The organism is Streptomyces sp. NPDC005775 (assembly GCF_042871565.1).
Lineage (GTDB): Bacteria > Actinomycetota > Actinomycetes > Streptomycetales > Streptomycetaceae > Streptomyces.
In genome coordinates, this window is the sequence record NZ_JBIAIU010000012.1 from 224,815 (window position 1) to 280,362 (window position 55,548).

The window sequence follows — 55,548 nt, forward strand, 5'->3', positions numbered from 1 at the left end:
CTCTACAGCATCGCCCCGGCCATGGCCGACGAGGGCGACTGGAACATGGAGCGCTACATCGCCCCCCGTGACGCGCGGTGGTTCGCGTACCTCAGCGACGCCGAGGACTTCTACGAGAAGGGCCCCGGCTTCGACGACAGCGACATCACGTACAGGATGGCGAACGTCCTGCTCGACGACTTCTTCACGAAGATCGACGCCAAGCGGGCCGGTACGAGCAACGCGGGCGCCGAGCTGCGCTTCACGCACGCGGAGGAGATCATCCCGCTCGCCGCGCTCATGGGCCTGCCCGGCAGCACGGAGGCCGCGTCACCGCAGGAGCCGTACACGTACGCCAACAACGCCTGGCGCGGCGCCTCCGTGGCGTCCATGGCCACGAACATCCAGTGGGACCTGTTCCGGAAGGGAAACAAGTACCTGGTGCGGATGCTCTACAACGAGAAGCAGACCGCGTTCAAGAAGGGCTGCGAGCCGGTGGCGAAGGGAAGCTACTTCTATGAGGTCGACGAACTGAAGCGGTGCCTGGGCCGCACCGTGTCCTGACCGCTCCCCCCGCACACCGGCGAGGGCGGGCAGGGAGCTCACAACGCTCCCACGCCAGCCCTCGCTCGCGTCCGGCCCGGCGGGACTACTTCTCGCTCTGCTTGCGCCAGCGGATGCCGGCCTCGATGAAGCCGTCGATCTCACCGTTGAAGACCGCTTCGGGGTTGCCCATCTCGAACTCCGTACGCAGGTCCTTGACCATCTGGTACGGGTGCAGGACGTACGAACGCATCTGGTTGCCCCAGGAATTGCCGCCGTCACCCTTGAGCGCGTTCATCCTCGCCTGCTCCTCCTGGCGGCGGCGCTCGAGGAGCTTCGCCTGGAGGACGTTCATCGCGGACGCCTTGTTCTGGATCTGCGAGCGCTCGTTCTGGCAGGAGACGACGATGCCGGTCGCCAGGTGGGTCAGGCGCACCGCGGAGTCCGTGGTGTTGACGCCCTGGCCGCCGGGGCCCGAGGAGCGGTACACGTCGACGCGGAGCTCGGACTCGTCGATCTCGATGTGGTCGGTCTGCTCGACCACGGGCAGCACCTCGACGCCCGCGAAGGACGTCTGGCGGCGGCCCTGGTTGTCGAACGGGGAGATCCGGACGAGCCGGTGGGTGCCCTGCTCGACGGAGAGCGTGCCGTAGGCGTACGGCACCTCGACGGTGAAGGTGGTCGACTTGATGCCGGCCTCTTCCGCGTACGCCGTCTCGTAGACCTCGGTCTTGTAGTTGTGCCGCTCGGCCCAGCGGAGGTACATGCGCTGGAGCTTCTCGGCGAAGTCCGCGGCGTCGACGCCACCGGCCTCGGCGCGGATGGTGACGAGGGCCTCGCGCGCGTCGTACTCACCGGAGAGGAGCGTGCGGACCTCCATCTCGTCCAGTGCCTTACGGACGGACTCCAGCTCGGACTCGGCCTCGGCGAGCGCGTCCGCGTCGCCCTCGTCCTCGGCGAGCTCGAAGAGGACTTCGAGGTCGTCGATCCTGCCGCGCAGGGTCTCGGTCTTGCGGACCTCGGCCTGGAGGTGCGAAAGCTTGCTGGTGATCTTCTGCGCCGCGTCCGGGTCGTCCCAGAGGGAAGGCGCCGCCGCCTGCTCCTCGAGCACGGCGATGTCACCCCTCAGCGCATCCAGGTCCAGGACGGCCTCGATCGACCCCATGGTCGAGGAGAGGGACTTCAGCTCTTCGGAAATATCGACGACTGCCACGGGTCCAGCGTAACGGCTGTCGCGGCGGGCGTTCCTCGGACCGGTTGATCGCGGCTCCGCCGCCCCTGCCCGGGGTGCCGGGTCAGGGGGCGGCGGGTGCCGAATTCCTCGTGTCCTGCGGTGTCGATCCCGCGTCGTCGCCGCTCAGGGCCAGCCAGCCGCCGACCCCGACCGCCGCGACCAGCACGAGGGCCGCGGCGCCCAGGGTGAGGCGCCGCTTGCGGATGGCCGCCGACTTGTTGCGCGCCGAGCCCGGCCGGGGCTTGCCCGGGGCGCGGGGGGCGCGGGCGGTGCCCCGGGGCCCGCCGGACAGCTCGTCGGGGGCCGGCACGCGCATGCTCGTGTGGGTGTCCCGGTTGGAGTCGGGGGACGAGCCGGGGACCAGGGGTACGGCGCCGCGGCGGCGCGGCTCCTCGGCCGCCGGGGTGTACTGCTGCTCGTCGTAGGTCCGGCCGTGCGGCTCGGACTCGGACTCCTCGTCCGGCTCGTCCACGTCCAGCGGCGGTATGCCGGCCAGGTGCGGGAGCTGCTCGCGCAGCCGCGCCGCCAGCTCGGAGGCGCGCAGCCGGGAGGCCGGGGCCTTGGCCAGGCACTGGACCAGCAGCTGCCAGAGCTCCTCGGGGATGCCGGGCAGCGGGACGACGGTCTCGGTGACGTGGCGGCGCAGGACGGCGCCGGGGTGGCCGCCGCCGAAGGGTGTGAAGCCCGCGAGGAGCTCGTACAGCACGGTCGCGAGGGCGTAGATGTCGACGGCTGCGCGCGGCGGGAGGCCCTCCACGATCTCGGGGGCCAGATAGTCCGGCGTACCGATGATCTTGGTGGCCTTGGTGCGGCGCGGGGTGTCGATCAGCTTGGCCACCCCGAAGTCGGTGAGCAGCGCGGGGTGCGAGTTGCCGGGGCCCAGCGGCCCCTCCATGTCGAGCAGGATGTTCTCCGGCTTGACGTCGCGGTGGACCACTCCGGCCGCGTGCGCGGCGGCGAGGCCGTCGGCGACGTCGGCGACTATCGCGACGGCCGCCTCGGGGGCCAGCCGGCGCTCGCGGTCGAGCCGGGTGCGCAGATCCGTACCGCGGACCAGGTTCATCACGAGGGCCAGGTCGTTGCCGTCCACCACGAGGTCGCGGACGGCGACGACATGCGGATGGTCGAGCCCGAGCAGGGCGGTGCGCTCCTGGACGAAGCGGCCCACGAGTTCCTGGTCGGACGCGAGGTCCTCGCGGAGCAGCTTGATGGCGACGGGCCCCTCGGGGCCGTCGCCGAGCCACACCGTGCCGGCGCTGCCGCGCCCCAGAATCTGGTGGGCGGTGTACCGGCTGCCGATATTCCGTGCCAAGACTGCTCCCTCAGCGGCTGGCGATGGACCGTCGCTCAACAACCCCCGGTCGACAAAGCTACGCGGCGAACGGGGGGTCGCGTGCCCCGGATGGCGCCAACCTTCGCTTCTGCGGGCGAATTGCCGCGGAATTGGTCCGCAGAAGTCGATATAGCTACAGAGTCCGGTCGATGTCCGGGGGCCCGGGGGCCGGTGGTCCGTGTGTCCGGTGCCCGGTGAGCGATCAGCTGTCCGGTCGGGTTCCGCCGTCAGGTGCCGCCGTCCCCGCCGATCTTCGAGATCCAGCCGGTGACGGTGTCGTAGGCGTCGGTGATCGCGTCCCAGTAGCCCTGCCCCTGGCCGATCCAGTCCTTCAGCGGGGTGAGCTCCCAGATCAGCCAGCTAGCGACGAAGAGCAGCACCAGCGTGAACAGGCAGCCCTTCAGGCAGCCGAGGCCGGGGATCTTCATCGGGTTGGCGCCGCGCTGCCTCGGCTCGCGGGGCGGGCGCTGCGCCGGCTGCTGGGGTTGCTGCGGCTGCTGAGGCTGCTGCGGCGCGTACTGCTGGCGCTGCTGCTGCGGCTGGTACTGCTGCTGGGGCTGGTACTGCTGCTGCTGCTGCTGCTGACGGTACTGCGGCTGCTGCTGCTGTTGCTGCTGGCGGTGCGGTGGCTGCTGCTGTTGCTGCGGCTGCTGGCGCTGGGGGCGGCGGCGCAGCGGGTCCTGGCTCGGGTCGAGGTACTGGACCTGCGTCTGCTCGTTGCGGTCGCGGGCGGCCTGGAGCTGGGACTGCCACGGGTGCGGCCCGTCGGGCTGCGGTGTCCCCTCGGGGCGCGGCAGGACGGGCGGCATGACCGCGGTCGGGTCGGCGTGGGGGCCGCCCGGCCCCGCGTTCTGCTGCATGACGCTGGTGGCCGCGTTGGGGTCGTAGCCGTTCGGGTCGTACGAGCCGGCGTTGCTGGGCAGCACCTGGGTGGGGTCGGCCGCTCCCGGCGTCTCCGGTACTGCGGTGGGGGCCGGGTCGGGCGCGAGCAGGGCGCCCACCCCGTCGGCGGCCGCGATCTGCGCGGAGTTCGCGTGCACGCCGATGCCGGCGGCGACGGTACGCAGCCCGCGGGCGAGGTTCTCGGCGCTGGGCCGGCGGTCCGGGTCCTTGCTCAGGCAGCGCTCTATCACCGTCCACAGCGGGGCGGGGACGGTGCTGGGGCGGCGGGGCTCCTCGCTGAGGTGCCGGTGCAGGACTTCGAGCGCGGTGCCGCCGGCGAACGGCGGACGGCCGGTGAGTAGCTCGTACAGCAGGATTCCGGCGCCGTAGATGTCGACGGCGGAGGTCTGCGGGCGCCCCTCGGCCGACTCGGGCGCCACATAGGCCGGCGTCCCGACGAACTCGTGGGTCCGGGTCAGGCCCGGGGAGTCGGCGAGACGGGCGATGCCGAAGTCGGTGAGCATCGGATGCATCCGGCCGTCGCGCTCGTCGAGCAGCACGTTGGCCGGCTTCAGGTCGCGGTGGACGACGCCGTCGGCATGGCTGGCGGCCAGCGCGTCCGCGATCTGCGCGGTGAGCAGCGAAGCGGCGACCGGGGTGAGCGGGCCGTTGTCGCGCAGGTAGTGATGCAGGTCGGGGCCGTCGATCAGGTCCATGACGAGGGCGAGGAGATCGCCCTCCACGACCAGGTCGCGGGTGCGCACGATGTTGTCGTGCCGCAGCCGCAACAGGACGGAGCGCTCGCGCAGGAACCGCATCACGACGTCCGCGTCGTTGGCGAGCTCCTCCTTGAGGACCTTGATCGCCACGGTCTCGCCGGGCTGACCGGCGACGGCCGCCTCGGCGCCCGCGGTCTCACGCTGGCGGGCGCGCCAGACGGTGCCCGTGGCGCCGCGTCCCAGCGGCTCCTCGAGCAGGTACTTGCTGCCTACCGGCCGCACGTCATGCGCTCCCTGCTGATCGTGGTGCTTGCGGTCCCCCCGGATCCGTCCGGAGTTTCCGGCCCACTCTAGTGGGAGGGCCGGAGTGAACGGCCGGGTCGGGACGACTGCGGAGAAAGACGCCCGTGCGGTGCGGATGGTTGCTGCCGCACGGCCGGACGGAACGCTTCCGGACCCCGGTCCGGAACACGCCGAGCACGCTCCCGACCCGTCGGGGACGCCCCGGAGAACCGGCCAAGCAGGCAGTTTTGGGCGCACAGCCGACGTTTCAAGATCACTTAACGGTCACCCCCGGGCGTGTTGTCAGTGGCAGGTGCGAGGATGCCCCCAGCACAGAACTGTGGGGTCGGGAGCCCTGCGGTACGTGACGAACCTGTACCGGACGACGCGTCCGTGCCGGGTGGGGGGAATCACAGGGCATCCCTCCTGCCGGACACCGCGCGCAGAAGGGACCGCTGACGCGATGCAGATCCGGCTGACCGTCCTCGCGCCGCGCAGCGGCCAGACCCCGGCACGCGCCTGCGACGTGCTGGTGACCGCCCCTGCGGGGACGGCCCTGGCCACCGTGGCGTCCCACCTGGCCGCCTCCGTCTCCGGGCCCGACGGCTCCCTCGGCAGCGGTGCGGTGGTGCTGTTCGCCGGGCGCGAGCGGCTCGACGCCCACCGGTGCGCGCTCGGTGAGCCGCCGCTGGTCGACGGGGCGGTGCTCTCGCTCCAGGTACCGGGCGAGGACGAGACGCCGGACGAGACCGTCCCGGCCCAGTTGCACGTGATCGCGGGACCGGACGCGGGCGGGGTCCACCTGCTGCACGGCGGGCAGATCCGGATCGGCCGCTCGGCGGACGCGGACGTCCCGCTCGACGACCCCGATGTGTCCCGGCTGCACTGCGCGGTGACGGTCTCCGCGGAGGGCCGGGTCTCCGTCGCCGACCTCGGCTCCACCAACGGCACCTCGCTGGACGGCGCGGACGTCCGCGACCGTCCGGTCCGGCTGAATCCCGGCGCGCTGCTCCGGCTCGGGGAGTCGACGCTACGGCTCACCTCCGGCGCGCGGCCGCCGACGCTGGGGACGGCCCCGGACGGCGAGGGCCATCTGCGGGTGGCCAGGGCCCCGGCCGCTTCCCCGACGGCCCCGGACCACGGCTACGGGCCCGCGTACACCGGACCGGAGGAGGACGACGGGCCGGACGCGGCCGCCCATGAGCACACGCGCTACCCGGGCCCCGAGGAGCCGCCCACGCCACGGCCGCAGCACTCCGGTTCCGGACGTACCGGCCGGCTGCCGGACGACGGGGCGCCCCGCCGCGGCATAGGCAAGTGGGCCCGCCGGCTCGCGGGCGGCAAGGGCGATCCGGTGCACGAGGGCGTGCCCGACGAGGCCGGTCCCCCGACTCCCACCGAGACGTTCACCGCGCTGCCCACCGCCCCCGAGGGCACCTGGCCGGATCCGGCCTCCGTCCTGCTGACCGCGCTCGGCCCGGGGCCCCGGCTGTGGGAGCGCGACACCGCGCACCCGGAGGCGCTGGTGGTCCGGCTGGGCACGACCGAGCGGGCCGACCTGCCCGCCGTGCCGGTGACGGTGGGGCTGCGGGAGGCCGGTTCCCTCGGGCTCGCCGGGCCGCGGGAACGGCTCGCCGGGCTCGCCCGCTCCGCCGTGGCGCAGCTGGCCGCGCTGCACTCCCCCACCGATCTGGAGATCGTGCTGATCAGCACGGACCGGGGGCGCGGCACGGACGAGCGGCGGCGCGAGTGGGCCTGGCTCGGCTGGCTGCCGCATCTGCGTCCGATGCACGGCCAGGACTGCCGGCTGCTGCTGGCGTACGACCGTGAGCAGGCGGTCGCCCGGACGACGGAGCTGGTGCGCCGGCTGGACGAGGGCCCGCTCGGCCCCGGCTGGGCGAGCCTCGACGCCGGTACGGTCGCCGAGGCCGCCCGTCACTACGAGGGCCCGTTCACCGTGGTGATCGTCGACGGCGACCCCGGTTCGGCGGTGCTCCGCGAGAACACCGCACGGCTGGCGGCGGCAGGCGCGGCGGCGGGCATCCATCTGATCTGTCTGGCGGAGACCCCGGCCGCCACGCCCACGTCACCGGTCGCCGCGACGTACGAGGCGGCCTGCCATGCCTCGATCGCCTTCAGGGAGTGCGGGGCCGTGGCCATGCTCAGCGGTGATGTGGCGACGGCCCTGCGGCTGCTGCGCACCGCGGGCGGGCGGGCTGCCGGCCACGGCACGGTGGCCGCCGTCGACGCGGTGTCGGCGCACTGGGCGGAGAGGTTCGCGCGGGCGCTCGCCCCGTTGCGCGCCGAGGGTTCGACCGCGCTGCCGGGCCACCGCGCGGCTGTGGCGCTCCCGCCGTCGGCCCGCCTCCTGGACGAGCTGGGCCTGGCCCGCGCCACCCCGGCCTCGCTGATGGCCCGCTGGGCCTCGGCCGCGGACGAACAGCCCGGGGCCACGGTCCGCGGCGCCGGCAGCTGGACGGGCGGCGGTACGGAAGCCGAGGCCGACGACTCCCGCGGCTCGGCCCGCACCCCTCACCCGGGCGGCCCGGACCCTCGTGTGGGCGCCCAGCGCACCGCCGCCGCCGCCCCGCACACCGGCACCCCACCGGGCACGGACGACGAAGGCCGCACCCGGGACTCCGGCCGCACGCCGTACCCGGAACCCACCGGCTCGGGCCGCACGCCCTACCCCCGCACAACCGAAGACCGCGGCTCGGGCCGCACGCCCTACCCGCGCGCATCCGACGACCGCGGCTCGGGCCGCACGCCCTACCCCGACAGCGCCGGCTCCGGCCGCACGCCCCACCCCCGCTCCGGGGCGCGGCGTTACGACGAGGGCCCCGGGGACACACGCAGTTCCCGCACCCTGCCGGGTTCCGACACCCGCTCCTGGGGCGGGGCCGGAGACGTCCAGGGCGCCGACAGCCTGCGTACCGCCGGGTCGGGGCGCTCCTCGAACCGGGTCAGCGGGCCCCGTCAGGGCGACGCGCCCCAGGTCGCCGCGCGCGGTGCCGAGTCCGGGCGGGCCCCCGTGCCCGCTCCCCGGCCCGCATCCTCCGGCGCCCCCGCCGGGACGGCTGCCGGGCGGCCCGTCGTGGTGCTCGGGGCCGGGCCCCGCGGTCCGGTGCGTGTGGATCTCGCCGACGAGGGGCCGCACCTGCTCATAGAGGGGCCCGGCGGCAGTGGGCGTACGGAACTGCTGAGGGCGGTCGCCGCATCGCTGGCCGCCGCCGACCGGCCCGACCGGCTCGGCATCCTGCTGGTCGACGGGGCGGGCGGCGAGCGGGGCGAGAGCCTGCGCCCCTGCACCGAGCTCCCGCACGCGTTCACGCACCTGGTGGCCTCCGATCCGGTCCGGATGCGGGAGTTCGCCCAGGCGCTGGGCGGTGAGGTGAAGCGGCGGGCCGAGCTCCTCGGCGGCCTCGACTTCGCCGACTGGCACAGCCGGCACGAGGTGGCGCAGCGGATGGCCGGACAGCGGCCCTCAGGCCCGTCCGAGCAGCGCGGTGACGTCGAGTCCGCGATGAGCGGCACCCTGCGGCTGCGGCCCGCCTCGGCGCGGGCGGCGGATCCGGGGCCCTCGCCGCTGCCCAGGCTCGTCGTGCTCGTGGACGACTTCGACGCGCTGATCGCCCCGGCGCTGGGCAGCCCGGGCCGTCCGGCGGCGGGTTCGGTCGTCCGGGCGCTGGAGGCCGTGGCCAGGGACGGGGGCCGGCTCGGGATCCATCTGGTCGCGACGTCCGCCCGCCCGGACCGCACCGAGGACACCGAACTGGCCCGCGGGGCGCGGCTGCGCGTCGTGCTGGACCCGCCCGTCGTGCCGCCGTCACCGGACGAACCGGCGCCGGGCCGCGGGCGGCTGGGCCATCCCGACGGGCGGGTGACACCGTTCCAGGGGGGCCGGGTGACCGGCCGCATCCCGCGTACGGCGACCCTGCGGCCGACGGTCGTACCGCTGGAGTGGGAGCGGATGGGCGATCCGCCCACCCGTCGCCCGCTGCGCGAGCTGGGCAACGGGCCCACCGACCTGGCGCTGCTGGCCAGCGCCCTGGAGCGGGCGGCCCGTTCGGTGAACGCCGAGCCGCTGCCACCCCTGCTCCCCACGCACACCTGAGCGACGGGGGCCACCCCGGTGGGCCCCCTCTCCTCCCCATCGCCCCGCACTCCCCCTGACCTGACGTCACGAGCCCATCACGATCTTCGAGTTGGGCCCGCTGGCGGTATTGCGGCACCCGGACACCCAGCGTAGGACTGTGCGCACAGGACGACGTGATGGATGAGCGGCACCGTCGGAAGTCCGGCCGGTGCCGTTCCGTGCAGGCGCACAGGAGAGACGGGGCAGGGATGCGCACAACGCTTCGGATTCGCAGGGCCGCCTTGGTGTTCACCGCCATCGGCGCACTGGCCCTCACCGGCTGCGGAAGCGACGGTGACAGCGGCGGAAAGGACTCGAACGACGGGGACGCCCCGTCCAAGGGAGCGGAAACCACGCCGAGCGTCGTATTGCCGAAACTGGACGGCGAGAAGATCTCGGTCGCCGCGGTCTGGACCGGGCCCGAGCAGGCCAACTTCGTGAAGGTCCTCAAGGAGTTCGAGAAGCGCACCAGCGCGACGGTGACGTTCGTCCCGGCGCAGGACCCGATCGTGAACTTCCTCGGTACGAAGATCGCGGGCGGTCAGCCGCCGGACGTCGCGATGATCCCGCAGGTCGGCGCCATCAAGCAGGCCGTCGAGAAGAAGTGGGCGAAGCCGCTCGGCAACGAGGCGAAGGCCCAGCTCGGCCAGAACTACTCCGACGTCTGGCAGAACCTCGGCGCGGTCGACGGCACCCAGTACGGCGTGTACTTCAAGGCCGCCAACAAGTCCCTGATCTGGTACAACGCCAAGGCGTTCGAGAACGCGGGCGCTAGTGAGCCGAAGACCTGGAAGGACTTCCTGGCGACGGCGGAGACGGTGTCCGCTTCGGGCGTCACACCGGTCTCGGTCGGCGGCGCGGACGGCTGGACACTCACCGACTGGTTCGAGAACATCTATCTCTCCCAGGCGGGCCCGGAGAAGTACGACCAGCTGGCCCAGCACAAGATCAAGTGGACGGATCCGTCCGTCAAGGACGCCCTGACCACGCTGGCGCAGCTGTTCGGCAAGCCCTCCCTGATCGCGGGCGGCGCCGACGGCGCGCTCCAGACGGAGTTCCCGGCCTCCGTCACGCAGACCTTCACCGGCGGTGACCAGCCCAAGGGCGCCATGGTCTTCGAGGGCGACTTCGTCGGCGTCAACATCGCGCAGACGAAGGCCAAGATCGGTACGGACGCGAAGGTCTTCCCGTTCCCCGCGGTCGGCGCCGAGTCGCCCGTGGTGACCGGGGGCGACGCGGCGGTGGCGCTGAAGGACAGCAAGGGCGCACAGGCCCTGCTGACCTGGCTGGCCTCCACCGACGCCGCGAAGATCTGGGCCGAACAGGGCGGGTTCATCTCACCGAACAAGGAACTGGACCCGGCCGCGTACCCCAACGAGGTGCAGCGCACGATGGCGAAGGCGCTGATCGCGGCCGGTGACGCCGTCCGGTTCGACATGTCCGACCAGGCCCCGCAGTCGTTCGGCGGGACGCCCGGGAAGGGCGAGTGGAAGACCCTCCAGGACTTCCTCAAGAACCCGAAGGACATCGCGGGGACCCAGGCCAAGCTGGAGTCCGACGCGGCCAAGGCGTACAAGAGCTGACGGGATGACGACAGCCGCAGCGGGGGGCGCCGACGAGGCGCTCCCCGCCCACAAGCAACCGCCCGAGCAACCGCCCGGCGGGGCCTCGGTCCCCGCCCCCAGGAAGCCCGTGCCCGGGGAGCCGCCCCTGCGCGAAGGGCCCAGCCACAGGAGCGTGACCGGCACCCGCAGGGCCGTCGCGGCACTCTTCCTGCTGCCCGCGCTGGTCCTGCTCGGCGCGCTCGTGGTGTATCCGATCGTGTACTCCGTCTACCGGTCGTTCTTCGACCAGGCGGGCACCGGGTTCGCCGGTCTCGACAACTACAAGGCGCTGTTCACGGACGACACGATCCGTACGGCGATCAAGAACAACGCGATCTGGGTGGTCTTCGCCCCGACCGTCTCCACCGCACTCGGACTGATCTTCGCGGTGCTGACGGAACGCATCCGCTGGGGCACGGCGTTCAAGCTGATCGTCTTCATGCCGATGGCGATCTCGATGCTCGCCGCGGGCATCATCTTCCGGCTGGTGTACGACGCGGCCCCGGAGCGCGGGGTCGCCAACGCCGTATGGGTGGGCGTGCACGACACGTTCGCCGAGTCGGCGGGCTTCCCCAAGGCGCATCCGCTGCCCGTCCACCCGCTGAAGGCGGCGGGCGGCGGCTCCTTCGTGACGAAGGTGCCGGTACGGGCCGGGGAGCCGGTCCGGCTGCCCCTGGTCGGGGTGCTGCCGGCGAAGATGCCCACCGACGCGAAGCCCGCCCGCGCCCCGGAGGCGGGCGGCGACGGGGGGATCACCGGCACCGCGTGGCTGGACTTCACCAAGGGCGGTGGGGGAAAGCCCAACGTCATCGACGCCAAGGAGCTGGGGCTCAAGGGCATCAAGGTGGAGGCCGTCAAGGACGGCGAGGTGGTCGCGTCCGCCACGGCGGGCGCCGACGGGGTGTTCACCCTGCCCGCCTCCGCGGACGGGGCCGAACTCCGCCTTCCCGCCTCGAACTTCAAGGAGCCGTACAACGGGGTGGACTGGCTCGGTCCGTCGTTCGTGACGCCCGCCATCATCGGGAGTTACGTCTGGATGTGGGCGGGCTTCGCCATGGTCCTGATCGCGGCCGGCCTGGCGGGCCTGCCGCGTGAACTCCTGGAAGCGGCCCGGGTGGACGGGGCCAACGAGTGGCAGGTGTTCCGCCGGATCACCGTGCCGCTGCTCGCCCCGGTCCTCGCGGTGGTGCTGGTGACGCTGATGATCAACGTGCTGAAGGTCTTCGACCTGGTCTTCATCATCGCGCCGGGCTCCTCGCTGGACGACGCGAACGTGCTGGCACTCCAGCTCTACCGCTCCTCGTTCGGCACCTCCGCGGATCTGGGGATCGGCAGCGCCATCGCCGTGCTCCTGCTGCTGCTGGTGGTCCCGGTGATGCTCTTCAACATCAGGCGGATACGGAAGGAGGGGCGCCGATGACGACACCCTCGGCCACGGCCGCCCCCGCCGGACCGGGCGACGCCCCGGGCACCGGCGCGGTGAAGCCCCGGCGTTCGCTCGGTGCACGGATCGCGGCCCGGGCCGGCGGCGGCGTCATGCGGGTCTTCCTCGTCCTGGTGGCCCTGTTCTGGCTGATGCCGACCATCGGGCTGATGCTGTCCTCGCTGCGCGGGGCGGACCGGATCTCGGCCACCGGCTGGTGGAAGATCTTCACCGTCCCCTCCGAGCTGACCTTCGACAACTACGCACGACTGCTCGACAACTCGACGATCACCGACTCGCTCTTCAGCACGGTCATGATCACCGTCCCCTCGACGGTCCTGGTCGTGGTGATCGGCTCGCTCGCCGGATACGCCTTCGCCTGGATGGAGTTCCCGGGCCGTGACTGGTGGTTCCTGCTGGTCGTGGGGCTGCTGGTGGTCCCGGTGCAGGTCGCCCTGATCCCGGTGTCGAAGCTCTTCGGCGCGGTCGGGATCTTCGAGACGACCTTCGGTGTGGTCATCTTCCACACGGCCTTCGGTCTGCCCTTCGCGATCTTCCTCCTGCGCAACTTCTTCGCGGAGATCCCGCGGGAACTGCTGGAGGCGGCGCGCCTGGACGGGGCGGGCGAGATCCGGCTCTTCACCCGGGTCGTGATGCCGCTCGGTGGGCCGGCGATCGCCTCGCTCGGGATCTTCCAGTTCCTCTGGGTGTGGAACGACATGCTGGTCGCGCTGATCTTCGCGGACTCCGGTTCGCCGCCGATCACCGTGGCGCTCCAGCAGCAGGTACGGCAGTTCGGCAACAACATCGACGTACTGGCGCCCGGCGCCTTCGTGTCGATGGTGATTCCGCTCGCGGTGTTCTTCGCCTTCCAGCGCCAGTTCGTCTCCGGCGTGATGGCGGGCGCCGTCAAGTGACGACCTGATCCACTCTCTGCCGCGCATCAGGTCCGTCACCGCGCCACTCGGGCCGGCCGGCACGTGGGGGCATCCCTGACCGTTTCACCGGGGGTGTCCCCACCGGCGTTTCGCGGGAGTGGCGGTATCCGGCGTAACCCCGTCACTCCATCGGGCGTTTACGGAGTACCCGCCCCCACCGTCGGCGCGCGCGCCTCGGCGCGCCGCGCCCCTGTTCTGCCGCTCCGCACGCCGGTGTCGGAGAAAGAGTCCGTATGCCCCGCCTGAGTGTCATCATCCCCGTCCGCCGCGCCCGGGGCAGTCTGCGCGCGTGCCTGGAGTCGGTGCTCTCCCAGTCGTTCACGGACATCGAGGTGATCGGTGCCGACGACGGGGCGCCCGACGGTTCGGGGCTGCTGCTCGACGAGTTCGCCGCCCGCGACGAGCGGGTGCAGGTCATCCACCTCCCGGACGGCGCGGGGCCGGAGGGCTGCCGCAACGCGGGGGCCGAGCGCGCCCTCGGGGACTATCTGCTGTTCCTGGAGGCCAACTTCGTGCTCCTGCCGGGCGCGCTGGAGGCGGTCGCCGACCGGCTCGCGGCGGCGGGCGAGCCCGATCTGCTGCTGTTCGGCCATCACAAGCGGCCGTTTCGCGGGCGAGCCCGTCCCAGCAGGTCGCTGGAGCGGCTGGGTGAACTCTCCGACGGGCCGCTGGCCGCGAAGGGACAGGCCGCGCTCCTCGACATCGCCCCGGTGTCCTGGAACCGGGCCGTGCGCCGCACCCTGCACGAGGGCGAGAAGCTGGCCTTCGGGCCCGGTAAGCACGGGGAGCGGATCTACGCCCTCCAGACCGTCGCCGCCGCCGAGTCCGTGGCCGTCCTGCCCACCGCGTGCGTCGAACACCGCCAGCAGCGCTACCTGCCGGGCCTCGACGACGAGGCGCCGGGGCCCGCACCGGCCGAGCTCGTCGAGGCGTACGCCGGGCTGATGGAGTTCCTCCGCGAGCGCCCCCGGCTCCTCGCCGTGCAGCCGCTGCTCTTCGAGCGGGCCGTCCAGGAGCTGCTGTCCGGCTATCCGGACGTGACGCGCCGGCGCAGGCGCTACGTACGCTCCGTGGCAGCCTTCCACCGCACGTACCGGCCCGCCGGGTACCGCTTCCCCGGCGGCGCGCGCGGGCTGCGGCCCCGGCTGTTCGGCGGCGGCCGTCACGCCGCGCTCGGCGCCCTCGACATGGCATTGGCCCTGCGCCGCGGGCTGCGGGCGGCGCCGGACGCGGTGCGGGACCGGACCAGGCGCGGCCTGAGCAGGCGCTACTACTGGTGGCAGCGCAAGCTCCCGCTGGACCGCGGGCTCGCCGTCTACGCCGCGTACTGGAACCGCGGGGTCAGCTGCAATCCGGAGGCCGTCTACCGCAAGGCGCGGGAGCTGGCGCCGGGGGTGCGCGGGGTGTGGGTGGTCTCGAAGAACCAGGTGGACTCGGTGCCGGAGGGCATCGACCACGTGGTGCCCGGCACCCGCCGCTACTGGGCGACGATGGCCCGCGCCACGTACTTCTTCAACAACGTCAACTTTCCCGACCACGTGGTCAAGCGCCCCGGCCAGGTCCATGTCATGACGCACCACGGCACCCCGCTGAAGATCATGGGCTTGGACCAGCAGGACTACCCGGCGGCCGCCCAGGGGCTGAACTTCGACCGGCTGCTCAAGCGGATCGACCGCTGGGACTGGAGCGTCTCCGCCAATCCGCACTCCACCGAGGTCTGGGCCCGCGCCTACCCGGGCGCCGCGCGGAGCCTGGAGTCGGGGTACCCGCGCAACGACGTCCTCGCGTCGGCGACCGCCGAACAGGTCCGGGCGGTGCGGGAGGGCCTCGGCATCCGGCCCGGGCAGCGCGCCCTGCTGTACGCCCCCACCCACCGCGACTACGAGGCCGCCTTCACCAGCCGCCTGGACCTGGAACGGTTCTGCGCGGCGGTGGGCCCGGACACCGTCGTCCTGGTGCGCGCCCACTACTTCTACGGCGGCGCGGGGCTGCCCGCGAGCCCGTCGGTCATCGACGTCAGCGACCACCCCCGGATCGAGGACCTCTGTCTGGCTGCAGACGCGCTGATCACGGACTACTCGTCGGTGATGTTCGACTACGCGCACCTGAACCGCCCGATCGTGGTGCACGCCCCGGACTGGGAGACGTACCGCACGGTCCGCGGCGTCGTGTTCGACCTGCTCTCCGGCAGGCCCGGCGAGACCCCGGGGGCCGTGGCGACGACCACGGACGAGCTGGCGCGGATCTTCAACGACGGCAGCTGGAACAGCCCGGCGAGCCGAGAGCTCCTGACGTCCTTCCGGGACCGCTTCTGCCCGTACGACGACGGCCGTGCCGCCGAGCGCGTGGTGCGCCGGGTGCTGCTGAACGAGGAGCCCTCGCCCGTCTGACCCGCGTACGCGAAGGGCCCGCCACCCGGTGGCGGGCCCTTCGGCATGTGCGCGGGTCCGGGCTCAGCGTTGCTGGCCCGCCATGACCGTGGCGAGGCCGATCACCACGAGCAGCGATCCGCCCCAGGTCCACATCGAGGTCCGCTCGTGCAGCACCGTCGCCCCCGCGCCCACGATCAGCAGGTAGCCGAGGGCGTTGAACGGGTAGGCGATGGACAGCGGCACCTTGGCCAGGGTCGACATCCAGGCGAGGGCGGACACCGCGAAGACGACCAGCCCGAGTACGACCCACGGGCTGGTGGCAGCGCGCAGCGCGACCGAGCCGCCGTCCCGCCCGGCGGTGGCGACGGCGCCCTTCATCCCGTGTTTGAGCATGATCTGACCGCCCGCCGACGAGAACACGGCGAACAGCAGCAGGATCAGACTGGGGAGGGACAAGGCCTTGCTCCTGACGGCGGCGGCCCGGGACTCGGTTGCCGGGGCCTGGGTGGGTTCGGGGATCGTCGCCTCAGACTCCGACCCGGTCGGCGGGGACGTACTGTCGGTTGAGGATGTCCTGTACATCGACGTGCTCTCCAGCGATGATCGTCTCGGCCGCATGCGGGGTGAGCAGTGCGACGTGCTGATAGCCGAACAGGGTCGGCCGGATCCGGGTCAGCAGCCTCGACAGCGCGCCGAGCACGGCGGCGAGCGGCCCGCCGCCCAGGAGTGACCAGAACGGCGCCCCCGTCGAGGCGATGTCCAGGACGTCGTAGCCCGCGGCGCGAACGGTGCGGCGCAGACTCGCCCGGGTGAAGAAGCGCAGATGCGTTTCGTCGAGGATGCCTCGGCGGTCGTAGTCGAAGGCCCCCAGCGCGACCCGCAGCCGTGAGTACCAGTGGCTGAAGTTCGGCACGGAGAGCAGCACCTCGCCGCCGGGCCGGAGCACGGTGGCGACCTCGGCGAGTACGCGTTCGGGGCGGGAGAGGTGCTCGATGACGTCCCCGGCCACCACGTAGTCGAAGCCGGTGCCGATGCCGTCGGGCAGCCCCTCCTCCAGGTTGGCGAGGTGGAAGTGGGAGCACTTCTCGCGCACACCGGGCACCTCGACGTAGTCCACGCCCGTCACCTCGTGGCCGAGGGCTTCGAGGCGCTGTGCGAACAGCCCGCCGGAGCAGCCGAGGTCCAGGACCCGGCCGGGGGGCATGTTCCGCATCTTCTCCAGGATGACCGCGTGCGAGGAGCCGTCGCCCTCCTTGAAGGCGTACTCCACGGGCTTGGGGATCCAGGCGCAGGTTCCGAACCCCTTCACCGCCAGCCGGTATTCGAGGACGTCCTTGACGACGTCCTTCGCGTACTTCATGCCGTTGACGTAGCAGATCTCGTCGCCGTAGTACGTGGGGACCGGGATCTCCTTGATCCGCATACCCGCGTCCAGCAGCTGGACGATGATCTGGGTGTCGAAGTCGAAGGCGTCCGTGTTCCGGTCGATGGGCAGCTTCTTCAGCGCCTCGACGCTGTAGGCGCGGTAACCGGAGTGGAATTCGGTGAGTTTCGATCCGAGCAGCCCGTTCTCCAGCCGGGTGAGAACGCGGTTGCCCAGCCACTTGTACATCGGCATTCCCCCCTTGAGGGCGCTGCCGGATTTCATCATCCGCGACCCGAACACGGCTTCGCATTCGCCGTTCTCGATCGGGGCGACCATGTCGGGGAGCAGTTCGGGGGCGTACTGTCCGTCGCCGTGCAGGAGCACGATGATGTCGAGTCCGTGCGCGGCCGCCAGCGCGTATCCCGCTTTCTGGTTTCCGCCGTATCCGAGGTTCTTGGTGTGCCGCATCACCACGGTCTGCGGCATTCCCTCCGCCTGGGACCAGCGGCAGCCGGCGGTGAAGGTGGCGTCATGACTCGCGTCGTCGAGAATGAGGATCTCGTCGACCCGGGAACGGAAATCCTCCGGAATCCGGTCGAGGGTCTTCTCCAGCGTGGTCTCGGCGTTGTACGCGACCACCAGGATGCCGATCCTGGGGCTCGGGCTTTCCTTCACGGGGCGTTCTCCAGTTGGGCTCGGTGCTCGTGGCTGGGGTCGGGGAGGGGACGGTGGCGGTGGCACTCGGGGCCGTGGTCAGGTGACGGTGGACTCGGAGGGCCGGTCGGTACGGGGTACGGAGACCCGCGCCCGCCCGGCAGGGGCGGCCGGGCCCCCGCCCGGCCCGGTGGCGAGGAGGCGGTGGGCGCCGGTGACCAGTCCGGCCGCGAGGACGATCCAGCCCGCGGCGCCCAGGTACAGCACCGGCTCGCTCCAGCGCACGGCCGAGCGCCCGCTGTAGCCGAGGACGGCCGTCAGCCCCACCACGGAGCTGTACGCGATCCCCTCCCAGAGGCCGAGGACGAACATTCCGGCCGCCGCCCAGGTCAGGTACTGCAGGCCGGACGCGGTGGACAGGAGCAGCAACAGGCCCAGCGTGACGGCGACGACGCCCGGCAGTTGCGCGGGTCGCAGCCAGGCGAGCCAGGCGCCGGCGGCCACGCACAGCAGGACGAAGAGGAAGTGACCACCGCCCTGCATGAAGGCGATGACGGACTCCGGCAGGCCGAACACGTCGGCGAACCGGACCAGTCCCCAGAGGCGGTAACTGCCGCCGGCGTACTCCAGCACGTGCCGCTGGAGGTCCTGCGGCACGGTCACCAGGGCCGGGCCCCACACCAGCGCGAACACGGCGGCGAACCCGGCGGCGAAGCGGACCAGGACCGGCCGCCCGCCCCGCAGCGCGGCGACGAGCAGCGCCGGGATCACCACGACCGGGATGAACTTGACGCTGATCGAGAGCGCCGCGGCCACCCCCGCGGCGAGCGGGGACCTGCGGTCGGCCAGCAGATGGGCGGCGGCCAGGGCGAACATGACGGCGACGGCGTCGGTGTTGCCGTGATAGCCGGACGTGGCGATCAGTACCGGGCTGACGGCCACGCCGATCCCGCACAGCAGCGCGGTGCGCAACGGGGCGCGCCTGCGGACGATTTCGAACACCAGCAGGACACAGAAGAAGTCGGCGATCGACGCCGGCCATCTGATCAACGTGGCGAACGAGATTCCGAATTCCGAAATGTTGTTCAGAGCGAGCAGCATCCAGCCGGCCAGCGGCGGATGGTTGTAGACGGGCAGACCGGGCAGCGGCTGTTCATAGATTCGAATGGGTCCGTAGACGGTGACGGCCTTGGCGAATCCCTGGAAGAAGCGCACATCGGCAGGTCCCGGATCATTCGCGGCGATGAGCGTGCGAGTGAGGAGGCCGACCGCCGCCGCGACAAGCACAGCGGCTCTGGCCCGTCGCACATCCCAGGCTTCGCACCACATTCGGATACCCATGAAAACAGAACGTAGCAACCTGACGTCACTATGCAACGCACCGATGAACATACTTATCCGGCCCCCGACTCGGATTCCCTGCGCATCCGTGCAATCCCCACATGCTCCGAATCACTCGAACGGTTCACGTAGTTCGGACAATCCGTGCGTCAACGCGTGTGGACCACCGCGTCACCCAGCAGTTCACCCGGCGTCCCGCCCGTCCGGGGGCGGGAGGGCGCGGGGCTGCGGACTACAGCATCCGGTCCACCACCCGGGCGGCCGCCCGGCCGTCGTCGAGGTCGCAGAAGTCCCGCCGGAACGCCTCGTACGCCCCCGCGTGTCCCGCCGTCGCCCGCACCGGGTCGCGCAGGGCCTCGACGAGGTCCGCGGACTCCGGGATCAGCGGGCCGGGTGCCCGCGACTCGAAGTCGAAGGCGAATCCGCGCAGCGTGTCGCGGTAGTGCTCGAGGTCGTACGTGTGGAAGAGCATCGGGCGGCCGGTCTGCGCGAAGTCGAACATCATCGAGGAGTAGTCGGTCACCAGCGCGTCGCTGATCAGCATCAGCTCGCCGGCCTCCGGGTAGCGCGAGACGTCCCGGACGAATCCCGTGCCGCTGTCCGGGATCCGGTCACTGACCAGGTAGTGGCGGCGGATCAGCAGCACGGTGTCCGCGCCGAGTTCGCGCTCGGCCGCGGCGAGGTCGAGCCGCAGGTCCATGGTGTAGCGGCCGCGGTGTCCCGGCCGGTCCTCGCGCCAGGTCGGTGCGTAGAGCACGACCCGTTTGCCGTCGGGGATCTGGAGGGTCTCCCGTACCGCGGCGGCGACCTTGGTCCGGTCCGGGGCGTGGAAGAGGTCGTTGCGCGGATAGCCGCACTCCAAGACGTCGCCCTCGAAACCGAAGGAGCGGCGCAGCACGGGGGTGGCGTACGTGTTCGGGGAGACCAGGAAGCTCCACTGGCGGGCGCGCTGTTCGAGGGTGTCGATGTAGGCGCGGTTCGCCTCGGCGGTCCCGGCGAGATCGAGGCCGATGCGCTTGAGCGGGGTTCCGTGCCAGGTCTGGACGACGGTCTGGCCCTCGCGGCGTTCGAACCACTCGGGCAGCTGGGTGTTGGTGACGATGTACCGGCTGCGGGCCAGCGCCTCGTGCCAGGCGGCCGAACCGTGCTCCACGGCGGTGGCCCCCGCCGGGACGCGCGCCTGACCGTCGCGTACGACCCACAGCTGTTCCGGGCCGCTCCCGCGCCGGGTCAGCTCCTCCTGGACGGCACGCGGTGAGTCCGAGCACTGGCGGCCGTCGAAGCTGCTGAACAGCACGGTCTCGCGCAGCGACGCGGTGCGCTGCGCGGCATGGGCCTCTCTGAGCCGCCGCCGGGCCAGGGGGCCGCGTTCCGTGGCGTCGAGCGGGGGTGCGCAGCTCAGCAGCAGCTGGTCGTGGAAGCGCCGCTCGATGGCGTACGCGCGGCCTGCCAGGGGGCGGGGCGCGGGCAGGGTGTGGTGGACGGCGGCCGGGAGGCGCAGCGCGGCTTCACGGGTCTCGTCGGTGGCACCCTTCTCGCGGAGGAAGAAGTACCAGTTGCCCTCCCCCAGCGGCAGTGCGCCGCCGCCCCTCTCGACGGCGTCCGGCCGCAGTTCGGCCGTGAACCGGCGCTCCTCCGGCGGACCGGTGAACTCGACGGGGAAGACCGCCTCCTCGTGGTGGCCGCTGTGCCGGGCCACCAGCTCGACCGCGCGCCCGGGGCCGTCCGCGAAGGTGCCCTCCAGGAGCAGCTTCCCGTCCTGCGTCCAGGCGGCCAGTTCGACGGCGGGCTGGACCGGGCGGTCGCTGATCAGCAGATTGCCGCGCGCGCTCACGGTGAGGCCGAACTCCCGGGGCTCGTCACCGACCGGTGCGAGCGGGTAGCGGCCCGGGGGCACGGGTCCGGGTACATCGAGGGGGGTGCGGCGGCCGCCGGGGCCGATGAGATGCACGCTGTACGGGATGCCCGCCCGCCCTTGCGAGGATGCCGGCCGGGCGTCGGGGAGAGCGGTGAGCGGGATCGCGGCGGTGAAGCGCCGCCAGCCCGTCGCCGGGTGCGCGGCGTCCTCCTGCACCGTCACCGGGCACTCGAAGGCGGCGCCGGAGGAGCGGTGGGTGAGGCCGAGGCGCAGGTCCTGGCCGCCGAGCCGGTTCCGGAGCATGCCGTCGATGACGACGGTGGCCGTCCCGTCGGCCGCCTCGCCCGCGCGGTGCGTCTCGAAGCGTGCGTCGATCCGCTCGGCGTGCAGGACCAGCCGGTCGGCGTCGAAGACCAGCACGATCCGGTGATCGCCGTCGGGCCGGTGCACGGGGGGCGCCACGGGGGCCTCGGCGGTGCTGGGTGCGGAGCGCCGCAGCATCCCCTTTCTCGCGACGCCGAGTTCCAGGCGCCAGGTGACGTGGCCGGCCGGGCCGTCGGCGGGGAGGCGGAGCCGGGCAGGGTCGAGCACCGCCTCGAAGCCCGAACGGTCGTAGTCGTGCAGGCTCTGCCTGGAGCGCGCGGTGGCCTCGGGCTCGACGGTCCTGCGCAGCCTCAGCGGGACCACCTGCCGCCGGCCCGCCCGCAGCCAGGCGGCCCGGAATTCGGAGGGGGGCGAGGTGACGGGCAGGTTGCGGATGTACGCGTACCCCTTCAGGTGCAGCTTGCCGTCCTGCCAGCGGACCTCCCGCAGCCGGCCGACCAGCGGCAGATCGCTGTCGCCGACGCGCAGCACCCGGTCCGGCACCGGCCCGGTCAGCGGCGGGTACCCGGCCCGCCGGCGGCGCAGTCCGCGTACGGCGAAGGCGCCGGGCTCGCGCTTGTCGAAGGCGATCAGGGCCAGCAGTTCCTCCATACGGCGCTCACGCACCAGGTGCCACATCAGCCGCAGCCGCACCGGGAGCCCGTCGAGCACCGCCGGGTCGATCTGGTCGATGAACGCGTTGGTGTGCGTCAGGAAGGCGGCGCGGTACGCGTCGTCGCCGTCGGCCAGGACCTCCATGAAGTACCGGAGGTCGTTGGCGAGGACGTGCGCCTCGTAGTGGTTCCGTTCGGCGGCCGTGCGGTTCGCCGTCAGGAAGGCGCAGACCTCCCGCACGTGCGCGACCCGGTCGCGGATGCCGCGGACGACGGCCCGGCCGGCGGTGATCGAGCCGGGGCGGTCCCGCCAGTGGTAGACGGGGTCCTTGACGATGTCGACGGAGCCGGCCAGGTAGTGGGCGGGCAGCACGACCGGGATGTCCTCGTAGAGCGCGCCGACGGGGAAGGCGAACGCGTGCTCGTCCCAGAAGGAGCGGCGGAACACCTTGTTGCAGGCGATCCGGTCACCGGCGAGCTCCCGGTCGCGGGAGATGTGGGTGCGCTGCCGGGTGGTCGCCATGGGCGCCCGGAACATGGGCGACTGCTGGAGCCTGCCGTCGGTCCGCAGCCGCAGGACGTTGCCGGACGCGAGGTCCGAGCCGGTCTCCTCCAGCGAGCCGACCAGCAGTTCGTACGCGCGGGGCGGGACGATGTCGTCGCTGTCGACGAAGGCGAGGTAGCGGCTGCCCGGGTCGCAGTGGCGGACGCCGGTGTTGCGGGCGTGGCCCAGTCCGCCGTTCTTCTGGCTGACCAGCCGGAAGCGGTCGTCCTGCGCGGCGAACCCGGCGGCCAGGGCCGCGCTGCCGTCGGTGGATCCGTCGTCGACCATCACGACTTCGAGGTCGGTGACGGTCTGCTCCGCGAGGGACTTCAGGCAGTCCGTCAGGAAGGGTTCCACGTTGTAAACGGGGACAACGACACTGAGCCGTGGCGGCATGGCGAGCACATCCGTTCATCGGGGGCCTGGCGATCCGTATAGCTCAACCCCGTGAACGGCCGGGGGTCACCGGTTACGGTCCCCAACGAGTGATGTCTCGGTCATGATGCTGACGCCGATGCCCGGCGCGCCGGCGGCCCCACCCCGCCCCAGCCTGCGGTCAGCGGGTGAGGGCGGCCACGGCCGAGGCCGCGAGATCGTCCAGATAGCCCGCGGGCAGCTCGCCCCTGACGACCGCGAGCCGCCAGTAGAGGGGCCCGACGATCAGGTCGAGGGCGCGGTCGGGGTCGCTGTCCGGCGGCAGTTCCCCGCGCGCGACGGCTTCCCGGACGACCACGGCGGCGATGCCCTGCTGCGGGTCGAGCAGGGCGGCCTTGATGGTGTCGGAGATCTCCGGATTGCGGGCCGCCTCGACCAGCAGGTCCGGGATGACCTGGGAGGCGAGCGGGTGGCGCAGGGCGTAGGCGGCCAGTTCGAGCACGGCGCGGACGTCCCCGTACAGCGAACCCGTGGCCGGGGCGGGCATGCCCTGCACCGCGACGGCGGAGACCAGGTCCAGGACCATGTGCAGCTTGGACTTCCAGCGGCGGTAGACGGCGGTCTTCCCGACGCCGGCCCGCCGGGCGATGCCCTCGATGGACATCCGGGCGAAGCCGACCGCGGCCAGCTCCTCGAAGACCGCGCTGCGGATCGCATCGGTCACGTCCTCGCGGAGCACGGCGGCTCCGGCGGGGGCACGGCGGCGGCTTCCCGGGTCGGTGGTCATGGCCGAATCATAGTCCGCGACGACGAAACAGTTGCGTAGCGACGTAACGCGTCCTACCCTCGGCGTTGCGACGATACGGTGCCGTTCCGTCGCTGCTGCGCCTTCCCCGTCCTACCCGCCTTCCCTCGAAAGCGATCGTGGTGAGCCAGACAACAACCCCGGCCCGGGTGGACGCCCCGCCGTCCACCTCCCCGCCCCTCTCCGCACACGCCGCCCTGCCCGACCACGGCCCGGGCGAGCTCGCCGCCCTCGCCGCCCGGCACGGACTGACGGTGAGCGGGGCCCGCCCGAGGCTCCCGGTGTACGTCCGGCAGCTGTGGGGGCGACGGCACTTCATCACCGCGTTCGCCACCGCCAAGCTCACCGCCCAGTACAGCCAGGCGAAGCTCGGCCAGATCTGGCAGCTCATGACCCCGCTGCTCAACGCGACGGTCTACTACTTCATCTTCGGCGTCCTGATGCAGACCAAGCAGGGCGTCAACGACTTCGTCCCGTTCCTGGTCACCGGCGTCTTCATCTGGACCTTCACCAGCAACTCGATCACCGCGGGCACCCGGGCGATCAGCGGCAACATCGGCCTCGTACGGGCACTGCACTTCCCCAGGGCCTCGCTGCCGATCGCCCTTGCCCTGCAACAGCTTCAGCAGCTGCTCTTCTCCCTGGGCGCCCTGGTGCTGATCCTGCTGGCGTTCGGCCAGTTCCCGCAGGTCTCCTGGCTGCTGGCGGTCCCGGCCCTGGCGTTGCAGGCGCTGTTCAACACGGGTGTCTCGATGGTCTTCGCCCGGCTGACCGCCCGGACACCTGACATCGCCCAGCTGATGCCCTTCATCCTGCGCACCTGGATGTACGCGTCGGGCGTCATGTGGAGCCTCGACTCGCGCCTGGCGGGCGACCGGGTTCCGTACCTGGCGAAGCTGGCGCTGGAGATCAATCCGGCGGCCGTCTACATCGACCTGATGCGTTTCGCCCTGATCGACAGCTTCCACAGCACCCAGCTCCCCCCGCACGTGTGGGCCGTCGCCACCGGCTGGGCGCTGGTGTGCGGCGTGGGCGGGTTCCTCTACTTCTGGCGGGCCGAGGAGAGTTACGGACGTGGCTGACCACACGGATCGCGCAGTACCGACGGTCGTCGTCGACGACGTCCACATCACGTACAAGGTCCACGGCGCCCGTACCGGCAAGGGCAGCGCCACCTCGGCCCTGAGCCGGCTCGTCTCGCGCCGGCAGACCCCGGGGGTGCGCGAGGTACACGCCGTGAAGGGGGTCAGCTTCGCCGCGTACAAGGGTGAGGCGATCGGCCTGATCGGCTCCAACGGCTCGGGGAAGTCGACCCTGCTCAAGGCGATCGCCGGACTGCTGCCCGCCACGAAGGGCCGCGTCCACACCCAGGGCCAGCCCTCGCTGCTCGGGGTGAACGCGGCGCTGATGAGCGATCTGACCGGCGAGCGCAACGTCGTGCTCGGCGGACTCGCGATGGGCATGAGCCGCGACGAGATCCGGGCCCGCTACGACGACATCGTCGACTTCTCCGGAATCAACGAGAAGGGCGACTTCATCACCCTGCCGATGCGCACGTACTCCTCCGGCATGGGCGCCCGGCTGCGCTTCTCGATCGCCGCGGCCAAGGACCACGACGTGCTGCTGATCGACGAGGCACTCTCCACGGGCGACGCCCGCTTCCAGCGGCGCAGCAAGGACCGGATCATCGAACTGCGCGAGAAGGCCGGCACGGTGTTCCTGGTCAGCCACCACAACAAGTCGATCACCGAAACCTGCGACCGGGCGATCTGGCTGGAGGCGGGAACGCTACGGATGGACGGCCCGGCGAAGGAGGTCGTGGCGGCGTACGAGCACTTCACCCGCAACTCAGGCCCGTCCAGCGATTGAGGACACAACCCGAGCCTCGGACGCCCCGCACCCGGTACACCAAGCCCGCCCCCCGGCAACTCAAGCCCGCCCCCGGCAACTCAAGCCCGTCCGGCGATTGAGGACACGACCCGAGCCCCGGACAGCCCGCACCCGGTACACCAAGCCCGCCCCCGGCGACTCAAGCCCGTCCGGCGATTGAGGACACAACCCGAGCCCCGGACAGCCCGCACCGAACCACCAAGCCCGCCCGGCGATGAAGGGTGAGGCGGCCACCGATACGCACCGGCAGCCACCTCACCCCCGCACGCTACGCGTGCGTACGCAGCAACGTCCGCATCGTCCGCATGGCCACCGACAGGTTCGCCAGATCGAACGCGTCCGACCCCTGGATCTCCTCCAGCGTGGACCGCGACCGCGACAGGATCGCCGCGTTCTTCTCCTCCCACGCCTCGAACCGCTCCTGCGGCGAGGACGCCCCGCCGCCCACGCTCAGCACGTCACCGGTGAGCGCCGCATGCGCCGCGTACAGGTCCTCACGGATGGAGGCACGGGCCATCGACTGCCAGCGGTCGGCCCGCGGCAGCTCGATGATCCGGTCCATCAGCTGGGTGATGCCCAGCCGGTCCGCGAGGTCGTAGTACACCTCGGCGACGGCCAACGGGTCCTTGTCCGTGCGGTCGGCGATCGCCACGATGTCGAGCGCCGGGAAGGCCGACGAGAATCCGGCGACGCGCTGCGCCAGCGCGTCCGGAACACCCGCCCCGGTGAGCTCGTCCAGGATTCCCTGGTACCACTCCTGGTCGGCACCCATCAGCATCTTGGGCAGCTCGGCCCAGACCTGCTCGACACCGTCCCGGAAGAAGTCGATCGTCCCGGCGATCTCCAGCGGCTGCGGCCGGTTGCCGAGCAGCCAGCGCGAGCCGCGCTCGACGAGCCGGCGCGAATGCAGCCGGATCCGGGTCTGCACATCGGCGGCGACCTTGTTGTCGAGCGCCTCGACGGCGTCCCACACCTGGCCGAGACCGAAGATCTCCCGGGCCGCGAACTGCGCCCGCACGATCTCCGCGATCGAGGCACCGGTCTCCTCCCGCAGCCGGTGCAGGAAGGTCGAACCACCGGTGTTCACCGTGTCGTTCACCAGGACCGTCGTGATGATCTCGCGCCGCAGCGCGTGCCCGTCGACCGAGTCCGGGTAGCGCTCGCGCAACTGCTGCGGGAAGTACGCGTGCAGCAGCTTCTGCAGGTGCGGGTCGTCCGGCAGGTTCGTCCCGATCAGCTCCTGCGCCGCCGTGATCTTCGTGTAGGCGAGCAGCACGGCCAGCTCGGGCTGGCTCAGCCCCTTGCCGGCGTTCAGCAGTTCGCGGATCTGCCGGTCGGTGGGCAGGAACTCCAGGGCCCGGTCGAGGTAGCCGTCACGGCCCAGCCGGCGCATGAAGCGCTGCTGGGCGTGGAGCAGGGAGGGCGCCTGGGCCACCGAGTTGGCGAGCGCGGTGTTCTGCGCGTAGTTGTTGCGCAGCACCAGGTGGCCGATCTCGTCGGTCATCTCGGCGAGCAGCTTGTTGCGCTGCTTGACCGTCATGTCGCCGTCCCGCACCAGGCCGTTGAGCAGGATCTTGATGTTCACCTCGTGGTCGGAGGTGTCCACGCCGGCGCTGTTGTCGATCGCGTCGGTGTTGATCCGGCCGCCGGTACGGGCGAACTCGATGCGGCCGAGCTGGGTGGCACCGAGGTTGCCGCCCTCGCCGACGACCTTGGCCCGCAGGTCCTCGCCGTTGACGCGGATCGCGTCGTTGGCCTTGTCGCCGACGTCCGCGTTCGACTCGGCGGAGGACTTGATGTACGTCCCGATGCCGCCGTTCCACGCCAGGTCGACGGGGGCCTTGAGAATGGCCTGCATCAGGTCGGCGGGCGTCATCTTGGCGACCCCGGCCTCGATGCCGAGCGCCTCGCGCATGTGCGCGTTGACCGGGATGGACTTGGCGCTGCGCGGGTGGATGCCACCGCCCGCGGAGATCAGCTGCTTGTCGTAGTCGGCCCAGGAGCTGCGCGGCAGGTCGAAGAGACGGCGACGCTCGGCGTACGAGGTCGCGGCGTCGGGCTTGGGGTCGATGAAGATGTGCCGGTGGTCGAAGGCCGCGACGAGCCGGATGTGCTCGGAGAGCAGCATCCCGTTGCCGAACACGTCGCCCGACATGTCGCCGACGCCGACGACCGTGAAGTCCTCGGTCTGCGTGTCGTGACCGAGCTCCCGGAAGTGCCGCTTGACGGACTCCCAGGCGCCGCGGGCCGTGATGCCCATGCCCTTGTGGTCGTAACCGGCCGAACCGCCGGAGGCGAACGCGTCACCGAGCCAGAAGCCGTACGCGACGGCGACCTCGTTGGCGATGTCGGAGAACTTCGCGGTGCCCTTGTCGGCGGCGACGACGAGGTAGGTGTCGTCCTCGTCGTGCCGGACGACGTCCTTGGGCGGCACGACCTCGCCGGCCACCATGTTGTCGGTGATGTCGAGCAGCGCCGAGATGAAGGTGCGGTAGGCGGCGATGCCCTCGGCCATCCAGGCGTCCCGGTCGACGGAGGGGTCGGGAAGCTGCTTGGCGACGAAGCCGCCCTTCGCGCCGACCGGCACGATGACGGTGTTCTTCACCATCTGCGCCTTGACCAGGCCGAGGATCTCCGTACGGAAGTCCTCGCGCCGGTCGGACCAGCGCAGCCCACCGCGGGCGACCTTGCCGAAGCGCAGGTGGACGCCCTCGACGCGCGGCGAGTAGACCCAGATCTCGAACGCCGGGCGGGGCGCCGGCAGGTCCGGGATCGACTGCGGGTCGAACTTCATCGACACGTAGCCGTGCGGCTCGCCGCCCTCCGCACGCTGGAAGAAGTTGGTGCGCAGCGTGGCCTTGATGACGGTGAGGAAGGACCGCAGGATCCGGTCCTCGTCGAGCGAGGCGACCTGGTCCAGGGCCCCGTCGAGTTCTTCGAGGAGCCCGTCGGTCAGCTCCGTACCGGCGCTCTGGCGATCCGGCGACATCCGGGCCTCGAAGAGCGAGACCAGCAGCCGGGTGGTGTGGACGTTGTTCTGGAGAGTGCTCTCCATGTAGTCCTGGCTGAACGTGGACCCGGCCTGGCGCAGGTACTTGGCGTAGGCGCGCAGCACCATCGCCTGCCGCCAGTTCAGCCCGGCGCTCAGCACCAGCGCGTTGAAGCCGTCGTTCTCCGCCTCGCCGGTCCATACGGCGGCGAAGGCCTCCTGGAACCGTTCGCGGGCGTCGTCGGCCAGGTAGCCGCCGTTGGCCGTGGCCTGCGGCATCCGCAGCCCGAAGTCGTAGATCCAGGCGTGGGTACGGTCAGCGCAGCGCAGCTCGTACGGACGCTCGTCGACGACCTCGACGCCGAGCCGCTGGAGGGCCGGGAGGACGGCCGACAGGGAGACCTGCTCGCCCGTCCGGTAGATCTTGAACCGGCGCTCGCCGGGGGCGGCCCCCACCGGCTCGTACAGGCTGAGGGCGAAGTCCTTCCCGTCCTGCTTGAGCGCTTCGAGGTGGACCAGGTCGGCCACGGCGGAGCGCGGCGAGTGGTCGGCCTTGTAGCCCTCGGGGAACGAGTGCCCGTACTGACGCAGCAGTTCGGCGGCACGTTCCTCACCGCACTCGGCGCCCAGCGCCTCCTGGAAGCCGTCGGCCCACGAGCGGGCGGCCTCGACGAGCCGGGCCTCGATGCGGTCGGCCTCGGCGTCCGTGAGGCTCGGCAGCTCGCTGCCGGGGGCGACCCGGACGACGAAGTGCAGCCTGGACAGGATCGACTCGGTGTTCCAGGCGGTGAAGTCGACGCTGGTGCCGTTCAGCTCCTCCTTGAGGATGTCGATCAGCCGCAGCCGCACACCGGTGGTGTAGCGGTCGCGCGGCAGGTAGACGATCGCGGAGTAGTAGCGCCCGTACTCGTCCTGGCGCAGGTAGAGCCGGAGCCGGCGCCGCTCCTGGAGGTAGAGCACCGAGGTGACGACGGAGCGCAGCTGGTCGGGCGGCGTCTGGAAGAGCTCGTCGCGGGGGTACGTCTCCAGGATCTGCAGCAGGTCGCGGCCGTCGTGGCTGTTGTACGAGAAGCCCGCGCCCTCCAGCACCTCGGCGACCTTGCGGCGGATGACGGGGACCCGGCGCACGGACTCGGTGTAGGCGGCGGACGAGAACAGACCGAGGAAGCGGCGCTCACCGATGACGTTGCCCTCGGCGTCGAACTTCTTCACGCCGACGTAGTCGAGGTAGCTGGGCCGGTGCACGGTCGCCCGGCTGTTGGCCTTGGTCAGGATGAGGAGCTTGTGCTCGCGGGCCTTGGCCCGGGCGTCGGCGGGCAGCCGGTCGAACGAGGGGCTGACCGGGTGCGCCTCGTCCTCGCTGTGGTGCGGGTCGGAGCGCAGGATGCCGAGGCCGGTGCCCGGCACGGCGGCCAGCGCGTCGCCGTCCGTCAGTTGGTACTCGCGGTAGCCGAGGAAGGTGAAGTGGTCGGCGGCGAGCCAGCGCAGGAGCTCCCTGGCCTCGTTCACCTCGTCGTCGGCGAGCTCGTCGAGCGGCTCGCCGGGCAGGTCGTCGGCGATGCGCAGCGCGGCGTCCCGCATCTTCTCCCAGTCCTCGACGGTCTCCCGTACGTCGGACAGGACCCGCAGGAGGTCGGTCTGGATCTGCTTGAGGTCGGCGCGGTCGGTCTCGCGGTCGATCTCCACGTGGATCCAGGACTCGACGAGCGCGTCGTGCGGGAGCTCCGCCTTGGCGTCCTTCGCCCCCTTGGCGTTCTTGCGGCCGTTCTGGGGGCCCGTCGAGATGCCGACGCCCTCGGTGAGGACCTCGATCAGCTTGCCGGTCACGTCGCGACGGACGATGACCTGCGGGTGGATCACGACATGGATGCCGCGGCCCTGGCGGGACAGCTCGTTGGTGACGGAGTCCACCAGGAACGGCATGTCGTCGGTGACGACCTCGACGACGGAGTGGCTGCAGGTCCAGCCGTTCTCCTCGACGGTCGGGGTGTGCACCCGGACGTTGGCCGTGCCCTGCGGGCGGTTCTCGGCGAGGCGGTAGTGGGAGGAGGCGGCGCCGAAGACGTCGACCGGATCCCGGCCGGCGATGTCCTCCGGAGCGGTGTGGAGGTAGTAGCGCTGGAGATAGGCGAGCAGTACGTCCTGGCCCGGACGCTCCTGCCCGGCCCCGGTGCCGTCGTCGGCCCCGGTGGCCGCGACGTCCACCCGGGGGGTACCGCCCGGGCCACCGACACCACCGCCCGGGCTGTTGTCAGCTACCTTGGCGGCCCGTGCGAGCAGCTCGGCCTTGGCTTCGTCCAGCTTGGTCTGCATGTCCTCTGGCTCCTGTCGCGCGCCGTTGCGTGACGTAGGTGAAAAAGGCGACGTACCGCCACGACACGGGGTTTCCGGTCTGGGACGACGCTATGCCGCTATGAGAGACGCCCGGGCCCTTATTAACCATTTTTGTCAGTCCGGCCGGGCTGTGGGGATCAGTCATGGCCCGGGCGCTGTGGCACTCCGGGCTCTGGCCGGGGGCTTCGCTGCCCCCGAGGCGTATCGCGCTGATCACGGGTCCAGGCTATCCCTCCCGCCCCCGTAACCGTCACGAGCCGTATGTGTACAAAAGAAGGCCCCGAACTTTGACACTCTGGACAGCGCACGGGCCCTGACTGCCGCACTCTGGTACCGGTGAACGGAACAGGCCGACGCACCGCCGACGCACCGTGGGGAGCCCCGCCATGGCACCGAAGATCCTGATCGTCACCGGCGACGCCGCCGAGTCCCTCGAAGTCCTCTACCCGTACCAGCGCCTGCGCGAGGAGGGGTACGAGGTCCATATCGCCGCTCCCTCGCGCAAGACGCTCCGCTTCGTGGTCCACGACTTCGAACCCGGCTTCGACACCTACACCGAGAAGCCCGGTTACACCTGGCCCGCCGACCTGGCCTTCTCCGAGGTCGACCCGGACGACTACGTGGCCCTCGTGGTTCCGGGCGGTCGGGCCCCGGAGTACCTGCGCAACGACGCGGACCTGCGCGCGATCCTCTCGGCGTTCTTCGACACGGACCGCCCGGTGGCCCAGATCTGTCACGGCCCGCTGATGACGGCTGCGACCGGCGCCCTGAAGAACCGGCAGGTCACGGCCTATCCCGCGCTGGCGCCCGACATGGAGACGGCCGGAGCCACCTTCCAGGACACCGAGGTCGTGGTGGACGGCACACTGGTCTCGTCCCGGGCCTGGCCGGACCACTCGGCCTGGATGCGTGCATTCCTGACCGTGCTCCGCACCAAGGCCCCGGTCACCTGAGACCGTCGCCCGTGTCCGCCCCGCGGGCAGCCGGCTACTCGCCCAGCTGCTGGGCGAGGGCCGTGGCCTCGGCCAGGGTGTCCACGACGGGCACCCCTGCCGCCTCCAGGCTGGCCCGGCTGTGCGAACCGCCGGTGAAGAGCACCGCCTTCGCCCCGACATGGGCCGCTGCCACCGCGTCGTCCACCGCGTCACCGATGACCACCGCGTGCTCGGCGGATATGCCGTCCAACGACGCGAAATGCCGCTCCATGTGCTGCGCCTTGCTGCCGCCGGACGGCCCGGTGCGCCCGTCGACACGCACGAAGTGCCGCTCGATGCCGTACCCCCTTACGACGGGGACCAGGTGCTCGTGTCCGTACATGCTCAGCAGGGACTGGCTCCGGCCGGTCAGCTGCCACTGTGCGAGCAGCTCGGCTGCCCCCTCGGTCAGCCCGCAGGCCTCGCGCTGCTCCGTGTAGCTGCGGTGGAAGACCCCGTCCATCCGCTCCCACTCGATGTCCGTGGGCAGCCGGCCCATCAGGCGCTCGTAGAACCGGGGTATCGGGACGCAGTACATCTCCCGGTACTGCTCCAGGGTGATCGGAGCCAGGCCGACCTCGACGAACGCGGCGTTCGTCGCGCCGACGACCGCCGTGTTGTCGTCGAGCAGAGTGCCGTTCCAGTCCCAGACCAGATGCGTGCGGTGCTTCCCGTGCGTCCCCATGCGAGAAAAATACCCGCTGCCACTGACAACCGGACGGACAGCCCTCCGCGCGGCCCTCCCGGCCCGCCGCTCACCCGATCAGATTCGGGATCTCCTGGATGCCGAACCACAGCAGCTCGTGGTCCTCGGCGCCGTCGACGGTGAACTGGGCGTCGTCGTCACCGAGGTCCGCCGCTCCCAGGGCGGCCGCGGCGGCGGTGACGTCCTTGTCGGCCTCGTCCGAGTCGACGTGCACGGCGGCGGCCTTGGCCAGCGCGACCGCGGAGGCGATGGTGACCTCACCGAGCGAGGAGGCGTCCAGGATGTGGTCCGGGTCGGCGACCGCGTCCCCGTCCGGCACGTCGACGGCGACCACGACGCGTCGGCGGGCGGCCGCGGGGTCCCCCGCGATCAACCGCAGCGACGCGGACGCGGCCCGGTTGAGCGCCGCGTACTCCAGTTCCTCGATGTCGTCGGAGACGTACCACTCGCGCAGCGCGGGGGTCACCGCGTAGGCGGTCAGGGGGCCGGGGCCGACTTCGCTGGCCCGGTGCGCCGCTGCGAGCCCGGAAAGGGTCAGGGGGACGTACACGCGCATGGCGGGGATCGCTTTCGTAGTCGGAACGCCCTCAGGATACGTGGGGGCGTCCCCCTTTGGGGTTACGTGTCCGGCCCCCGCCCCGTCCACCCGGCAACCGCCCCTCACCCTGCCCACCCCGCCCCGGGCCCCCGCGCCCGACCGCCTCCGCCACTCGGATAGGTGAATCCCGGGCCCTCCACCCTCGGCCTATGGACGCTTGCGGCCGCCTCCGCCGTGCCCGTAGAAGATCCACAGCAGAAGTTACCGCCCGGTACTGACCGGGCCTCTGAAGCACGGGGGCGACAGCGATGAGCACCGACAGGACCCGGCCCGCCGGACGGCAGGACGCACGCAGGCCCGAAGCCGTACCTTCACAACGCCGCCGGATGCCGCAGCGGATCCGGCCCCACCAGTGGTTCGCCGAACGCCTCCTGGCGGTGCTCAGCGGCCAGCGCCCGGTCCACTGGATGCTGGGCCACACGATCGGGGAGGCCTACGACCAACTCGCGGAGATGGCCCCCACGACCCCACTCAGAAGCCGCGGCGCCCGCCCGGTCATCCGCATGTGCCGGGGCGCCCAGCCGGCCCCCGGCGTCGTGGAGGCCTGCGCGAGCATCGCGGCGGGCGAACAGGTCCGCGCCATGGCTTTCCGGCTGGAACAGGGCGCGGACCTCCGCTGGCGCTGCGCCGCGGTGGAACTGGGCAACACCCCGGTACGCCACCATTGACCCACACCCCCAGCCTTCCCCCTCCCCGCGCTCCTCCCAGCCCTCTCCCCTCCCCGCGCTCCTCCGCCCCTGTCCCGGCCTGTCCGGCACGCTCCCGCCTGTCCGGCACTCCCAGCCCCTCCGGCGCTTGAGGAGCGGGGTCCGGGGCTGAGCCCCGGTCACGGGAAGGGGCGGGGAGGGGACAGGCCCGCCGCAGGCGCCACCCCCGCACACCGCGCCGCACGACACCACACCGCACACGCGAACGGCCGGGGCCGGACACCCCACGGTGCCCGGCCCCGGCCGCAAACGATCAGCGCACGCTACTTCTTACGGCGACGCCCACCGCCACCACTCTTCTGCGCCTTGCGCCGCTCCGCCCGGGTCAGCCCGTCCGACTCCGCGGAGCCCCCACCGTCAGCGTTGGCGAAGTCGCCCTCGACGACGCCACCCTCTCCGTCCACCGTGGGAGCGGAGAAGTGCAGCCGGTCCGGACGCTGCGGAGCGTCGAGCCCCTTGGCCCGGATCTCCGGACGCGCCGCCGGAACCGCGTCCTCCTTGGACAGCGACGTCGCCGCGTCCTGTACGGGAACCTCCTCGACCTGCTGCTCGACCTGGACCTCCAGGTTGAACAGATAGCCGACGGACTCCTCCTTGATGCCCTCCATCATGGCGTTGAACATGTCGAAGCCCTCGCGCTGGTACTCGACCAGCGGGTCCTTCTGCGCCATGGCCCGCAGGCCGATGCCCTCCTGGAGATAGTCCATCTCGTAGAGGTGCTCACGCCACTTGCGGTCCAGGACGGACAGCACCACGCGCCGCTCCAGCTCGCGCATGATGTCGGAGCCGAGCGTCTTCTCACGCTCGTCGTACTGCTCGTGGATGTCGTCCTTGACGGAATCGGCGATGAACTCGGCGGTGACACCGGCGAGATCCCCGGCGGCCTCCTCCAGCTCGGCGACCGTGACCTTCACCGGGTAGAGCTGCTTGAACGCGCCCCACAGCCGGTCCAGGTCCCACTCCTCGGCGAACCCCTCCGCCGTCTCCTGGCGGATGTAGTCGTCGATCGTGTCGTCCATGAAGTGGCGGATCTGGTCCTGCAGGTCCTCACCTTCCAGGACCCTGCGCCGCTCACCGTAGATGACCTCACGCTGCCGGTTGAGCACCTCGTCGTACTTCAGGACGTTCTTGCGCGTCTCGAAGTTCTGCTGCTCGACCTGCGACTGCGCCGACGCGATCGCCCGCGTCACCATCTTGTTCTCGATCGGCACGTCGTCGGGCACGTTGGCCATCGACATGACGCGCTCGACCATCTGCGCCTTGAACAGGCGCATCAGGTCGTCGCCGAGGGAGAGGTAGAACCGGGACTCGCCCGGGTCGCCCTGACGGCCGGAACGACCACGGAGCTGGTTGTCGATACGACGCGACTCGTGCCGCTCGGTACCGAGGACGTACAGCCCGCCGAGGTCCTTGACCTCCTCGAACTCCGCCTTCACGGCCTGCTCGGCCTTCTCCAGCGCGGCGGGCAGCGCGGCCGCCCACTCCTCGACGTGCTCCACGGGGTCGAGACCCCGCTGACGCAGCTCGGCCTCGGCGAGGTCGTCCGGGTTGCCGCCGAGCTTGATGTCCGTACCGCGGCCGGCCATGTTCGTCGCGACCGTGACCGCGCCCTTGCGGCCGGCCTGGGCGACGATCGTCGCCTCACGGTCGTGCTGCTTGGCGTTGAGGACCTCGTGCTGGACACCGCGCTTGGAGAGCTGCTGCGAGAGGTACTCGGACTTCTCGACCGAGGTGGTGCCGACCAGGATCGGCTGGCCCTTCTCGTGCTTCTCCGCGATGTCGTCGACGACGGCGGCGAACTTCGCGACCTCGGTGCGGTAGATCAGGTCCGACTGGTCGGCCCGGACCATCGGCCGGTTGGTCGGGATCGGCACCACGCCGAGCTTGTAGATCTGGTGGAACTCGGCGGCCTCGGTCATCGCCGTACCGGTCATGCCGGAGAGCTTGCCGTAGAGGCGGAAGAAGTTCTGGAGGGTGATCGTGGCGAGCGTCTGGTTCTCGTCCTTGATGTCCACCCCTTCCTTCGCCTCGATCGCCTGGTGCATGCCCTCGTTGTAGCGGCGGCCGGCGAGGATACGGCCGGTGTGCTCGTCGACGATCATGACTTCGCCGTCGATGACGACGTAGTCCTTGTCCTTCTTGAAGAGTTCCTTGGCCTTGATGGCGTTGTTGAGGTACCCGACGAGGGGGGTGTTCACCGACTCGTAGAGGTTCTCGATGCCGAGCCAGTCCTCGACCTTGGCCACACCGGGCTCATGGATCGCGACGGTCCGCTTCTTCTCGTCGACCTCGTAGTCGCCGGTCTCCTCGATGCCCTTGAGCGGGTTGCCCGCCTCGCCCTTGGTCAGCCGCGTGACCAGCTTGGCGAAGTCGCCGTACCACTTGGTGGCCTGGTCGGCGGGACCGGAGATGATCAGCGGCGTACGGGCCTCGTCGACCAGGATCGAGTCGACCTCGTCGACGATCGCGAAGTTGTGGCCGCGCTGGACGAGCTCGTCCTGCGCCCAGGCCATGTTGTCGCGGAGGTAGTCGAAACCGAACTCGTTGTTCGTTCCGTACGTGATGTCGCAGCCGTACTGCTCACGGCGCTGGGCCGGAGTCATGTTGGCGATGATGCAGCCGACGCTCAGTCCGAGGAACTTGTGGACCCGGCCCATCATCTCCGAGTCGCGCTCGGCCAGATAGTCGTTGACCGTGATCAGGTGCACGCCCTTGCCGGAGAGCGCGTTGAGATACGCGGGCAGGGTGCCGACGAGGGTCTTGCCCTCGCCGGTCTTCATCTCGGCCACGTAACCGAGGTGCAGGGCTGCGCCGCCCATCATCTGGACGTCGTAGTGGCGCTGTCCGAGAACCCGCTTGGCGGCCTCACGGACGGTCGCGAATGCCTCGGGAAGCAGGTCATCCAGGCTCTCGCCGTCCGCGTACCGTTCCTTGTACTCGTCGGTGAGCGCCCGCAGCTCGGCGTCGGAGAGGTTGACGAAGTCCTCTTCGATGGAGCTGACCTGGTCCGCGATGCGGTGCAGTTTGCGCAGGATCTTGCCTTCGCCTGCACGCATGAGCTTGTTGAAGACGGACACTGAGGCTGGTCTCCTTGCCGGTCGGGCCTGGCACTGGGTCGTGTTATGGACTCTGGCGCGGGCACGGCAGGTGGGCCCCACCGCAACGGCCATCGTAAGCGAGGACCCCGCCGCGCCGGGAGGGCTGCCACTGCGTTGCCCCGCAGTGCCCTTCCGAATCAACGGCCGAAGGGCGCCGAAGGTGCCGGGAAGCCCGAAAAGTACTCGCCCCGCGCCCGCTCCCTCAGCAGAATCCATACATGGAGCCGATCACTCTCACCACCGACCGCCTGATGCTGCGCGCCTTCGTCCCGGAAGACGCGGACGCCGTGCACGCGGCCTGCCAGGACCCCGCCGTCCAGCGCTGGACGGTCGTGCCCTCGCCGTACGGTCACGCCGACGCGGAGCTCTTCGTCCGGCAGCTCTCGCCCGGCGGCTGGCAGGACGACTCCATGTACAACTTCGCCGTGGTGGTGCGCGACAGCGGCGCCCTGGCCGGTGCGCTCGGCATCCATCGGCGCTCCGGCCCGGGGACGCACGAGGTCGGTTTCTGGACCGCCAGGGAGCACCGGGGGCTCGGCTACACCACCGAGGCGGTCCTCTGCGCCGCCCGCTGGGCCTTCACCTCGCTCGGCGGGGACCGGCTGGAGTGGCGGGCCGAGACCGGGAACCTCGCCTCGCGGGCGGTCGCGCTGCGCGCCGGATTCCGGATGGAGGGCGACCAGCGCTCCGGGCTGCTCAACAAGGGTGTGCGCCGCGATACGTGGGTCGGCGCGCTGCTCCCGTCCGACCTCGGTCTGCCCGGCACCGACGCGTATCTGCCGGGCACCCCCGCCCGGCCGTGACGGGGCCGCCTGCCCGGCCGGGATGTCAGTGCCGCCCTCTAGGGTGCGGGGCATGACGTCTGTGCAGCCTCCCGCAGCCGAACTCTCCGCCGACCAGGCCCGCAGGATCGCGCTGCGCGCCCAGGGCTTCCTGGGCGCCCCTGACCGACGGGCCGGGGCGTCCGGGGTCCTGCGACACCTGGGTGCCGTCCAGCTCGACACGATCTCGGTGCTCGCGCGTTCGCACGAACTGATTCCGTACGCGCGCCTGGGCATGATCGGCCGGCAGCCGGTCGAGGAGGCGTACTGGTCGGGTGGCCGCGCCTTCGAGTACTGGTCGCACGCGGCCTGCATCCTGCCGGTCGAGGAGTGGCCGCACTTCGCCTTCCGCCGCCGCGCCTACCGCTCACGCCCGCAGTGGCACCACGATCTGCCGGACGGCGCCTACGACACCGTCATCAAGCAGCTGCGCGCCGAGGGCCCGCTGACGGCGACGGAGCTGGGCGGCGCGAAGAACGGCGGGGAGTGGTGGGACTGGTCCGCCTCGAAGGTGGCCGTCGAGCGGGCCCTGATGTACGGCGAGGTGGTGTGCACCGAGCGGCGCGGCTGGAAGCGGGTCTACGACCTCGCCGAGCGCGCCCTGCCCGCTGCCGTGCTGCACGACGACCTGGACGACGCCGAGTGCCTGCGCCGGCTCGTGGCACTCGCGGGCCGGTCGCTGGGAGTCGGCACCCGCGCGGACATCGCCGACTATCACCGGCTCAAGGGCGAGCAGTTCGACGCCGTGGTGGCGGACTCCGGACTGGTGCCGGTGACGGTGCGGGGCTGGGCGAAGCCCGCCTGGGCGGATCCGGAGGCACTGGCCACGGAGCCGCGCGGACGCCATCGCACGACGCTGCTGTCGCCGTTCGACTCGCTGGTCTGGGAGCGGGCGCGGACCGAGCGGATCTTCGGTTTCACCCACCGGCTGGAGGCCTACGTGCCCAAGCCCAAGCGGATCCACGGCTACTTCGCGATGCCGCTCCTGGCGGGCGGCAGGCTGCTGGGCCGGGTCGACCCCGCCCGCGAGGGCACGACGCTGGTCGCCCGGCAGGTCTCCCTGGCGGGCGCGAAGGCCGTGGCACCGATGGCTCAGGCGCTGGTGGAAGCCGCTTCCTGGGTCGGCTGCACGGAGGTCCGGCTGGAGCGGGTGGACGCACCGGAGCTGCGCGCGCCCCTCAGCCGGGAACTCGCCCGCGCCCTGGCGTGACTGCCCATTTCCGGGGCTTTACCCCCGGCCCCGGTCATCTGATCTCGAGGATCTTCTCCCGCATGGCGTAGACCACGGCTTCCATCCGGGAGTGCAGCTGAAGCTTCTCCAGGATGTTGCGGACGTGGTTCTTCACGGTGTTCTCGGAAATGAAGAGTTCCTTCGCGATATCCCGGTTGTTCATGCCCGTAGCAACCAGTTTGAGGACTTCGAGCTCACGCTCGGTGAGCCGGGGCGCCGGAACCAGTCGGCGCTCGTCGGTCCGCTGGATCATCGACTTGAACTCGGTGAGCAGTTTGGACGCCATGGACGGGCTGATCTGGGACTGCCCGTCGGCGACCGCGCGAATCGCGGTGGCGACCTCGTCCGTGGAGATCTCCTTGAGGAGGTAGCCCGTGGCCCCCGCCTTGATGGCCTCGTACAGGTCGGCTTCCTCGTCGCTGATCGTCAACATGATGATCTTCGCGCTCGGAGCCACCTCCTTGATGGAGGTGCAGGCCTCGATGCCGCCCCGCTTGGGCATGCGTACGTCCATCAGGACGATGTCGGGCAGCAGGTCGGCCGCCTTGTCGACGGCTTCCGCCCCGTCGCCCGCCTCGCCGATGACCTGGATGTCCTCCTCCTGCGCGAGGACGATCTCCAGGCCTCTGCGGAACAGGGCGTGGTCGTCGACCACGAGGACTCGGATCGGCTCCTTGCGGGAACCGCTGTCGTCGTCCGCGCCGGTACGGTCACCGCCGGCGTCGTCGGCATGGTTCGCATCGCGCACGGGCCCGAAGGTGTCCGCCATCGTTCCTCCCCCTGAAGGCCACGGCCTGAGTTCACAAACTGTCCGCCAACGGCAGTTCACAGAGCACCGATTGGCTTGGGCCGCCATGATTTCATGCCTGGACGTCGGAGCGGTGATCCCGTGGTCGCACGCGGGTGCCCCTGGGGGCGCACAGGCGCTCCAGGGGCACCACGAAAGGGTGGCGTCAGCCGCCGAGCGCGCCGCCCGCGCCGCCCGCCTCATCAGCGGCCAGCGGGTCGGTCCTCAGATGGATGACACCGTAGTCGTAGGCATGCCGTCGGTAGACGACACTGGGCTCCTTCGTGTCGGAGTCGACGAACAGGTAGAAGTCGTGGCCGACCAGTTCCATCTCGTAGAGCGCCTGGTCGAGCGACATGGGCGCCGCGACGTGCGTCTTCTCACGCATCACCAGCGGTCCTTCGCCCTGTACCTCGAGCGAACCGATCCTGGTGGTGGGTACGGGCTGTGACGTCTCGTCGGCGATCAGCTCGCCGTCACCGTTGAACGACGCCGCGTCCGGCACCATTTCACCGACCTCGGCAGCGGGGATGCGTCCCGTGCCACGGCGGCTGTAGCGCTTGTCGTGCTGCTTGCGCAGCCGCGCCTCCAGCTTGCCTGTGGCCAGGTCCAGCGCTGCGTACGGGTCGCCTGCGGCCGCTTCTGCCCTGATAACCGGTCCACGCGAGCGGAGCGTGATCTCCACCCGGTCGGAGCGGTCTGCCTGACGAGGGTTCGGCTCCTTGGACACCTCCACGTCGAGGCTGATCACCTTGCCGTCGAACTTCTGGATCTTGTCCAGCTTCAGCTTCTCGGCCACGTGCTTGCGGAACCGCTCGGGCACCTCGGTCTTGCGGCCCTTGACGACGATGTCCACGCAGAACTCCGTTCCCGGATCACTCCGCTCGGCGGCGGAGCATCTCCCTTTTGCACCAGGCCCCGGTGATGGCCGGGGCCGCGGACTCGGTGACTTCCACCTCCTCCTCCCCCGTCGGCAAGGTCTCCACCCCACCGAATTTACGGTTTCCGAACTTCAGTGGGTCGCCTGCCCGAAACCTGGAGGTGCATTCGTCGAGGCCTGGCATTCACCATTCCTCACAACCGAACATAGCCTGACAGGGCGGAGGTCGGCACCCGCTACTGGCACGTACCTCCGTTCAGGTCTTTTTACCCACTCACTACCTGCAACGATGCAAGTTCAGTTCCAGTTCCGGTTTATTTCGAAGGCGGAGGGAGAAGCTGCCACAACGGCCGCGTGCCGCACCCCGTAACCGGCGCTCCCCCATCCGCCGGCCCCGTCGATCGCCCGTGCCGCTTCGGCCAGCGAGGCACCCGTCGTCAACAGGTCGTCCACCAGCACCACCCGTCCGGTGGTCAGCAGCCGCCCGCCCCCGGTCACGACGCCCAGGGCACCCGCCAGATTCGCCCGGCGCTCCCGGGCTCCGAGCCCCGACTGATCCATCACCGGACGACGTTGCCGCAGCACGGCGGCCACCCGGACCGGCATGCCCGCGCGCCGCAGTTCCGCCGCGGCCGCCAGGGCGATCCGGCGGGCCGGATCGTGCCCGCGTGCGGCGACGGCCCGTCGCGCCGACGGCACGGGCACGAGCAACAGCGGTCCCTCGCCGAGCGGTGTCCCCTCCCCGGCCCTCACGGCGCCCGCCAGCGCCCTGCCGAGGGCTCCGGCGAGGCCGAGCACACCCCGCTCCTTGTGGGCCAGCAGCACCGCGCGTACCGCGTTCTCATAAGCGGCGGCCGCGTGCACCACCGGCAGGCCGGGCGGCTCCGGATCGGGTCTCACCCGGCGCGGCAGCCCGCCGTACAACTGCACGGCGCACGCCTCGCACAGCTCGGTCCGGGGCCTGCCACAGCCCCCGCAGTCCACCGGCAGGACCAGTCCGGTGATCTCCCGCCACCACCCGCGCATGGTTCCACTGTGCCCGTGCCGGGCCAGCCGGACCACCCCTGTGGACAACGGTCCGTCCACGGGGGCCCGCGGGACGGCGCCGGGCCCCCGTGGGCTCAGCCTGGGTAGACCAGCTCCGAGCCTTCCTTCAGAACCGTCTGCCAGTTGTCGCCGGGCAGCAGCTTCACTATCCCGTCGCCGACCGTGTCCGCCATCAGCGGCAGCTGTTCGTCGTCGGCCGCGGCGATGGCCCGCACCGGGTTGACCCCGGGCAGCACACCCGACGAGGGTGTCGAACCGTCCGCCAGCACATAGCGGACCTGCTGCACGCCGCCCTGTTCCTTGCCGACCACCACGAGGCGGCTGCCACCTGACCACGACATGGCGGTCACATCGGCCAACTGCGGCGCGGCCTGCCGCAGATCCACCACGGAGACCTTCTCCTCGCCCGGCCTGCCCTGCCTCTCGATCCGGCCGATCTTCAGCGTCGTCCGCTCGTCGTGCGTCAGCAGCAGTGCGATGCGAACCCCGTCCGAGGACAGGCGCAGCGCCGTGATCCGGCTGCCGAACAGGCTCGGTACGGAGACCTCCTGCGCCTTGCCGGCGCCGGCGGTCAACCGCAGCAGCCGCGAGTTGTCGGGGTCCCTGTCGGCTACCCAGAGGTCGCCCCGGCTGTCCCAGCTGGGTGCCGTGAGCCGGTCCGCGGGGTTGGCCGCCTTGCTGGTCACCGCCGGGCCGGGAAGCTCACCGCTCGTGGCGATGGAGGCCACGTAGAGCGCGTCCCTGGGCCGCGAGAGCGCTGCCGCCGTCTGCTCGTCCCGGGCCACGCCGACCGCGCCCACCTTCAGTGAGCCGGTGCCGAACGGACCGGCCACCGGCTCCGGCTCACCACTGCCCCGGGTACTGCCCGGAATGCGCTCCACATGCCCCTTGGCATCGACGAAGTACTGGCTGTCGGGGCCGCCCGACGAGCCGTCGGGCGCGTACTCCTCGGCCTGGTCCGCCCCCAGCACACACAGTGCCGAGCCGTCCGAACGCTGCAACTCCACCTGCTCGACGCGAGCGGACGTCAGGTCCCGGAGGGTGAACAGCACCTGCGAGGCCATCATCCGGCACACGCGCTGCCCCACCCCGTCCACCTTCTTGTTGAGCGGGACCTTCAGCACGTTGCGGTCGTCGGGGGTCAGCGACGTGACGTCCTTCCGCAGACCGGTACCCGCCGGAAAGCGCGACGCGACCACCGGACTCAGCCAGTCGGTCGGCCCCCTCAGCAGACTGCGGACGGCCTGCGTCACCGTGTCCATGCCCGTGGCCGGATCGGTCCGGTTACGTAGGTAGACCGGGTCGGAGACCAGCGTGGACTGTGCCTCGGTCCGCCCGGTGGCGAAGTAGAACTTGTTGACCGAACGGTAGAGCCGTTTGAAGTCCGACTGCCCGAGCACCAGGCCGTCCGGCACACCGGCGATGCGCCACTCCTTGCCGTCCGGGCCGTTCTGCCGCACCAGATGAAGGGTGCGGGAGTAGTCCGTCGGGGCGAGCGGCTGGTAGGCGTTCTGCTCATCGACCGTCGCCACCTGTTCGCCGGTCAGGGTGTAGGTGACCTCGTTGGTACTGCGGTCGCTCTCATGGACCGGCCGGTCGCTGCGGTTCGGCGCCTTGGCCAGGACCGTGGTGAGCGCGCCCGGCTTCCAGTCGCGCGACGCCTCCTTGGTGAGGTACTGGCGCGTCGTCCGGAAATCGGAGTCGTCGCTGGTCATCGACTCCAGGAAGCCGTCGACCACCTCGTTCGGGGTGGCGCCGTCACGCGGAGCGACCGCGTACACCTGCACCTGGGAATCACCGGGCTGCGAGGCGTCCACGGCCTTGACGTCCCCCGTGACGGGCATCGAGCCGCACGCGGACAGCAGCACGGCGCCGCATCCGAGCAGCACGGCCGCCCCCACCGCACGTCCACGGCCACCCTGACGACGGTCAGTGCCCACGAGTCGTGTCCTCCCGCCCCGGATCCTGCGCCGGAGAGTCGTTGTGCCGGTCCGGCCGGTCCCCGGTGGGACGCGGCACCACCCGTGCGCCGTTGCCCGGGAGGGCTGCCGGATTCACCGAGGCCGATGCTGTCCGGGCCGGCACGGCGGCGCGCGCCGGTGCGGGCAGGGCTGCCCGGTCCGTCCCGGCGGCCTGCGAAGGCAAAGCCACCAGCCGGTGCTCGCTGCCCTGCGCGGGGGCGGACGCGGCCCGCTCCCGATTCTCACGATTGCGCCGTGAGTCCTCCGGCTCCAGAGGTATCGGCGAACCGCGCAGCGGTTCGTCCGCCGTACGCGGCAGCGTCAACCGGAACTGCGAGCCCCCGCCGGGCTCACCCCAGGCCTGCAGCCAGCCGCCGTGCAGCCGCGCGTCCTCGACGGCGATGGACAGTCCGAGACCGGTGCCTCCGGTCGTCCTGGCACGGGCCGGGTCGGCCCGCCAGAAACGGTTGAACACCCGGGTCGCCTCGCCGGGCTTCAGCCCTACGCCGTAGTCCCGGACGGCCACGGCGACCGCTCCGCCGGCCACCCCCATCCGCACCACGACATCGCGTCCTTCGCCATGCTCGACGGCGTTGACGACCAGGTTGCGCAGCACTCTCTCGACCCGTCGCGCATCGGCCTCCGCGATCACCGGCTGCTCGTCGCCGACCACCCGGATCCGGGTGCCCTTGCGCTCGGCCAGCGGCTCGGCCCCACCGATCACCCGCCGCACGACCTGCCGCAGGTCTATCGGCTCCGCCTCCAGTGCCGCGGCACCCGCGTCGAACCGGCTGATCTCCAGCAGATCGGACAGCAGCGACTCGAACCGGTCGAGCTGGTCCCCGAGCAGCTCCGCGGAGCGCGCCGTGATCGGGTCGAAGTCGACGCGTGCCTCGTGAATGACGTCGGCGGCCATCCGCACGGTCGTCAGTGGCGTCCGCAGCTCGTGCGAGACGTCCGAGACGAAGCGCCGCTGCATCCGGGAAAGCTCCTCCAGCTGCTGGATCTTCAGCTGGAGGTTCTGCGCCATCTTGTTGAACGCCTCACCGAGCCGGGCGATGTCGTCCTCGCCGGTGACCTTCATCCGCTCCTGGAGCCGTCCGGCCGAAAGCCGTTCGGCGATCCCCGCCGCCATGCGTACGGGAGTGACGACCTGGCGCACCACGAACCACGCGATGGCCCCGAGCAGCACGACCACGAACAGACCCGCGGTCGCCAGTGTGCCCTTGACCAGCGTCAGGGACTTCTCCTCCTGCGTCAGCGGAAAGACGTAGTACAGCTGGTACGGATTGCGGTCGATGTCGTAGAGCCGCTTGCCCACGACGAGACCGGGCTGCGACTCCTGCCCGTTCGCGTACTTGATCCGGGCGTACGTCTGAAAGGCGCCCGGTCCCTTGTTCACCGACTCGCGCAGCTTCTGCGGAATGCTCGCGGCCTCGACGCTGCCGGAGCCGCGCGGCGCACGGGAACCCTCGTCGGCGCTGAGCGCCACCACGTTGAACGCGTTCTTCCCGCCACTGGCCAGCTGGTCGACGAGCTCGGTCCGCCAGGAGTTGTTGGCCGTCACACCGTCCGCGGCGTCGCCGCCCTGCCCCCCGAGGGTGAGCGGTGCGTTCGCCTTCTCCTGGGCGGCCGCGAAGCCGCCGGCGGCCTGGGTCTGGGCTGCCTTGCCCTTCGCGTCCAGCAGGCCGTTGCGCACCTGCCCGATCACGACGAGGCCGAGCAGAAGCACCACTCCGAGCGACATCAGCAGCGTGCCGGCGACGACCCTCAGCTGAAGGTTGCGCCGCCACAGCCGTACGGCAGGGAGCAGCGGACGCCGCACCCAGCGCATCAGCAGTCGTGGCACCGGCCCGCCGGGCGCCCGGTCCTGGAACAACCGGCCGCCCCGCAGGAAACGCCCGACCGGAGATGTCGTGTGCCCTGAACCGGCAGCCCGCTCCGCACGGACTCCCGGCTCCCCGGGCTTCGGAGCAGTGCTACCCAGGGACATGTCAGCTCGGTCCGGCCTTGTAACCGACACCTCGGACGGTGACGACGATCTCCGGCCGCTCCGGGTCCTTCTCGACCTTGGAGCGGAGTCGCTGCACGTGCACGTTCACCAGCCGGGTGTCAGCGGCGTGACGGTATCCCCAGACCTGCTCGAGGAGTACCTCACGGGTGAAGACCTGCCACGGCTTGCGAGCGAGTGCGACCAGCAGGTCGAACTCCAGCGGGGTCAGGGCGATGGACTGCCCGTCCCGCTTCACCGAGTGCCCGGCCACATCTATGACCAGGTCCCCGATGGTCAGCTGTTCCGGTGCCGGTTCCTCGGACCTGCGCAAACGTGCCCTGATCCGGGCAACCAACTCCTTAGGTTTGAACGGCTTGACGATGTAGTCGTCGGCCCCGGACTCCAGGCCCACCACTACGTCAACCGTGTCGCTCTTGGCAGTGAGCATGACGATCGGCACACCGGACTCGGCCCTGATCAGTCTGCAGACCTCGATGCCGTCCCTACCGGGCAGCATGAGATCCAGCAGGACCAGGTCCGGCTTTGCCTCACGAAATGCAGCAAGTGCCTTGTCGCCGTCCGCTACGAACGACGGCTCGAACCCCTCACCACGCAGCACAATCCCGAGCATCTCGGCCAGTGCGGTGTCGTCGTCGACGACAAGGACGCGTCCCTTCATAAACGACATCATCCCATTAGCTAATCGTTACCTGCGATGATCTGGCACACAGCTCTGCCAGTCCGACTCCCGTGACGGGGGAGATTACGCCCTCCTCCGTGACGATCGCCGTGACCAGTTCCGGCGGTGTGATGTCGAAGGCGGGGTTGTAGGCCGCTGTTCCCACCGGCGCCACAGGCACTCCGCCCGCTCCCCTCCCACCGGCCCCGGGCTGCGGTGTGACCTCCGTCACTTCCCGCGCCGGTCGCTGCTCCACCGTGATGGAAGCGCCGTCCGCGGTGTGCAGATCCACGGTCGTGGTCGGTGCCACCACGATGAACGGTACGTGGTGATACTTCGCGAGCACCGCCAGCGGATAGCTCCCCACCTTGTTGGCCACCGATCCGTCCGCGGCGATGCGGTCCGCCCCGATCAGCACGGCGTCCACCTCCCCCGCGGCGAACAGTGACCCTGCGGCGTTGTCCGTGAGCAGGCTGTACGGCATGCCGTTGCGCGCCGCCTCGTACGCGGTCAGCCGAGCGCCCTGCAGCAGCGGGCGGGTCTCGTCCACCCACAGGCGCCTGAGCCGGCCCTCGCGGTGCGCACCGAGCGCTACCGCGAAAGCCGTTCCCTCGCCACCGGAGACGAGCGCTCCGGTGTTGCAGTGGGTCAGCAGCCGGTGACCGCCGCCCGGAAGCAGCTCGTTCAGCAGGGCGAGCCCGAACCGGGCCATGTGCCCGCTGGCCACGGCATCCTCGCGGTGCAGCGCCCGGGCCTCGTCCAGCGCCACGGCAGCCGCACGCTCCGGACCGGCCCCCTTCTCGACAGCCGCCCAGTACGCACCGGCCGCGCGCCGGACCCCGTACCCGAGATTCACCGCGGTGGGCCGCGCCTGCTCCAGCAGCCCAGCGGCCTCCGCCACGTCATAGCCCCGCGCGGCGGCGAGAGCCACCCCGTAGGCCCCTGCGATGCCCAGCAGCGGCGCCCCGCGCACCGCGAGCGTCCGGATCGCGTCCACCAGTGCGGGAACGTCCGTACACGCCAGTTCCGCCTCCTCCGCCGGCAGCCTCGTCTGGTCGAGGAGCACCAGCACAGGACCTTCCGGAGGCTCGTCCCAGCGAAGTACGGGAAGCGCGGCGGGCTCGCTGCCCACCGGCGATTGCGCGTCCTGATCAGCCATCCGTCCAGTCTGCCCCGTGGAACGCACCCGCAGGAAGGAGCGAAGGAGATACAGCGCCAGGCCCGGACGGGTGCGACGCGTGGCACGATGGCTGCCAACCTGCCGCCCCGGTACGCGGACAGGACCGTGAAGGAGCGCGAATGAACGACACTCCGGGCTGGGCCTCGCCCGGATCTGCCCCCTCCGACGACCAGGAGGCAGGCGTCCCCCGGCCTTCCGCGCCCGTCGACGGCAGCGGACCTGCGGGAGACCGGTCTCCCACGCAGCCGCCCGCAGGGCAGTGGTCCCCGCCGACCGGTTCCGCGACCGGCTACGGCACGCCGCCTCCTCACCCCGGCTGGGGCGTCCCCCCGCAAGGGCCCGGCTGGGGGCGACCGCCGGCTGCCGCCAAACCCGGCGTGATCCCCCTGCGGCCGCTGGGCGTCGGCGAGATCCTGGACGGTGCCGTATCCACCATGCGCGCGCACTGGCGCACGGTCCTCGGCATCACTCTCGCCGTCTCCGTCGTCGCTCAGACCGCCATCCTGCTCGTGCAGCGGTACCTGCTGCCGGAGCCCGCGTCGATCGACCGGAACGCCACGGGCTCGGAAGCCCTGCGTCAGGCCACCGACTCGCTGCGCTCCAGCCTGCTCAACACCGCCCCGCCCCTGCTCATCTCGATGCTCGCCACGATATTCACCACCGCCGTGCTGACCGTGGTGATCAGCCGCTCGGTGGTGGGTCGCCCCGTCACGCTCTCCGGCGCCTGGGCCGAGGCCCGGCCCCGGCTCCTCCCGCTCCTGGGTCTGACCTTCCTGCTGGCCCTCATGGCCGCGGCCCTCATGACCGCGGGAATCCTCCCGGGCTTCCTGATCGGCGACACGGCGGGTGTCGGCCTCGCCTTCATCGGCCTGCTCGCCGCGGGCGGTGTGTTCCTCTGGCTCATGGTCCGCTTCTGCCTCGCCTCCCCGGCGCTCATGCTGGAACGGCAGTCGATCACCGCGTCGATGCGACGGTCCGCCAAGCTGGTCCGCGGGGCATGGTGGCGGACCTTCGGCATCCTCGCGCTCACCTGGCTGCTGACACTCATCGTGACGCTCGTGATCGGCGTGCCGTTCGGCATCATCGCGATGATCGTGGACGACGGCGGCCTGAGCGCCTTCCTCACCGACGGAGCCAACAGCTTCGGCTGGCCGTTCCTGATCGTCTCCGCCATCGGCGACGTCGTCATCGCGACGATCACCTATCCTCTGTCCGCCGGTGTCATGGCCCTTCTCTACGTGGACCAGCGCATCCGACGCGAAGCACTCGACCTCGACCTCGCCAGGGCAGCCGGTCTGCCCGGCTACGACCACAGGAGCTGACAGCGTGTCGGGGGGCACAGCGGCAGCAGAACTGCTGATCCGGGCGAGCGGCGACATACCCGTGGACACTCCACGCGTGCCCGCCCGCGAAGCCGCACGGCGCGAACTGTCCGAGCGGATGTACCACGAGAACGATCCGAACCCGCTCCAGCGGGCCGTGGACCACCTCTGGGACTGGATCGGTGACCTCCTCTCGACCGCCTCCGGTGCGGCCCCGGGCGGGCCTGTGGGACTGCTGGTGCTCGTAGTGATCGTCATCGCTCTGATCGCCGCGCTCCTGTGGCGTCTGGGCACCCCGCGACGCTCCCCGCGCGCAGTGGACGCCCTTTTCGAAAGCGGCCCCCTGAGTACGCCGGAACACCGCGCCGCAGCCGAGGCACACGCCGCGGCCGGCCGCTGGAGCCAGGCAGTCCAGGAACGCATGCGCGCCATCGTCCGCTCCCTGGAGGAACGGGCTCTGCTCGACGCCCGCCCCGGGCGCACCGCCGACGAAGCCGCCGCGGAAGCGGGCCGCACGCTCCCCGCGCACGCCACGCGGCTGCGGTCGGCAGCCCGGACGTTCGACGACGTCACATACGGCGGCCGCCCAGCAAACCAGCAGACGTACCTGACCGTGCTCGCTCTGGACCTCGACCTCGAGTCCGCCACACCGCGACTGGCCGCCACCCTCCCGGGGGCCGCGGGATGACCGCTGCCACCGCGCCCTCCACGTCCGCCTCCCTCACCCCACGGCAGATCTGGATCCGTGTTCGCGGCCTGCTGCTCGCCCTCCTCGTACTCGTCGCCGCCGGCATCGCCCTGGCTGCCACCCGATCCGGAGACCAGCACGGCCGGCTCGACCCCCGCTCCGCGGACCGCTACGGCAGCAGGGCCGTTGCCGAACTCCTGAAGGACCAGGGAGTCTCCGTCCGCGTCGTCACCACACTTCGGGCAGCCACGTCCGCAGCCGGCTCCGACACCACACTGCTCGTCGCCGCCCCCAATCTCCTGACGCCGGCCCAGCAGGACGTGCTCCGCGCGGAGACCACCGACGCGGGCGGCCGGACCGTTCTCCTCGCTGCGGGCCCGCCCTCGGTGGGCGCACTGGCCCCGGGCATCCGCACGGCATCCTCGGTCCCGGTCTCCACACGTGCTCCGCAGTGCTCCCTGCCTGCCGCCAACCGGGCGGGCGAGGCCGAGACAGGGGGCTTCCGATACCGGTCGGACGGCGTCGACGCCCTCGCCTGCTACCCGGCCGACGGCCTCCCCTCCCTGTTGCTGCTGAAGCACGCGGCAGCCGGGGACACCGTCCTGCTCGGATCCCCCGAACTCCTCTACAACGACCGGCTGGACAACCAGGGCAACGCCTCCCTGGCCCTGCAACTCCTCGGCTCGCGCCCACATCTGGTCTGGTACCTCCCCTCGCTCAGTGACCCCTCCGCCACGGGCAGCGGCGGAGACCAGGACAACAGCACGGACAGCGACAGCTCGGAGAACGAGAGCAGCTTCATCGACCTGATCCCGTCGGGCTGGCTCTGGGGAACCCTGCAACTCGCCCTCGCTGCCGTACTCGCCGCCATCTGGCGCGCACGACGCCTGGGCCCCGTGATCGCCGAACGGCTGCCCGTGGCCATCCGCGCCTCCGAATCCACCGAAGGCCGTGCCCGCCTCCAGCGCAAGGCCAACGCACGCGACCGGGCCGCCGCGTCGCTGCGTCACGCGACGCGTACCCGCGTCGCCCCCCTCGTCGGCGTCTCCCCTCACGACGCCCACTCCTCCGCGGCGCTCCTCCCCGCCGTGTCCGAACGACGCGGTGCCGGCGGCACGGCCCTCGGAGACACCGGCCTCCACGAACTGCTCTTCGGCCCGGCCCCCTCCGACGACGCCACTCTCGTCCGTCTGGCAGACCAACTCGACACCCTCGAAAGAGAGGTCCGTACCTCATGAGCGCCCCGCCCCCCATTCCCACCGGGACAACCGGGACCGTCAGCAGCGACGCAACGGCCCGCGCCTCCCTGGAAGCGCTGCGCTCCGAGATCGCCAAAGCCGTCGTCGGCCAGGACGCGGCGGTCACCGGGCTTGTCGTCGCACTGCTCTGCCGCGGTCATGTCCTGCTCGAAGGCGTCCCCGGTGTAGCCAAGACCCTTTTGGTCAGGGCCCTCGCGGCTTCGCTCGAACTCGACACCAAACGCGTCCAGTTCACCCCCGACCTGATGCCCAGCGACGTCACCGGCTCACTCGTCTACGACGCCCGCACCGCCGAGTTCTCCTTCCAGCCGGGGCCGGTTTTCACCAACCTCCTGCTCGCCGACGAGATCAACCGGACGCCTCCCAAGACCCAGTCCTCCCTGCTGGAAGCGATGGAGGAACGCCAGGTCACCGTCGACGGGACCCCCCGCCCGATGCCGGACCCCTTCCTCGTCGCAGCCACGCAGAACCCCGTGGAGTACGAGGGCACCTACCCCCTCCCCGAAGCCCAGCTGGACCGGTTCCTGCTCAAGCTGACGGTCCCGCTACCGTCCCGCGACGACGAGATCAACGTCCTGACCCGCCATGCCGACGGCTTCAACCCCCGCGATCTGCAGGCAGCGGGCATAAGGCCGGTCGCCGGGCCCGCCGACCTGGAGGCCGCACGCACGGCGGTCGCCAAGACGACCGTCTCCCCGGAGATCGCCGGCTATGTCGTGGATATCTGTCGTGCCACCCGTGATTCCCCCTCGCTCTCCCTGGGTGCCTCCCCCCGAGGCGCCACTGCTCTGCTCTCCACGGCCAGGGCCTGGGCCTGGCTGACCGGCCGCGACTACGTCACCCCCGACGACGTGAAAGCCCTCGCTCTCCCCACCCTTCGGCACCGCATACAACTGCGGCCCGAGGCGGAGATGGAGGGAGTCACCCCCGACTCCGTCATCACCGCGGTTCTCGCCCACGTCCCCGTACCCCGTTGAGGCGGTGAGTGATGGCCCTTACCGGACGCACGGCCCTGCTCGCCGCCTTGGGGTCACTCCCTGTAGGCATATTGGCCCCGAGCTGGACGGGCATGCTCGCGGTCAACGCCCCGCTATCTCTGGCAATTCTCTGTGACTATGCGCTGGCAGCGCCAGTGCGTCCGCTTCAGTTCACCCGATCCGGTGATACAACCGTTCGACTCGGCGAGAGCGCCCAGGTGCAACTCACCGTAGTCAATCCTTCCCGGCGCCGACTGCGGGCACACCTCCGTGACGCCTGGCCTCCCAGCAGCTGGCTCCCGGGCGCGGGGCAGACGGCTTCGCGCCACCAGGTGGATGTCCCGCCCGGTGAGCGCCGCCGTGTCACCACGCATCTGCGTCCCACCCGCCGCGGCGACCGCGAAGCCGAGCAGATCACCGTGCGCTCCTACGGTCCGCTGGGGCTCGCAGCCCGCCAAGGCAGCCATCAGGTCCCGTGGAAAGTACGTGTCCTGCCGCCGTTCACGAGTCGGAAGCATCTGCCCTCACGCCTCGCCAGGCTGCGCGAACTCGACGGCCGCACGAGCGTCCTCACCCGCGGCGAGGGCACGGAGTTCGACAGCCTGCGCGCCTACGTTCCGGGCGACGACACCCGCTCGATCGACTGGCGGGCCACCGCACGCCAGTCGGCGGTCGCCGTACGGACCTGGCGCCCCGAACGCGACCGTCACCTTCTCATCGTCCTCGACACCGGCCGTACGTCAGCGGGCCGGGTCGGTGATGTCCCCCGTCTCGACGCGTCGATGGACGCGACACTGCTCCTCACCGCCCTCGCGACCCGGGCCGGCGATCGTGTGGACCTCCTCGCGTACGACCGCCGTGTACGCGCCCAGGTCCGGGGCCGGGCCACCGGCGAGCTCCTGCCGGCCATGGTCGACGCCCTCGCGACCTTGGAACCGGAACTCGTGGAAACCGACGCCCGCGGCCTGAGCGCCGCCGCGCTGACGCACGCTCCGCGCCGCTCCTTGATCGTGCTGCTGACCAGCCTCGACGCAGCATCTGTCGAAGAGGGCCTGCTGCCCGTACTCCCACGCCTCACACAGCGTCATACCGTGCTGCTGGGAGCCGTACGGGATCCCCACGTCGAGGACATGGCAGGCGCGAGGGGAACAGTGGACGCGATCTACGAGGCAGCCGCCGGAGCTCAGGCCCAGGCGGCGCGGCGGCGGACTGCGGACCAGCTCCGGCGTCATGGCGTGGTCGTCGTGGACGCCACCCCGGACAGCCTCGCACCGGCCCTCGCGGACGCCTACCTGGCACTCAAGGCGGCAGGCCGCCTGTAGCGCCACCGGGCTGCCGGATCGAGTCCGGGCAGCCCGGGTGAGGTCCGGGCGCATTCCTGCGTGTCACATTCGGATGCCGGCCGGATCAGGCTCGTGATGCGGCTCGTGGTCGTGCCGAGGAAGCAGGAACGGGGTGAACAGCATGAGAAGACCGGCTACGGCGATCGCGGTGCAAGGGCTCGTGACACCGGCCAACAGGCCCCACAGCCCGGTCATGGCCGCGACAGTCACCTTGCTGGTGACCGACCACGCCGACAGGGTGCGGACGATCCGGTCCGTCGGGACCTGCTCAAGCCGGTAGGTGGCAAAGACCGGATTGAACACACCCATGCAAGTGATCAGTCCGAATTCGACCGCGATGACGAGCACGAGGCCGACTGCGCCGGGCCGGATGAAGATCAGCCCGAGCGACCAGCATGCGCGCAGTGACCCGACGCCGAGCAGAACCCTGTGTCGTCCGAGCCGCGCAACGAGCCGGCGGGCCAGCCGTGAACCGATGATGCCGCCGAGACAGGGAAGGCCGAAGGCGAGGCCGTACTGCCAGGGAGCGAATCCGAGGTCGTCGAGCATGAGAACAGCGAGCAGCGGCGAGGTCGCCATGATCAGGCCGCTGACCAGAACCGTATTGAAGAACAGAGGGCGCAGGGCCGGGTGGGTCAGGATGTACCGCCAGCCTTCGAGCAGGTCGCGGGGCCGGAGCCGCTTGCTGTGCGTACCGGTGCGCACGGGGCGCGGCTCGGTGCCGCCGATCGCATAAATCCCTGCGGCTGAGAGCAGATAGCTGACCGCATCGGCCACCACCGTCGTCACCGGTCCGAAGAACCCGATCGCGGCCGTTCCGGCCGGCGGCCCGAGCACGGTGGCGGTCCAGGCCGTGGACTCGAACCGCCCGTTCGCGGTGAGCAGGTCCTCCGGCTGCACGAGCCCCTTCAGATACGCGCCACTGGCCGCGTTGAAGGCGATGTCGGCCGCACCGACGACGATGGACACGACCATGAGCTGCACGAAACCGAGCAGACCGATCGCGTACGCGGCGGGGATGCTCATCAACGCTGCGAACCGGGTCAGATCCATCGCGATCATCACCGGCCGCTTGCGCCGGAACTCCACCCACGGCCCCAGCGGCACCGCTATGGCGGCCCCGACCGCGAGCCCTGTCGCTGCCAGCACCGACACCTGGGTCGGCCCCGCGTGAAGCGCGAGGATCGCGATCAGAGCAAACGCGTCGAACGCCAGCCGCGTGCCGAACGTACTGACCGCATACGCCGCCCACAGCAACCCGAAGCGGCGGCCCAAAGGTCTCCCACCCGCCATGCCCAGCCCACCCCCGAAGCCTCTCCGAACAAACAGACATTGATCGGAGAGAGCTAAGCGAGCGAGACCACAGCAGGTCAAACAACGAAACTGGCGGTAGTCCACAACGATCTGTTGTGGACTACCGTGGCTCGGCATGGATATCGAAGCCGTACGTACCTTCGTTGCCGTCGCTGACACCGGCCAGTTCCAAGGAGCCGCGGCCGACCTCTCGATCACCCAGCAGGCCGTGTCCAGACGCATCTCGGTATGGGAGAAGAGCCTCGGTGTGCGGCTGTTCACCCGCACGCCGCGAGGCGCCGAACTCACCATCGACGGTCAGGCGCTGCTGCCTCACGCACGCGAGCTGCTGCGTGTCGCCGAGCGCGCGGTCGCGTCCGTCCGCCCCGGTCGACGCCCGCTGCGCGTCGACGTGATCAACTCACGAGGCGCGCAGTCGGGCCTCATGCGGGGCTTCCACAGCGCGCACCCCGAAGTCGAGCTGGACGTGCTGATGCTGTTCGAGATCGAGACGGCTGTCGCAGCGATCCGTTCCGGCGCGATCGACGCATCCTTCCGCGCCGTCACCGCGCCCGGTCAGCCTCTTCCGGAGGACATCGAGTCCGTCCCGGTGCTCGACGAGCCGTTGCAGCTCCTCGTCGGCCCGTCCCATGCGCTGGCGGGCGCCAGGTCGCTGACCGTCGCGCAGCTCGTCGGGCATCGGATCTGGATGCCCGGCATCGTCCCCGGCACCGAGTGGGGCGCCTATTACGACGCGCTCGTCGCCGCGTTCGGTCTCAGCATCGAGGCGACCGGCCCCAACTTCGGCTCCGACGCGCTCCTCGACACCATCGCGGATACCCCAGCCCTTGCCACGTTCATGGGTGAGCACACCCGCCTCATCTGGCCCGCCGGCCATGGGCTGCGACGCATCCCGGTGACGGACCCGACGCCCGTCTACCCACACTCATTGATCTGGCACCGGGACAACCCGCACCCCGCACTCACTGCTCTCCGCGAGTATCTCGGCTCCGCACAGCCCAACCAGCCCGAGAGCGAGGCGTGGAAGCCTGCATGGGCAGCCCAGGACCCCCACGGTAGGTGACAGGCACAGCCGATCAGGCCGGTAAACGCAGAAAAGCCCCGTGCCACAAGGGCACGGGGCTTTCAACAATAATTGTTCGGCGGCGTCCTACTCTCCCACAGGGTCCCCCCTGCAGTACCATCGGCGCTGAAAGGCTTAGCTTCCGGGTTCGGAATGTAACCGGGCGTTTCCCTAACGCAATGACCACCGAAACACTATGAAATTAACCAACACCGGAAAAAAACACGGCCGTTCGTTATTTCAGAACTAACACAGTGGACGCGAGCAACTGAGGACAAGCCCTCGGCCTATTAGTACCAGTCAGCTCCACCCGTTACCGGGCTTCCACATCTGGCCTATCAAC

General features: G+C 70.9%; 38 protein-coding genes and 2 rRNA genes (1 of these 40 only partly in view). 18 read left to right on the forward strand and 22 right to left on the reverse strand.

What is annotated here, in order from left to right; genetic code table 11:
* Positions 1–543, forward strand: partial view of a histidine-type phosphatase gene (locus tag ACFYPA_RS26920; protein WP_359082314.1) — the final stretch only. The gene continues 807 nt to the left of window position 1, outside the view; the window shows 543 of its 1,350 coding nt (coding positions 808–1,350); its start codon lies off the left edge, out of view; its stop codon occupies positions 541–543.
* Between the two features lie 85 nt (positions 544–628).
* Here ACFYPA_RS26920 and prfB read toward each other — a convergent pair whose 3' ends face one another.
* From prfB to ACFYPA_RS26935, 3 genes are all read right to left on the reverse strand, one after another.
* A complete protein-coding gene (gene prfB / locus ACFYPA_RS26925; protein WP_359082313.1) occupies positions 629–1,735 on the reverse strand; it encodes a peptide chain release factor 2 in 1,107 nt (368 codons plus the stop codon).
* Between the two features lie 82 nt (positions 1,736–1,817).
* A complete protein-coding gene (locus tag ACFYPA_RS26930; protein WP_359082312.1) occupies positions 1,818–3,068 on the reverse strand; it encodes a serine/threonine-protein kinase in 1,251 nt (416 codons plus the stop codon).
* Positions 3,069–3,316: 248 nt separating this feature from the next.
* Positions 3,317–4,972 carry a protein kinase gene (locus ACFYPA_RS26935; protein ID WP_359082311.1) on the reverse strand — a complete coding sequence of 552 codons (1,656 nt, stop codon included), beginning with the start codon at positions 4,970–4,972 and terminating at the stop codon, positions 3,317–3,319.
* Between the two features lie 463 nt (positions 4,973–5,435).
* Here ACFYPA_RS26935 and ACFYPA_RS26940 point away from each other — a divergent pair, with 463 nt between their 5' ends.
* From ACFYPA_RS26940 to ACFYPA_RS26960, 5 genes are all read left to right on the forward strand, one after another.
* Positions 5,436–9,086 carry an FHA domain-containing protein gene (locus ACFYPA_RS26940; RefSeq protein ID WP_359082310.1) on the forward strand — a complete coding sequence of 1,217 codons (3,651 nt, stop codon included), beginning with the start codon at positions 5,436–5,438 and terminating at the stop codon, positions 9,084–9,086.
* 230 nt (positions 9,087–9,316) lie between these two features.
* The gene (locus ACFYPA_RS26945) at positions 9,317–10,690 is read left to right on the forward strand and encodes an extracellular solute-binding protein (protein ID WP_359082309.1); all 1,374 of its coding nucleotides are present in this window, start codon (positions 9,317–9,319) and stop codon (positions 10,688–10,690) included.
* 154 nt (positions 10,691–10,844) lie between these two features.
* Positions 10,845–12,131, forward strand: coding sequence for a sugar ABC transporter permease (locus ACFYPA_RS26950; protein ID WP_359082497.1), 1,287 nt, complete (start codon positions 10,845–10,847; stop codon positions 12,129–12,131).
* Positions 12,128–13,051, forward strand: coding sequence for a carbohydrate ABC transporter permease (locus tag ACFYPA_RS26955; protein ID WP_359082308.1), 924 nt, complete (start codon positions 12,128–12,130; stop codon positions 13,049–13,051). The genes ACFYPA_RS26950 and ACFYPA_RS26955 overlap by 4 nt, the downstream gene beginning before the upstream one ends.
* 254 nt (positions 13,052–13,305) lie before the next feature.
* Positions 13,306–15,462, forward strand: a complete 2,157-nt coding sequence (locus tag ACFYPA_RS26960; protein WP_359082307.1) for a bifunctional glycosyltransferase family 2 protein/CDP-glycerol:glycerophosphate glycerophosphotransferase — start codon at positions 13,306–13,308, stop codon at positions 15,460–15,462.
* A gap of 63 nt (positions 15,463–15,525) precedes the next feature.
* Here ACFYPA_RS26960 and ACFYPA_RS26965 read toward each other — a convergent pair whose 3' ends face one another.
* From ACFYPA_RS26965 to ACFYPA_RS26985, 5 genes are all read right to left on the reverse strand, one after another.
* Positions 15,526–15,900, reverse strand: a complete 375-nt coding sequence (locus ACFYPA_RS26965; protein WP_359082306.1) for a hypothetical protein — start codon at positions 15,898–15,900, stop codon at positions 15,526–15,528.
* Positions 15,901–15,970: 70 nt separating this feature from the next.
* Entirely contained in the window at positions 15,971–17,485 is a 1,515-nt protein-coding gene (locus ACFYPA_RS26970; RefSeq protein ID WP_359082305.1) for a bifunctional glycosyltransferase/class I SAM-dependent methyltransferase, read from the reverse strand.
* Between the two features lie 78 nt (positions 17,486–17,563).
* Positions 17,564–18,793: a glycosyltransferase family 39 protein gene (locus tag ACFYPA_RS26975; protein ID WP_389134644.1), complete on the reverse strand. Its 1,230-nt coding sequence runs from the start codon at positions 18,791–18,793 to the stop codon at positions 17,564–17,566.
* A 244-nt stretch (positions 18,794–19,037) separates the two neighbouring features.
* Positions 19,038–22,580: a bifunctional glycosyltransferase family 2 protein/CDP-glycerol:glycerophosphate glycerophosphotransferase gene (locus ACFYPA_RS26980; protein WP_359082303.1), complete on the reverse strand. Its 3,543-nt coding sequence runs from the start codon at positions 22,578–22,580 to the stop codon at positions 19,038–19,040.
* Between the two features lie 160 nt (positions 22,581–22,740).
* Positions 22,741–23,346 (reverse strand): TetR/AcrR family transcriptional regulator, encoded by a 606-nt coding sequence (locus ACFYPA_RS26985; RefSeq protein WP_359082302.1) that lies wholly within the window; start codon positions 23,344–23,346, stop codon positions 22,741–22,743.
* A gap of 137 nt (positions 23,347–23,483) precedes the next feature.
* On the opposite strand from ACFYPA_RS26985, the gene ACFYPA_RS26990 reads away from it, so the two are divergent.
* Both ACFYPA_RS26990 and ACFYPA_RS26995 read left to right on the forward strand, forming a co-directional pair.
* Positions 23,484–24,446 (forward strand): ABC transporter permease, encoded by a 963-nt coding sequence (locus ACFYPA_RS26990; protein ID WP_389134593.1) that lies wholly within the window; start codon positions 23,484–23,486, stop codon positions 24,444–24,446.
* A complete protein-coding gene (locus tag ACFYPA_RS26995) occupies positions 24,439–25,233 on the forward strand; it encodes an ABC transporter ATP-binding protein (protein WP_359082301.1) in 795 nt (264 codons plus the stop codon). The genes ACFYPA_RS26990 and ACFYPA_RS26995 overlap by 8 nt, the downstream gene beginning before the upstream one ends.
* 289 nt (positions 25,234–25,522) lie before the next feature.
* Here ACFYPA_RS26995 and ACFYPA_RS27000 read toward each other — a convergent pair whose 3' ends face one another.
* Positions 25,523–30,556, reverse strand: coding sequence for an NAD-glutamate dehydrogenase (locus ACFYPA_RS27000; RefSeq protein ID WP_359320537.1), 5,034 nt, complete (start codon positions 30,554–30,556; stop codon positions 25,523–25,525).
* Positions 30,557–30,963: 407 nt separating this feature from the next.
* On the opposite strand from ACFYPA_RS27000, the gene ACFYPA_RS27005 reads away from it, so the two are divergent.
* Positions 30,964–31,530, forward strand: coding sequence for a DJ-1/PfpI family protein (locus ACFYPA_RS27005; protein WP_359082299.1), 567 nt, complete (start codon positions 30,964–30,966; stop codon positions 31,528–31,530).
* Positions 31,531–31,564: 34 nt separating this feature from the next.
* Here the strand turns inward: ACFYPA_RS27005 and ACFYPA_RS27010 are convergent, their stop codons facing one another.
* Together ACFYPA_RS27010 and ACFYPA_RS27015 are read right to left on the reverse strand one after the other, a co-directional pair.
* A complete protein-coding gene (locus ACFYPA_RS27010; protein ID WP_359082298.1) occupies positions 31,565–32,236 on the reverse strand; it encodes an HAD family hydrolase in 672 nt (223 codons plus the stop codon).
* Between the two features lie 70 nt (positions 32,237–32,306).
* On the reverse strand, positions 32,307–32,813 hold the full coding sequence (locus ACFYPA_RS27015) for a DUF6912 family protein (protein WP_389134598.1): 507 nt from the start codon (positions 32,811–32,813) through the stop codon (positions 32,307–32,309).
* 290 nt (positions 32,814–33,103) lie between these two features.
* On the opposite strand from ACFYPA_RS27015, the gene ACFYPA_RS27020 reads away from it, so the two are divergent.
* On the forward strand, positions 33,104–33,523 hold the full coding sequence (locus ACFYPA_RS27020; RefSeq protein ID WP_359082296.1) for an Rv3235 family protein: 420 nt from the start codon (positions 33,104–33,106) through the stop codon (positions 33,521–33,523).
* 302 nt (positions 33,524–33,825) lie between these two features.
* Here the strand turns inward: ACFYPA_RS27020 and secA are convergent, their stop codons facing one another.
* Positions 33,826–36,639: a preprotein translocase subunit SecA gene (secA, locus tag ACFYPA_RS27025; RefSeq protein WP_359082295.1), complete on the reverse strand. Its 2,814-nt coding sequence runs from the start codon at positions 36,637–36,639 to the stop codon at positions 33,826–33,828.
* A gap of 239 nt (positions 36,640–36,878) precedes the next feature.
* Between secA and ACFYPA_RS27030 the strand changes: the two genes are divergently transcribed.
* Both ACFYPA_RS27030 and ACFYPA_RS27035 read left to right on the forward strand, forming a co-directional pair.
* Entirely contained in the window at positions 36,879–37,463 is a 585-nt protein-coding gene (locus ACFYPA_RS27030) for a GNAT family N-acetyltransferase (protein ID WP_359082294.1), read from the forward strand.
* A 52-nt stretch (positions 37,464–37,515) separates the two neighbouring features.
* A complete protein-coding gene (locus tag ACFYPA_RS27035) occupies positions 37,516–38,691 on the forward strand; it encodes a winged helix-turn-helix domain-containing protein (RefSeq protein WP_389134603.1) in 1,176 nt (391 codons plus the stop codon).
* A gap of 34 nt (positions 38,692–38,725) precedes the next feature.
* Here the strand turns inward: ACFYPA_RS27035 and ACFYPA_RS27040 are convergent, their stop codons facing one another.
* The 7 genes from ACFYPA_RS27040 to mtnA form a co-directional block, all read right to left on the reverse strand.
* A complete protein-coding gene (locus ACFYPA_RS27040; protein WP_359082292.1) occupies positions 38,726–39,481 on the reverse strand; it encodes a response regulator transcription factor in 756 nt (251 codons plus the stop codon).
* Between the two features lie 184 nt (positions 39,482–39,665).
* A complete protein-coding gene (gene hpf / locus ACFYPA_RS27045; RefSeq protein WP_359082291.1) occupies positions 39,666–40,355 on the reverse strand; it encodes a ribosome hibernation-promoting factor, HPF/YfiA family in 690 nt (229 codons plus the stop codon).
* A 321-nt stretch (positions 40,356–40,676) separates the two neighbouring features.
* Positions 40,677–41,405 carry a ComF family protein gene (locus tag ACFYPA_RS27050; protein ID WP_389134607.1) on the reverse strand — a complete coding sequence of 243 codons (729 nt, stop codon included), beginning with the start codon at positions 41,403–41,405 and terminating at the stop codon, positions 40,677–40,679.
* Between the two features lie 95 nt (positions 41,406–41,500).
* Positions 41,501–43,270, reverse strand: a complete 1,770-nt coding sequence (locus ACFYPA_RS27055; protein WP_359082495.1) for an LpqB family beta-propeller domain-containing protein — start codon at positions 43,268–43,270, stop codon at positions 41,501–41,503.
* A gap of 85 nt (positions 43,271–43,355) precedes the next feature.
* Positions 43,356–45,380 (reverse strand): MtrAB system histidine kinase MtrB, encoded by a 2,025-nt coding sequence (mtrB, locus tag ACFYPA_RS27060; RefSeq protein WP_359320525.1) that lies wholly within the window; start codon positions 45,378–45,380, stop codon positions 43,356–43,358.
* A 1-nt stretch (position 45,381) separates the two neighbouring features.
* The gene (gene mtrA, locus ACFYPA_RS27065; RefSeq protein ID WP_005316841.1) at positions 45,382–46,071 is read right to left on the reverse strand and encodes a two-component system response regulator MtrA; all 690 of its coding nucleotides are present in this window, start codon (positions 46,069–46,071) and stop codon (positions 45,382–45,384) included.
* A 4-nt stretch (positions 46,072–46,075) separates the two neighbouring features.
* Positions 46,076–47,218 (reverse strand): S-methyl-5-thioribose-1-phosphate isomerase, encoded by a 1,143-nt coding sequence (gene mtnA / locus ACFYPA_RS27070; RefSeq protein ID WP_359082288.1) that lies wholly within the window; start codon positions 47,216–47,218, stop codon positions 46,076–46,078.
* A 140-nt stretch (positions 47,219–47,358) separates the two neighbouring features.
* Between mtnA and ACFYPA_RS27075 the strand changes: the two genes are divergently transcribed.
* The 5 genes from ACFYPA_RS27075 (at position 47,359) to ACFYPA_RS27095 (ending at position 52,807) form a co-directional block, all read left to right on the forward strand.
* Positions 47,359–48,561 carry a glycerophosphoryl diester phosphodiesterase membrane domain-containing protein gene (locus ACFYPA_RS27075; RefSeq protein WP_389134611.1) on the forward strand — a complete coding sequence of 401 codons (1,203 nt, stop codon included), beginning with the start codon at positions 47,359–47,361 and terminating at the stop codon, positions 48,559–48,561.
* Positions 48,562–48,622: 61 nt separating this feature from the next.
* Entirely contained in the window at positions 48,623–49,249 is a 627-nt protein-coding gene (locus ACFYPA_RS27080) for a DUF4129 domain-containing protein (RefSeq protein WP_389134647.1), read from the forward strand.
* On the forward strand, positions 49,246–50,487 hold the full coding sequence (locus tag ACFYPA_RS27085; RefSeq protein WP_389134614.1) for a DUF4350 domain-containing protein: 1,242 nt from the start codon (positions 49,246–49,248) through the stop codon (positions 50,485–50,487). The genes ACFYPA_RS27080 and ACFYPA_RS27085 overlap by 4 nt, the downstream gene beginning before the upstream one ends.
* Complete coding sequence (locus tag ACFYPA_RS27090; protein ID WP_359355308.1) at positions 50,484–51,485, forward strand: MoxR family ATPase; 1,002 nt, start codon at positions 50,484–50,486, stop codon at positions 51,483–51,485. The genes ACFYPA_RS27085 and ACFYPA_RS27090 overlap by 4 nt, the downstream gene beginning before the upstream one ends.
* Before the next feature lie 11 nt (positions 51,486–51,496).
* Entirely contained in the window at positions 51,497–52,807 is a 1,311-nt protein-coding gene (locus ACFYPA_RS27095) for a DUF58 domain-containing protein (RefSeq protein WP_389134617.1), read from the forward strand.
* A gap of 63 nt (positions 52,808–52,870) precedes the next feature.
* Here ACFYPA_RS27095 and ACFYPA_RS27100 read toward each other — a convergent pair whose 3' ends face one another.
* Positions 52,871–54,121 (reverse strand): MFS transporter, encoded by a 1,251-nt coding sequence (locus tag ACFYPA_RS27100; RefSeq protein WP_389134620.1) that lies wholly within the window; start codon positions 54,119–54,121, stop codon positions 52,871–52,873.
* Between the two features lie 136 nt (positions 54,122–54,257).
* On the opposite strand from ACFYPA_RS27100, the gene ACFYPA_RS27105 reads away from it, so the two are divergent.
* Positions 54,258–55,205, forward strand: coding sequence for a LysR family transcriptional regulator (locus ACFYPA_RS27105; protein ID WP_359320510.1), 948 nt, complete (start codon positions 54,258–54,260; stop codon positions 55,203–55,205).
* 74 nt (positions 55,206–55,279) lie between these two features.
* Here the strand turns inward: ACFYPA_RS27105 and rrf are convergent.
* Positions 55,280–55,396 (reverse strand): 5S ribosomal RNA (gene rrf, locus ACFYPA_RS27110).
* Between the two features lie 79 nt (positions 55,397–55,475).
* Positions 55,476–55,548: ribosomal RNA gene (locus tag ACFYPA_RS27115) — 23S ribosomal RNA — on the reverse strand; the annotation flags it as partial.

What these genes read in the sequence shown, in the direction of transcription:
- ACFYPA_RS26985 (WP_359082302.1), bottom strand. Translation starts at nt 23,346, where the DNA reads ATGACCACCGACCCGGGAAGCCGCCGCCGTGCCCCCGCCGGAGCCGCC.
- ACFYPA_RS27035 (WP_389134603.1), top strand. Translation starts at nt 37,516, where the DNA reads ATGACGTCTGTGCAGCCTCCCGCAGCCGAACTCTCCGCCGACCAGGCC.
- ACFYPA_RS27040 (WP_359082292.1), bottom strand. Translation starts at nt 39,481, where the DNA reads ATGGCGGACACCTTCGGGCCCGTGCGCGATGCGAACCATGCCGACGAC.
- ACFYPA_RS27000 (WP_359320537.1), bottom strand. Translation starts at nt 30,556, where the DNA reads ATGCAGACCAAGCTGGACGAAGCCAAGGCCGAGCTGCTCGCACGGGCC.
- ACFYPA_RS27090 (WP_359355308.1), top strand. Translation starts at nt 50,484, where the DNA reads ATGAGCGCCCCGCCCCCCATTCCCACCGGGACAACCGGGACCGTCAGC.
- ACFYPA_RS27075 (WP_389134611.1), top strand. Translation starts at nt 47,359, where the DNA reads ATGAACGACACTCCGGGCTGGGCCTCGCCCGGATCTGCCCCCTCCGAC.
- ACFYPA_RS27095 (WP_389134617.1), top strand. Translation starts at nt 51,497, where the DNA reads ATGGCCCTTACCGGACGCACGGCCCTGCTCGCCGCCTTGGGGTCACTC.
- ACFYPA_RS27020 (WP_359082296.1), top strand. Translation starts at nt 33,104, where the DNA reads ATGAGCACCGACAGGACCCGGCCCGCCGGACGGCAGGACGCACGCAGG.
- ACFYPA_RS27050 (WP_389134607.1), bottom strand. Translation starts at nt 41,405, where the DNA reads ATGCGCGGGTGGTGGCGGGAGATCACCGGACTGGTCCTGCCGGTGGAC.
- ACFYPA_RS27085 (WP_389134614.1), top strand. Translation starts at nt 49,246, where the DNA reads ATGACCGCTGCCACCGCGCCCTCCACGTCCGCCTCCCTCACCCCACGG.
- ACFYPA_RS26940 (WP_359082310.1), top strand. Translation starts at nt 5,436, where the DNA reads ATGCAGATCCGGCTGACCGTCCTCGCGCCGCGCAGCGGCCAGACCCCG.
- ACFYPA_RS26945 (WP_359082309.1), top strand. Translation starts at nt 9,317, where the DNA reads ATGCGCACAACGCTTCGGATTCGCAGGGCCGCCTTGGTGTTCACCGCC.
- ACFYPA_RS27030 (WP_359082294.1), top strand. Translation starts at nt 36,879, where the DNA reads ATGGAGCCGATCACTCTCACCACCGACCGCCTGATGCTGCGCGCCTTC.
- ACFYPA_RS27105 (WP_359320510.1), top strand. Translation starts at nt 54,258, where the DNA reads ATGGATATCGAAGCCGTACGTACCTTCGTTGCCGTCGCTGACACCGGC.
- ACFYPA_RS27055 (WP_359082495.1), bottom strand. Translation starts at nt 43,270, where the DNA reads ATGCCCGTCACGGGGGACGTCAAGGCCGTGGACGCCTCGCAGCCCGGT.
- ACFYPA_RS26980 (WP_359082303.1), bottom strand. Translation starts at nt 22,580, where the DNA reads ATGCCGCCACGGCTCAGTGTCGTTGTCCCCGTTTACAACGTGGAACCC.
- ACFYPA_RS26960 (WP_359082307.1), top strand. Translation starts at nt 13,306, where the DNA reads ATGCCCCGCCTGAGTGTCATCATCCCCGTCCGCCGCGCCCGGGGCAGT.
- ACFYPA_RS27015 (WP_389134598.1), bottom strand. Translation starts at nt 32,813, where the DNA reads ATGCGCGTGTACGTCCCCCTGACCCTTTCCGGGCTCGCAGCGGCGCAC.
- ACFYPA_RS26975 (WP_389134644.1), bottom strand. Translation starts at nt 18,793, where the DNA reads ATGTGGTGCGAAGCCTGGGATGTGCGACGGGCCAGAGCCGCTGTGCTT.
- mtrB (WP_359320525.1), bottom strand. Translation starts at nt 45,380, where the DNA reads ATGTCCCTGGGTAGCACTGCTCCGAAGCCCGGGGAGCCGGGAGTCCGT.
- ACFYPA_RS27100 (WP_389134620.1), bottom strand. Translation starts at nt 54,121, where the DNA reads ATGGCGGGTGGGAGACCTTTGGGCCGCCGCTTCGGGTTGCTGTGGGCG.
- mtnA (WP_359082288.1), bottom strand. Translation starts at nt 47,218, where the DNA reads ATGGCTGATCAGGACGCGCAATCGCCGGTGGGCAGCGAGCCCGCCGCG.
- ACFYPA_RS27010 (WP_359082298.1), bottom strand. Translation starts at nt 32,236, where the DNA reads ATGGGGACGCACGGGAAGCACCGCACGCATCTGGTCTGGGACTGGAAC.
- mtrA (WP_005316841.1), bottom strand. Translation starts at nt 46,071, where the DNA reads ATGATGTCGTTTATGAAGGGACGCGTCCTTGTCGTCGACGACGACACC.
- ACFYPA_RS27005 (WP_359082299.1), top strand. Translation starts at nt 30,964, where the DNA reads ATGGCACCGAAGATCCTGATCGTCACCGGCGACGCCGCCGAGTCCCTC.
- ACFYPA_RS26955 (WP_359082308.1), top strand. Translation starts at nt 12,128, where the DNA reads ATGACGACACCCTCGGCCACGGCCGCCCCCGCCGGACCGGGCGACGCC.